Consider the following 53,879-nt stretch of genomic DNA (forward strand, 5'->3'; position numbering starts at 1 on the left):
ACCACCTGACCCCATCCCGAACTCAGAAGTGAAACGCGTCATCGCCGATGGTAGTGTGGGGTTTCCCCATGTGAGAGTAGGTCATCGCCAGGCTTTAATTTAAACCCCGAGATTCGAAAGAGTCTCGGGGTTTTTTTATGGGTCACTGGAAGTGGTATCTACTAGGCGACGACCTACGTAGGTCAGACCCACTACGTTCGCTGCGCTCACGGGGCCAGCTTTCGCCAGGCTTTAATTAAAAACGCCCAGATCGGAAACGGTACCCAAAGCACTCACTGCGTTCGTGGGGCAGGCTCTCTGGGCGTTTTACTATGTGCGAAAAACAACTTGGGCAACTGGCGCTGACCAACGGTCATGGCCACAGCACCCGCAGCGCTTCGCAACACTCGCTATGCCCCCGCAGGCGGGACTGGTTTGGCTAACGCTGTCCGTAAATATCCTGATATCGCCGCCAGGGGTTAGCTCATAAACTCATCCCACCTTGGGCTGGGGCTGCGGTATGCCTATAAAAGAATCTTACAAAGAGCAGTTAGAAAAAGTGCTCGCAACGTCTACTGGTTTGCCGACTTTGCCGGGCGTAGCAATGAAAATTATTGGGCTGCTCAACGACGAAGAGGTGGATGTTGATTCCCTGGCCAATGCGATTCAGCGGGATCCCGCGCTGGCAGCCAAGTTGCTGCGGGTGGCTAACTCACCGATTTACGGCAGCAATCGTGGTGTCGAGTCGCTGAAGCAGGCAGTTGTTCGCCTTGGCCTGCGCTCAACACAAAGCCTTGCGCTGTCCTTTTCGCTTATTTCTGCGTTAAAGCACCAATCTGATGGGGCCTTGGATTACACCGCCTACTGGCGTCGCTGCCTGCTATCGGCCAGCGCCGGGCGGTGCCTCTCTAAGCGGATCATGCCCGGCCATGAGGAGGCGGTCTTTTTGGCGTCGTTGATGCAAGACCTGGGCATGCTGGTGCTCGACAAGGCGGTGCCGGAACTTTACTCCTCTCTCGGCGAGCGGCAATCTGATCACGCAAGGGTGGAAGCCTATGAGCTGACTCAAATCGAGACCAGTCATACTCAGATTGGCGGATGGATGCTGCAGGAGTGGGGTTTTAGCGAACGTATGCAGCAGGCGATAGCCTACAGTCACATTCCGCTGGCGCTGCCCGAAGGCGACCACACCTTTGTGCGCTGTGTGGCCCTGTCGGCTTTGATGGCCGACGTTATGGAGCACCCGGAAGCCGGTTTTGGCGAGTTGACCACGATAGCTGGTCAATGGCTGCAGCTGACCGGCCGGCATCTGGCTGAGATTGTCGACGAGCTGGGGCAGTCAATACCCGCGCTGGAGCGCATTTTCGATACCCGCTTGCTGGATCAGGACAAGCTGGCAATGATATCCGAGTTGGCGCTAGAGCGTCTGGCTGCAATCCGCCATCAGTCTTCCGTTTGATCTCCTGCCCTCTTTCTCTGGAGCTGGTATTATCACGCCACATTGACAGGGTGGTGGTGTTCTATGGAATTATCGCGCTTGCTTGCAGAGCTGGCTGACGGCGATTTTCACTCCGGCGAGGAGTTGGGTGTCGCGCTTGGGGTAAGCCGTACGGCTATCTGGAAGCAGCTGCAAAAACTTGATGAGGTCGGCCTTAAGATTGAGTCAATCAAGGGGCGCGGCTACCGTCTGCCCGGCGGCTATTGTCCGCTGGACGAAGATGCGATCCAGCGCGGCCTGTCACCGGCCGCTAAACGCCTTTTGTCTGCCCTATATGTAGAACAGCAAATCAACTCAACCAATACGCTGCTCGCGGACAAAGCCCGGCGCGGCGACACCTCGGGCGCCGTCTGCGTTGCCGAGCAGCAGACCGCAGGACGCGGACGACTGGGTCGCCAGTGGGTGAGCCCCTATGGGCGGAATCTTACCTTTTCAGTACTTTGGGAATTTCACAACGGTGCGGCAGCGCTGGAGGGGCTCAGCCTGGCCGTGGGGCTCGCGGTTGCAGAGGCATTGCAGGGTATGGGTGTCGCTGGCCTCGGCCTGAAATGGCCCAATGACGTCCTCTGCGAGGGGCGCAAGCTGGCTGGCGTGCTGTTGGAAATGCAGGGTGATGCTGCCGGCCGTTGTCAGGTCATCATTGGGATCGGTCTCAACGTGAATTTGCCGGACGACTCGCCCATTGATCAGGCCTGGACTGACCTCCAGCGCCAGGGCTATAGCGACAGCAATCGCAACCAGTTGTTGGCGGCTTTGCTCAATCGCTTGTTGCCGATGCTTGCCGAATTCCAGCAGGACGGCTTTGTGGAGTTTAAAGACCGCTGGCTGGCCTTTGACGCGCTGGGAGACGAGCCTGCCGAGCTGCGCCGCGGTGACGAGATTGTGGCGGGAACCTGCCGGGGGGTGGCGGCCAACGGCGCGCTGCGCTTTGAGACTGACCGGGGTATCGAGTTGATTTCGGGGGGCGAGGTCAGTCTGCGCCGCCGACAGGGCGAGCGCGAAAACCGGGGGGCTTGAGTGATACTGGAATTTGATCTTGGCAATACCGCCGCCAAATGGAGGCTGTTGCGGGAGTCGTCGGTCGTAGCGAGCGGTCGCGTCAATGAACTCGCTGCGCTGGATATTCCGATGGATGAACCCGTCGCCAAGGTGAGAGTCGCGTCGGTGGCGGGAGAGGAGCGTGAGCGCGAATTGACCCGCTGGTGCACAGAACACCTGGGAGTATCGCCGAAATTTGCGCGCAGTTCGTCACTCTGTGCCGGGGTAAGCAATGCCTACGAAGAGCCCGAACGCTTGGGCGTAGACCGCTGGTTGGCGGTGCTTGCCGCCTTCCACCGCCATCCCGAAGGCGCACTGGTGGTGGATGCGGGCACAGCACTGACAATTGATCTGGTGGACGCTCGCGGAGAGCATCTGGGCGGTTACATTCTGCCGGGCCTGAACCTTATGCAGCAGAGTCTGCGCCAGGATACCGCCAGAATCCGCTACACCGAAGCCCACGCGCCGGATCTGGAGCCGGGCAAATCAACCGCCGAGGCGGTGGCCAACGGTGCTGCGCTGGCCGCCGCCGCTTCTGTCGCTGCGGCGCGGGTCCAGGCGCGTGAACGGCTGGGGGGCAACTGCGCTGCCTTGCTGACCGGCGGCGACGCGCCGCTCTTAATGCGCCTGCTCGGTGAGAAGGCCGGCGACTTCGCGTATAGTCCCGATCTGGTTCTGGACGGGCTCGTGCTGGCGTGCCCTGAATAATAAATTAAGGAGAGCGGGCGGGTGCTGCGCTGGCTGTTTGTCTTATTGCTGATTGCGAATCTGCTGTATGCCGGCTGGAACTGGCAACAGCAGCGCTCCGCTACCATTGTCGAGGCCCGAAAGACGAGCGCGCCCACGCCTACGCTGATGCTGGTTGAGGAGCTGGGTACGCCGCCCGCGACGGTTGCCGCAGTCAGTCCGGCCCTGGGGTCGCCGCCCGAAAAAGACGAGCAGCCCCAAGAGCTTGCCCTGCAATGCTGGTTTGCTGGTGACTACGTCAATAAAGCGGCAGCGGATAGGGCGGTCAGCGTAATCCAGGGTATGCAGCTGGAGGCAAGACTTGTCGCCAGGGAAGTACCGGATGAGCCTGACTATTGGGTGCATGTCGGCCCTTTTGGCAGTCGAGATGAGGCTGTCCGTGCCTTGCAGCAACTGCGAGGCCGCAATATCGACAGTTTTCTTATTGATGAGGGCGAGCTGAAAAATGCCATCTCCCTCGGCTTCTTTTCCCAGAAGAGCTCTGCGCAGCGTCTGCTCAGGCGTTATCGCGATCTGGAATACTCCCCGCAGATCCACGAGGTCCCCCGCTATAAGACCCATTACGACCTTTTTGCCTATGGCCGGGTGGAAGGTGCCGACATTGAGCAGGCGCTGGCGCGGGAGGGCTTGACCGCCAAGTCCTCTAAAAGAGAGAAAAAATCCTGTAATTGAATTGCTTCGCCTAGGAAGTTCGTCTAGAATGCCGCCCTCGTTTGAGGCCGTGGTAGCCAAGCGCTGGCGTAGCTCAGTTGGTAGAGCAGCTGACTTGTAATCAGCCGGTCGGGGGTTCGACTCCTCTCGCCAGCTCCATTTTCTCTGATATCACAGTGGCTTAAGCGAGGTTTTTTGGGTTGTTTCGTTGACAGGCTGTTCCGCTGTCATCAAAATGTCCCGCTTTCTTGGGGAGGGGTTCCCGAGTGGCCAAAGGGATCAGACTGTAAATCTGACGCGAAAGCTTCGGTGGTTCGAATCCACCCCCCTCCACCATTACTTTCTGTTGTTTGTGAAAGTTAGCTTTAAGGGCGGGTGTAGTTCAATGGTAGAACCTCAGCCTTCCAAGCTGATGATGCGGGTTCGATTCCCGCCACCCGCTCCAACGAACAAAGAGTTTGGCGGGCTCATATAGCTCAGTCGGTAGAGCACTTCCTTGGTAAGGAAGAGGTCACCGGTTCAAATCCGGTTATGAGCTCCATTAATTTTTTGGTGGCAAGAGCCTACGGCGGGCTATTGCCTTTTGTTGTGTTTAAAAGAAAGAAGTCGTTTTAGAGGCTCGGCTAGGAGACTGTCGCGATGGCAAAGGAAAAGTTTGAACGTACCAAGCCCCACGTCAATGTGGGCACGATTGGTCACGTAGACCATGGTAAGACAACTCTGACAGCGGCGCTGACGCGCGTGTGTCACGAAGTTTGGGGTACAGGTTCTGCGGTAGCGTTTGATGGTATTGATAACGCACCGGAAGAGCGTGAGCGCGGTATTACCATTGCGACCTCGCACGTAGAGTATGACTCTCCTGCGCGTCACTACGCCCACGTTGACTGCCCCGGACACGCCGACTACGTCAAGAACATGATCACCGGTGCGGCGCAGATGGACGGCGCGATCCTGGTATGTTCAGCCGCTGACGGCCCCATGCCGCAGACTCGCGAGCACATCCTGCTGTCACGTCAGGTTGGCGTACCGTACATCGTTGTGTTCATGAACAAAGCGGACATGGTCGACGACGAAGAGCTGCTTGAGCTGGTTGAAATGGAAGTTCGCGAACTTCTGGACCAGTACGAATTCCCGGGTGACGACACGCCGATCATCATCGGTTCTGCGTTGATGGCCCTGGAAGGCAAAGACGACAACGAAATGGGCACCAGCGCTGTTAAGAAGCTGGTCGAGACTCTGGACGAGTACATTCCGGATCCCGAGCGCGCCATTGACCAACCCTTCCTGATGCCGATTGAAGATGTATTCTCAATCTCAGGTCGCGGTACGGTTGTAACCGGTCGTGTTGAGCGCGGTATTGTTAAGACTGGCGACGAAGTTGAGATCGTTGGTATTAACGACACCACCAAGACCACCGTTACCGGTGTAGAGATGTTCCGCAAGCTGCTGGACGAAGGTCGTGCCGGTGAGAACGTAGGTGTTCTGCTGCGTGGTACCAAGCGTGACGAAGTTGAGCGTGGTCAGGTTCTGTCCAAGCCGGGCTCAATCACTCCGCACACTCGCTTCGAGGGTGAGGTTTACGTCCTGTCTAAAGAGGAAGGTGGTCGTCATACACCGTTCTTTAAGGGCTACCGTCCGCAGTTCTACTTCCGCACCACAGACGTTACAGGCGCTTGTGAGCTGCCGGAAGGTGTTGAGATGGTTATGCCTGGCGACAACGTGAAGATGGACGTGACTCTGATCGCACCGATTGCGATGGAAGAAGGTCTGCGCTTCGCGATTCGCGAAGGTGGCCGCACCGTAGGTGCGGGTGTTGTTGCCAAGATCGTTGAGTAAACGACCTTTGGCGGCGGCCTGAGAGGGTCGCAGTGAAAGGGAGGCAGTATGCCTCCCTTTTTAGTCTGTTTGTCATGAGCGGCAGCTCCGGAAATGCCAGTCGGCGAGCTAAATAGTTGTTGACAGGCCTCTGGGGCATCTATAGAATGCCGCTTCCATTTTTCGGGTTAGTCCGGGCGTCAAAAAGGCCGGAACCTGAAGAATTTTCGGGATGGGAGTGTTGGTCAGGTGCAAAATCAACGGATTCGAATTCGTTTAAAGGCTTTTGACCACCGTCTGATCGATGCGTCAACGCAAGAGATTGTAGATACTGCCAAGCGCACTGGCGCCCAGGTACGCGGACCGATTCCGCTGCCGACGCGCAAAGAGCGTTACACAGTGCTGGTCTCGCCGCACGTGAACAAGGATGCTCGTGATCAATACGAGATTCGTACACACAAGCGGTTGCTGGATATTGTAGAGCCCACAGAAAAAACTGTGGATGCGTTGATGAAATTGGATTTGGCGGCTGGTGTGGAAGTTCAGATTAGCCTCGGCTAATCGGAAACGGTTTTAAAATACAAAATTTAAAACCCGCCCGGGTTTTCAACTGAAGGCTCTGGGTTGTGTAACACGCTAACAAGCGTGGCCATAGAGGGTGAAAGCCCCGTACACTGAGAGGTTAAGGAAATGGCTATTGGATTGGTCGGCCGCAAGAGCGGTATGACCCGCGTTTTTACTGACGACGGCGTTTCAATTCCGGTTACGGTGATTGAGGTTTCTCCCAATCGCGTAACTCGAGTCAAAGATAGCGATAGCGACGGTTATCGTGCCATTCAGGTTACCGCAGGTACTCGTAAGGCCTCGCGTGTCAAAAAGTCTCAAGCTGGTGAGTTCGCTAAAGCGGGCGTTGAAGCTGGTCGAGGTTTCTGGGAATTTCGTCTCGAAGGTGATGAGGCTGCGGAGCTTGGCTCCGAGCTGACTGTTGCTCTGTTCGAGGCGGGACAAAAAGTCGATGTTACCGGGCAGTCTAAAGGTAAGGGTTTTCAGGGCGGTGTAAAGCGCTGGAACTTCCGCATGCAAGACGCCACTCATGGTAACTCTCTGTCGCACCGTGCGCCTGGCTCTATCGGTCAGTGTCAAACCCCCGGTCGCGTTTTCAAAGGTAAAAAGATGGCTGGCCATATGGGTGCCGAGCGTGTCACCGTGCAGACGCTTGAAGTTGTTCGCGTCGACGCTGAGCGCAACCTGATTCTGGTGAAAGGTGCCGTACCTGGTGCGCCCGGTGGTGACGTAGTTGTGCGTCCTGCCGTCAAGGCAAAGAATTCCTAAGGGGGTAAGCAATGGAACTGAGTATTGCGAAACCCGGTAACGGGGCGGCAGAAGGCACGGTTCAGGTATCTGACGTCGCTTTTGCTCGTGAGTTTAACGAAGATCTGGTTCATCAGGTTGTAACTGCCTATCTGGCCGGTGCCCGTCAGGGTACCCGCGCTCAGAAAACCCGCGCTGAAGTCAGTGGCGGTGGCAAGAAGCCCTGGCGTCAAAAGGGAACTGGCCGCGCACGTGCCGGTACAACCCGTTCGCCGATCTGGCGTAGTGGTGGCGTAACGTTTGCTGCCAAGCCGCAGGATCACGGCCAGAAAGTTAACCGCAAAATGTACCGCGCTGCGCTGCGCTCGATTCTGTCCGAGCTTGCTCGTCAGGAGCGTCTGGTTGTGGTTGAAGATTTTGCGCTGGATGCACCCAAGACCAAGTCGCTGATCAAGTCTCTGGCTGATTACGGTTTGAACGGTGCGCTGATTGTGTCTCACGAAGTGAGTGAGAACCTGTATCTGGCATCGCGCAATCTGCACAAGGTCGAAGTTCGCGACGTGCAGGGTGTTGATCCGGTCAGCCTGGTGGCTTTTGAGAAGGTTCTGGTCACTGTGCCGGCACTGAAAAAGCTTGAGGAGATGTTGGCATGAATGCAGAGCGACTCTACAAAGTAATCAAAGGGCCGCACGTCTCCGAGAAAGCGGCGATGAGTGCAGACAGTGGCAACCAGGTGGTATTCAAGGTTTCCTCTGATGCGACCAAGCTGGAGATCAAGGCGGCCATTGAAAAGCTGTTTAAGGTCAACGTTGTTCAGGTTCGCACGCTCAACGTGAAGGGCAAGGTCAAGCGCAACCGCTTTGGTCAAGCCAAGAAGCCGAACTGGAAAAAGGCTTATGTAAGCCTTGCGCAGGGTCAAGATATCGACTTTGCGGTTGTGGAATAAGCTGGAGCAGGATAGATGGCAATCGTAAAAAGCAAACCGACATCGCCTGGTCGCCGCTTCGTTGTTCGGGTGGTCAACCCCGATCTGCACAAGGGCGCTCCGCACAAGGCATTGCTTGAGAAGCAAGGTAGAAATGGCGGCCGTAACAACAATGGCCGTATTACCACTCGTCACGTAGGCGGTGGTCACAAGCAGCACTACCGGCTGATCGACTTCAAGCGTAACAAGGACAACATTCTGGGTAAGGTAGAACGCCTGGAATACGATCCGAACCGCACTGCGAATATTGCACTGGTTCTGTACTCAGATGGTGAGCGCCGTTACATCATCGCGCCGAAAGGCCTGAAGGCTGGCGACGAAGTGCTCTCTGGTCCGAGTGCCCCGATCAAGGTTGGCAGCACGCTGCCGCTGCGCAATATTCCGGTGGGTAGCACGGTTCACTGTATTGAAATGAAGCCCGGCAAGGGTGCTCAGATTGCGCGCAGTGCGGGTACTTCCGCTCAGCTGGTGGCGCGTGAAGGCCAATACGCGACACTGCGTCTGCGTAGCGGCGAGACTCGCAAGGTCTTGTCCGAGTGCCGCGCAACCTTGGGTGAAGTCTCCAACAGTGAGCACAGCCTGCGCAAACTGGGTAAAGCTGGTGCCAAACGCTGGCGCGGTGTCCGTCCAACCGTTCGCGGTGTGGCGATGAACCCGGTAGATCACCCGCACGGTGGTGGTGAAGGTCGTACCTCTGGTGGCCGTCATCCGGTTACCCCGTGGGGTGTGCCTACCAAGGGTTACAAGACGCGCAAGAACAAGCGCACTAATGATCTGATTGTACGCCGTCGCGGTCGCAAGTAAGACTGCCGGTATTAGGATAGAGAGGAAAAGCTTGTGCCACGTTCTCTAAAAAAAGGCCCGTTTATCGATCTTCACCTGATGGAGAAGGTAGAAACGGCTGCGGAAAAGAATGATCGTCGTCCGATCAAGACCTGGTCGCGTCGCTCGATGATTTCGCCGGAGATGGTTGGATTGACGCTCGCCGTTCATAACGGTCGTCAACACGTGCCGGTGCTTGTCTCTGAGGACATGGTTGGGCACAAACTGGGTGAATTTGCCGCGACTCGTACCTATAAAGGTCACGTGGCAGACAAGAAAGCCAAGCGTTAAGCCAGGCTGAGAAGAGGCTAGGATGATGGAAGTTGCAGCACGTTTAAGCGGTGCACGAATTTCTGCCCAGAAGGCTCGACTGGTTGCTGACCAGATTCGTGGCAAGGGCGTTGAAGAAGCATTGGACATTTTGTCTTTTAGCACAAAAAAGGCGGCAGGCATCGTCAAGAAAGTGCTGAACTCTGCGATTGCTAATGCAGAGCACAACGAAGGTGCCGATGTTGACGAGCTGAAGGTGTCAACGATCTTTGTGGATGAGGGCGTAACAATGAAGCGCCTGCGTCCTCGCGCGAAAGGTCGCGCTGATCGCATCCTGAAGAGATCTTGTCATATCACTGTAAAAGTCGCCGATAGCGAAGGCTAGGTAGGAGAGACCATATGGGTCAGAAAGTACACCCGACTGGAATTCGTCTGGGGATTGTTAAAGAGCATAACTCGATCTGGTATGCGGGCAACAAGAACTACGCAAAGCAGTTGATTAATGATTTGCAGGTTCGCGAGCTGATCGAGAAAAAACTGGCAAACGCTTCGGTCAGCCGCGTGGTTATCGAGCGCCCGGCACAGACTGCTCGCATCACAATCCACACTGCTCGCCCCGGTATTGTTATCGGTAAGAAAGGTGAGGATGTCGAATTGCTGCGCAAAGAGCTGACTGCGCGTATGGGTGTGCCCGTGCACATCAATATTGAAGAAGTGCGCAAGCCTGACCTGGACGCCAAACTGGTTGCCCAGAACGTTTGTCAGCAACTGGAGCGTCGTGTGATGTTCCGCCGCGCCATGAAGCGTGTTGTGCAGAACGCCATGCGCCAGGGTGCCGAAGGCATCAAGATTCAGGTGAGTGGACGTGTCGGTGGTGCTGAGATTGCACGCACCGAGTGGTACCGCGAAGGTCGCGTACCCCTGCACACACTGCGCGCCGATATCGACTACGCCACTGCTGAAGCCGCGACCACTTACGGCATCATCGGTGTGAAAGTCTGGATCTTCAAGGGTGAGATCCTGGACACTGGCGCCGCTCAGGTTGCCGAGACTAAAGCGAAGTAAGAACAGTTTAAGGGTTACGCAAAATGTTACAGCCGAAGCGTACTAAATTTCGCAAGCAGATGAAAAACCGCAATCGCGGTTTGGCGCACCGTGGTAGCAAAGTCAGCTTCGGTGAGTACGGTCTGAAAGCAACCGGTCGTGGCCGCATCACTGCGCGTCAGATCGAGGCTGCTCGTCGAGCCATGACTCGCCACATCAAGCGCGGTGGAAAAATCTGGATTCGGGTTTTCCCGGACAAGCCCATCACCCAGAAGCCCCTGGAAGTTCGTCAGGGTAAAGGTAAGGGTAATGTTGAATACTGGGTTGCCCAGATTCAGCCCGGCAAAGTGTTGTACGAAGTGCAGGGCGTATCTGAAGAGCTGGCGCGCGAGGCCTTTACTCTGGCCGCAGCCAAGCTGCCGATAGCAACCACATTTGTTAAACGGTCGGTGATGTGATGAAAGCAGCAGAATTACGTGAAAAGTCTGTTGATGAGCTGAACGGCGAACTGCTGAAGCTGCTCGAAGAGCAGTTCAAGCTGCGCATTCAGAAATCAACGGGCCAATTGGCACAGACTCATCTGTTGACGCAGGCTCGCAAGGATATCGCGCGAGTGAAGACGGTGCTCAAACAAAAGGCAGGTAACTGATAATGGCGGAAGCAGCAAAAAGTGCACGTACTGCCACCGGTAAAGTGGTCAGTAACAAGATGGATAAGACCATCACTGTCCTCGTTGAGCGTCGAGTGAAGCACCCGGTGTATGGCAAGTACATCACCAAGTCTTCAAAGCTTCATGCGCACGATGAAAACAACGAGTGCAAGAGCGGCGACACGGTAACCATCAGCGAGACGCGCCCGCTGTCCAAGACTAAGTCCTGGACACTGTTGCGGGTAGAAGAGAGCGCTGCCGAAGTTTAAGCGGCTGTTGTGTAATCGCTAGTGATACACAGTTAAGGGTTTGGGATAAGACATGATTCAGACACAATCGTATTTGGATGTAGCAGATAACAGCGGTGCCCGTCGCGTTATGTGTATCAAAGTGCTGGGCGGTTCACATCGTCGTTACGCGCATGTCGGTGACCTGATCAAGGTTTCCGTAAAGGAAGCAATTCCGCGTGGCAAAGTTAAAAAAGGCCAGGTAATGACAGCGGTTGTGGTTCGTACCAAAAAAGGTGTGCGTCGCGGCGACGGTTCTCTGATCCGTTTCGACGACAACGCTGCGGTACTGCTGAACAACAATCTGGCGCCTATCGGCACCCGTATTTTTGGGCCGGTGACTCGTGAGCTTCGTAGCGAACGATTCATGAAAATTATCTCTCTGGCACCGGAAGTGCTGTAACGCACGGTAACGGAAAGGGTTGAAGCGAAATGCGTAAGATCAAAAAAGATGACGAAGTAATCGTCATCACCGGTAAAGACAAAGGCAAGCGCGGCAAAGTACGTAAACTACTTGGCGAGCGCGTACTGGTCGCAGGCGTGAACATGGTGAAGAAGCACCAGCGCGCTAATCCGCAGGCAGGCGTTGCCGGCGGTATCATCGAGAAAGAAGCGGCGATCCAGATTTCTAACATCGCCATCTTCAACCCGAACACCAGCAAGGCTGATCGTGTTGGTTTCAAGGTGGAAGACGGTAAGAAAGTACGCATTTTTAAATCCAGCGGCGAAGTAATCGACGCGTAAGTTGGTTGGAAACGAACATGGCGAATCTGAAAAAGCTTTACGACACAGAATTGCGCGGCAAGCTGAAAGAAGAGCTGGGCTTGGCGAACGCAATGGAAGTCCCGCGCATCACTAAAATCACTCTGAACATGGGTGTTGGCGAAGCCGTGGGCGACAAGAAGATCCTGGATAACGCCGTGGCAGACCTGGAGCGTATCGCCGGTCAGAAGCCTGTCGTTACCAAGGCGCGCAAATCCATCGCCGGTTTCAAGATCCGCGACGGCTGGCCCATCGGTGCCAAAGTCACTCTGCGCGGTGAGCGTATGTACGACTTCCTGGAGCGCCTGATCAGCATTGCGATCCCGCGTGTCCGTGACTTTCGCGGTATCAGCCCGAAGTCGTTTGACGGTCGTGGCAACTTCGCCATGGGCGTTACTGAGCAGATCATTTTTCCGGAAATTGAATACGACAAGGTCGACAAACTGCGTGGTCTGGATATCACCATCACCACGACAGCGCGTAACAACGACGAAGGTCGCGCCCTGTTGAAAGCATTCAATTTCCCGTTCAAGAACTAAAGGGTAGAAATTATGGCCAAGCAGTCAATGAAAGCCCGTGAAGCCAAGCGAGCTAAAACTGTAGCGAAATACGCGGCGAAGCGTGCTGAATTGAAAGCAATCATCGTAAGTCAGACTGCGTCTGATGAAGAGAAGTGGGATGCGCAGGTTGCTCTGCAAAAGCTGCCCCGCAACGCCAGCCCTATTCGCCAGCAGCGTCGCTGCCAGCTGACCGGTCGTCCGCACGCGGTTTACCGCAAGTTCGGTCTGTGTCGCAACCAGTTGCGCGAAGCCGCTATGCGCGGTGATGTTCCGGGTCTGGTTAAGGCCAGTTGGTAATTAAGAGTATTGTGGCGCCGGGTTCACCGGGCCGAGTTGGGAGCAGAACATGAGCATGCAAGACCCGTTGGCGGATATGTTGACCCGCATTCGCAACGCTCAGATGGCAGGTAAAGCCAGTGTGTCAATGCCGTCGTCCAAATTGAAGCAGGCGGTTGCGGCAGTGTTGCTGGAAGAAGGCTATATCGCTGGGCATCGCGTAGAACAGGACGGCGCCAAGTCAGACCTGGTTGTTGACCTGAAATATTTCCAGGGCAAGCCGGTTATCGCTGAAATCCAGCGAGCCAGCCGTCCCGGACTGCGTGCCTACGCAGGCAAGGATGAGTTGCCGCAAGTACGTGCAGGACTGGGTGTTGCTATTGTCTCCACCAGCAAAGGTGTGATGACTGACCGCGCGGCGCGTTCTGCCGGTGTCGGTGGCGAAGTACTCTGTACTGTCTTCTAAAGATTGATATTGGCGAGTTTACAAAATGTCTAGAGTAGCAAAAGACCCGGTAAGCATCCCCAAGGGCGTCGAGGTCAAGCTTAACGGCAGCGATATCGCAGTGAAGGGTTCCAACGGAAACCTGAGCATGGTGATTAACGAAGCTGTTGTGGTTAAGCAAGAAGACGACAAGTTGGTGTTCGCTCCGCGCGACGAAAAAACCAGCTGGGCGATGGCGGGCACAACCCGTGCGCTGATCAACAATATGGTCGTTGGTGTTAGCCAGGGATTTGAGCGCAAGCTGGAATTGAACGGTGTTGGTTACCGTGCGAAGGCGTCAGGTAAAAGCGTTAATCTGACATTGGGTTTTTCGCACCCGATCGACTACCAGCTGCCTGAGGGTGTCAGCGCTGATACCCCGACCCAGACTGAAATCGTGCTGAAGTCTGCCGATAAGCAGTTGCTGGGCCAGGTCGCTTCAGAAATTCGCGCCTTCCGTCCGCCGGAGCCTTATAAAGGCAAGGGTGTGCGCTACGCGGATGAATATGTCCGCCGTAAAGAAGCGAAGAAGAAGTAGGGGCTGAGAGAATGAGCGAAAAAAGAGATTCAAGATTACGTCGGGCCCGTCGCTCTCGCGTCAAAATGCGCGAACTGCGAGCTGTTCGTCTGACGGTACACCGCACTCCGCGTCATATGTACGCCCAGGTGATTACTGCCGAAGGCGACAAGGTTTTGGCCAGCGCCTCAACCCTGGACAAGGATCTGCGTAGTGGCGCCACTGGTAACGCTGATGCAGCGGCCAGCGTCGGCAAACTGATTGCCGAGCGCGCCAAAGCTGCCGGTGTAACTGAAGTAGCGTTTGACCGTAGCGGCTTCCGCTATCACGGCCGTGTAAAAGCACTGGCAGACGCTGCACGTGAAGGCGGCTTGGAATTCTAAGAGGCGAGCAATGGCATACGATCAGAAAGGCAAAGACAATAGCGAAGGCCTGCAGGAAAAACTGGTACAGGTTAACCGCGTTGCAAAAGTGGTCAAAGGTGGCCGTATTTTCGGTTTCACCGCGCTGACAGTCGTCGGCGATGGCAACGGTAAAGTCGGCTTCGGTCGTGGCAAGGCGCGTGAAGTGCCGGTTGCGATTCAGAAGGCCATGGAAGCCGCGCGTCGCAATATGATTCAGGTGGATCTGAACGGTCACACGATTCAGTACCCGGTCAAGGCTCGCCACGGTGCATCCAAGGTTTACATGCAGCCGGCGTCAGAAGGTACCGGTGTTATCGCCGGTGGTGCGATGCGTGCAGTGCTGGAAATTGCCGGAGTACACAACGTACTGGCCAAGTGTTACGGGTCGACCAACCCGGTCAACGTAGTTCGCGCTACTATCAATGGCCTGAAAGCCATTTCTTCTCCGGAAGAAGTTGCAGCCAAGCGCGGTAAGTCTGTTGAAGAAATTACAAGCTAAACGAGCTGGAATTTAGAGCCATGGCGAAAACGATTAAAGTTACCCAGACCCGGTCTACATCAGGCCGATTGCAAGCTCATAAAGCCTGCGTGGCTGGATTGGGTCTGCGCCGGATTGGTCATACCGTTGAAGTAGAAGACACTCCTTCAGTTCGCGGCATGATCAATAAAGTTAATTACATGGTTCGTGTAGAGGATTAAGTGATGAGCTCAGATATGCGTTTGAATACATTGAGCCCAGCGCCTGGCCGCACGAAAGATGCTAAACGTCGCGGTCGCGGTATTGGTAGTGGTCTGGGCAAGACCGGTGGCCGCGGCCACAAAGGTCTGAAGTCACGCTCAGGCGGCTCAGTGCGTCCGGGTTTCGAGGGTGGTCAAATGCCCTTGCAGAAGCGTCTGCCGAAGTATGGTTTTACTTCGCGTTTGGCACGCGTGACTGCTCAGATTCGCACCAGCGAACTGGCGAAAGTCGATGCTGAGGTGATCGATCTGGAAGCGCTGAAACGTGCCGACATTGTCGGAACCAACATTGAGCGCGCCAAAGTCTTTCTGTCTGGTGAGCTGAACAAAGCTGTCACCATTAAGGGACTGGCTGTGACCAAGGGTGCCCGCGAGCTGATCGAAAAAGCTGGCGGCAAGGTCGAAGACTAATCGGGGTAAAGCATGGCTAAGCCAGGACCGGGGTCCACAAATCAGGCGGGATTAGGCGAGCTGTTTGCTCGCCTTCGTTTTGTACTGCTGGCGATAATTGTCTATCGCATTGGTACCCATATTCCTGTGCCTGGCATCAACCCGGATCAGCTGGCAGCGCTGTTTAACCAGAACCAGGGGACTATCCTCGGTCTGTTTAACATGTTCTCCGGTGGTGCGCTTGAGCGTATGAGTATTCTGGCGCTGGGCATCATGCCCTACATCTCTGCATCGATTATTATGCAGCTGATGTCGGCGGTTAGCCCGCAGCTGGAAGCATTGAAGAAAGAAGGTGAGGCAGGGCGTCGCAAGATTACCCAGTACACCCGATACCTGACCGTAGCTCTGGCAACTCTTCAGGGCACAGGTATGGCGGTTGGCATGGGTAATCAGGGTCTGGCTTTTGATCCGGGTTTCTCATTTTACTTCGTTGCCGTCGTGTCACTGGTTACCGGCGCCGTCTTTATGATGTGGCTGGGTGAGCAGATTACCGAACGCGGCATTGGCAACGGCATTTCGCTGCTGATTTTCGCAGGCATCGTGGCCGGCCTGCCGGCTGCCGTGGTTCAGTCGCTGGAGCAAGCGCGTCAGGGCGAAATCAACATTCTGGTGCTGTTGGGTATTCTGGCGCTGGCGATTGCCGTGGTTTATCTGGTTGTGTTTATTGAGCGTGGTCAGCGCCGTATTACGGTGAACTACGCCAAGCAGCAACGCGGCCGCAAGATGTATCAGGCGCAGAGCAGCCATCTGCCCCTGAAAGTGAACATGGCCGGTGTTATCCCGGCGATCTTCGCCAGCTCTATCCTGCTGTTCCCGGCGTCGATTGCGCAGTGGTTCGGTCAGAGCGGTGAAGGCACCGAGTGGCTGCAGGAAGTTGCGCTGGCGATTGGTCCCGGTCAGCCACTGAACATCCTGTTGTTTACAGCTTTGATAGTATTTTTCTGCTTCTTCTATACGGCGTTGATGTTCAACCCGACTGAAGTGGCGGACAACCTGAAGAAGTCCGGCGCCTTTCTGCCGGGTATTCGTCCAGGTGCACAAACAGCGAGTTACATCGACGGTGTGCTGACGCGACTGACGATGTTTGGTTCTCTGTATATTGCGATGGTTTGTCTTCTGCCGCAGTTTCTGGTGGTGATGTGGAACGTGCCCTTCTATCTGGGCGGTACCTCACTGCTGATCGTGGTGGTAGTGGTTATGGATTTCATGGCACAGGTTCAGTCTCATCTCATGTCTCACCAATATGAGTCGGTGATGAAGAAGGCTAACCTCAAAAATTACGGTGGCGGCCTGCGGTAAGTGCCGGCCCGGTTTTCAGGAGAGTAAGAAATGAAAGTGCGTGCATCGGTCAAGAAAATTTGCCGCAACTGCAAAATGGTTCGCCGCAAAGGTGTGGTCCGGGTTATCTGCTCTGCCGAGCCGCGCCACAAGCAGCGTCAGGGTTGATTTGTTCTGGTCTTGCGTATAGACTATCGCGCCTTTCGCGTGCGGTAGTGCTTTGTCGCTAGGCTACGTACCGGGTTCAGGCCCGGAAATATAGTTTGGAGTGTTATAAATGGCTCGTATCGCTGGTGTAAACATACCAGATAACAAACATGCCGTGATTTCGTTGACTTATATCTACGGAATCGGCCGCACCACAGCCAAAGGTCTGTGTGCGACAACGGGTGTAGCAGAGGACACCAAGATTGGTGATCTGAGCGAAGAGCAACTGGACGCGCTGCGTAATGAAATCGGCAAAATCCAGGTTGAAGGTGACCTTCGTCGCGAAGTGTCCATGAACATCAAGCGCTTGCTCGACCTGGGGTGCTATCGCGGCCTGCGTCATCGCAGAAGCCTGCCGGTTCGTGGTCAACGCACCAAGACCAATGCCCGCACTCGTAAAGGCCCGCGTAAACCGATTCGCAAGTAAGCAAATCGTTTTCCGCTTTAGTGTAGCTACACCCCGCCCATGGTTGGCAATGTGTAGTGTTGATATTAGAGATAGGATGTAAACATGGCTAAGCCCGGTTCTACCCGTAAAAAGGTAAAGAAAACCGTAGTGGATGGCGTTGCCCATATCCACGCTTCATTCAATAACACGATCGTTACCATCACTGACCGTCAGGGCAACACCCTGAGCTGGGCAACTGCCGGTGGTAGCGGTTTCCGTGGTTCACGCAAAAGCACCCCGTTCGCAGCCCAGGTTGCTGCAGAGCGCGCTGGCGAAGCGGCAAAAGACTACGGCCTGAAAAACCTAGATGTTGAAGTCAAAGGTCCAGGGCCGGGTCGTGAATCAGCCGTTCGCGCGTTAAACAACTGCGGATACAAGATCACCAACATTACCGACGTGACGCCCATCCCGCACAATGGATGCCGTCCGCCGAAAAAACGTCGCGTGTAATTAACAGTTAAACAGGAATACTTGGTATGGCTCGTTACATAGGCCCTAGCTGCAAACTCTCCAGACGGGAAGGCACTGACCTGTTTCTCAAGAGCGGCGTCCGCCCCCTGGAATCCAAATGTAAAGCAGAAACTGCTCCCGGCATGCACGGTGCACGTCGTGGTCGTTTGTCCGACTACGGTGTCCAGCTGCGTGAAAAGCAGAAAGTCCGTCGCATGTACGGTGTTCTGGAGAAGCAGTTCCGCAACTACTACAAAGAAGCTGCACGCCTGAAAGGTGCAACCGGTGAGAACCTGCTGCGTCTGCTGGAGTCGCGTCTCGACAACGTGGTTTATCGCATTGGCTTTGGTTCTACCCGTGCTGAAGCCCGTCAATTGGTTTCGCACAAGTCGATTCAGGTTAACGGCCAGACCGTTAATATTGCGTCTTACAAAGTGCAGCCCGGCGACGTAATCACTGTGCGTGAAAAAGCCAAAAACCAGCTGCGTATCAAATCCGCAATGGCCCTCGCTGCACAGCGTGGCGACATCGCTTGGATTGACGTGAATAGCGACAAGATGGAAGGCATATACAAGGCCAACCCGGATCGCGCTGACCTCTCTTCAGAGATCAACGAGCATTTGATTGTTGAGCTTTACTCTAAGTAAGTTGTCAGACCAGATAATCTCACTACAGGTGAAACTATGCAGAGTGCAGTGAACGAATTTCTCACACCCCGCGTGATTCAGGTGGATGAGCAAGGTGAAACCCGAGCCAAGGTAACTCTTGAGCCCTTGGAGCGTGGCTTTGGTCACACACTGGGCAATGCCTTGCGTCGCATCCTGCTGTCTTCCATGCCGGGTTGTGCCATCACGGAAGTTGAAATTGATGGCGTTCAGCACGAATACAGCGCAATGGAAGGTGTTCAGGAGGACGTTATCGAAGTCCTGCTCAATCTGAAAGGCGTTGCGGTTGTTATGAACGGCAAGGATCAGGCAGTTCTCAACCTGAGCAAGAAGGGCCCCGGTATTGTCACCGCTGGCGATATTCAGGTTGATCACGACATCGAGATCAAGAACCCTGATCACGTCATTGCCACTCTGAACGAAGTCGGCGAGCTGAATATGCGTCTCACCGTCGCTCGCGGACGCGGCTACGTTCCTGCCGATGCCCGTGAAGGCGAAGATGAAGAAACCCGCAGTATTGGCCGCCTGAGTCTGGATGCTACGTTCAGCCCGATCAACCGTGTTGCCTACGTCGTAGAAAGCGCGCGTGTCGAGCAACGTACTGACCTGGACAAGCTGGTTCTCGATCTGGAAACCAACGGCACCATCGATCCCGAAGAGGCGATTCGTCGCGCTGCAACCATTCTGCAGCAGCAGCTCGCAGTGTTTGTTGACCTCGAGAGCGAAGGTGATGCAGAGCCCGCGCGTCAGGAGGACGAAGTCGATCCGATTCTGCTGCGCCCGGTTGATGATCTGGAGCTGACGGTTCGCTCGGCGAACTGCCTGAAAGCCGAGAACATCTACTACATTGGTGATCTGGTTCAGCGCACCGAGGTCGAGTTGTTGAAAACTCCGAACCTGGGCAAGAAGTCGCTTACTGAAATCAAGGACGTTCTGGCCTCGCGCGGTCTGTCTCTGGGCCTGCGCCTGGACAACTGGCCTCCCGCCAGCCTGAAGAATGACGACCGCGTTCTGGTTTAAGAGCCGGTCTTGAAGTATTAGCTTGCTGAGATAGCACAACGTAAAGGAATCAAGCCATGCGTCACCGTCAAAGTGGACGTCAATTAAATCGGAATAGCTCTCACCGTAAAGCCATGTTCCGCAACATGACTGCTTCATTGGTTGAGCACGAACTTATCAAAACCACTGTGCCGAAAGCCAAGGAACTGCGTCGTCACGCTGAGCCGCTGATTACACTGGCCAAGCAGGACAGCGTCGCCAACCGTCGTCTGGCCTTTGACCGCCTGCGTAGCAAGGCCGCTGTAGGTAAACTGTTCAGCGAGCTGGGCCCGCGTTACCAGGAGCGTCCCGGTGGATACATCCGCATCATGAAGTGCGGATTCCGCGACGGCGACAGCGCGCCAATGGCCTACGTTGAGTTGGTTGATCGCCCCGTGGTGGAAGAGCAAGACGAAGACGATACCGAAGAGTAAGTTTTTGTTGTTCAAAGAAAGCCGGCCATGCGCCGGCTTTTTTGTGGGCGACTGAAACAGAACCGTTTTCTGGCCAGCTTTCCTGCCTCCACTTGATCAGAAAAGCCAGCATTTTGATTGAATCGTGCATGGCTGGAACCCCGGCATTGGATTACCCTGTTGCACTGACCGAATTCCACTAGAAGAGGGACGCGCAATGAAACTGGGTTTGCAACTGGGCTATTGGGGCGCGCTGGCGCCGGGTAACTCGCACGTCGAGCTGGCGCAGGAAGCCGAAAAGCTGGGCTACGACTCGGTTTGGACGGCGGAATCCTGGGGCAATGACGCCTTCACTCCGCTGGCGTGGATCGGCGCCCACACCTCAAAAATCCGGCTGGGCACGTCGGTGGCTCAGTTGTCGGCCCGTACTCCTACCGCCTGTGCCATGGCGGCATTGGCCCTTGATCACCTGTCGGGCGGCCGCATGATTCTGGGACTGGGCGTTTCGGGTCCTCAGGTGGTGGAGGGCTGGTACGGACAGCCTTTCAGCAAGCCCGTGTCCCGAACCCGGGAATATGTGGATATTATCCGTCAGGTCATGCGGCGCGAAGCGCCGGTCACCAACGACGGCGAACACTACCCCCTGCCTTACAAAGGGCCGAACAGTTGGGGCATGGGCAAGCCGCTGAAGCCTATCACCCACCCCCTGCGCAAAGACCTGCCCATCTTTCTCGGGGCCGAAGGACCGAAAAACGTCGCCCAGACCGCGGAGATCGCCGATGGCTGGCTGCCCTTGTACTACTCGCCCTACCGTCAGGAGGTTTATGCTGACCAGCTGAAGGGTGCGAAAGAGGGCTTTGAGATCTCGGCGATGGCCATGGTAAATATCAATGACGACCTCGAGCAGGCGCTGTATCCGGTGAAAGCCATGCTTGCGTTCTATATCGGTGGTATGGGCTCCAAGAAGCGCAACTTCCACAAAGAACTGATGTCGCGCATGGGCTTTGAGGCGGAAGCCGATCGCATTCAGGAGCTCTTCTTTGAGGGCAAGCAGGAAGAAGCCATTCAGGTAGTGCCAAATCAGTTTGCCGACGAAATCTCCCTGTCCGGCCCGAAAGAGCGTATCAAGGAACGACTGGAGGCGTGGAAGGACTCTCCGGTAACCTCTCTGCTGGTTATGGGGGACACTTATCTGTTGCGTGAGATGGCAGAGATGGTGCTCTAAGCGCGAGCAAAAACAGCGGCGTTTTCATTGCCAAAAAAGACATTGCATGTTAGTTATAGCGCTATAACTATAAAAATGCCAACAGGGTCACGGAACGGTCCGGGTGTCGCCAATGAAAACCGCCGCAAACCGAATCGTCGGAGTCTTTATTCCGCCGGGCCTAGCTTTAGACTCACAAAATTTACACCGCTATCAGTTATTTATTGCGGTAAACCTTTCCCTTGTTGTCGTCATTTTTCTGGCGCAAATCTATGCCATCTTCTTCAGCGGCCAGTCTGCGAGCGGAACCATCTGGACATTGGGCTTTACCTTGCCGCTGCAACTCTGGTTGCTCTCAGCCCTGATGTTGTTTCGCTTAACGCAGCGTTTCGGTGCTGCGGTTAACAGCTCCCTCGGGTTAATGTTTTTGACTGTGGCTGGTGTCATTGCCTTTCTGGGTGGTCCACTGGGGAGTGTTTCGGTCAGTCTGCTGTTTGCCCCGCCGGTTTTCGCTTTTGTGCTACTGGGCCTGAAGGCTGGGCTGATTTGGGCCGTGAGTGTCTACGCGGTTGTGATGGTCGGCAGTGTGATGGAGCTAATGGAGGTCGAGTTCCCGGATATCGAAAAAACGCCAAACCCTAAAGTGGGGGAGTTGATCCACCTGAATGTGGCGTACTTTTCGGTTATGGTGATGATTGTGCTTTATGAGCTCAGCAACCGGCGTTATCGACGGGAGTTGGTGAGAATTGCTAGACGTGATGATCTTACGCGGCTACCCAACCGCACCGCCTTCTACCAGTATATTGGCGATGCCATCGCGTATTACGAAGCTCGACAGATACCCTTTGCGCTGGCGTATATTGATCTCAATAATTTCAAGCCGGTCAACGATGAGCACGGCCACTCGGCGGGGGATAGGGCTCTCAGAGTGTTTGCAGAGCGGCTCGGCAAGGTGATCCGGTCGCAGGATCAGTTGTGTCGCCTTGCTGGCGATGAGTTTGCCATACTGCTCAACGATTGTGCTGACGAGCGTTTGGCCCGGCTGGTGGTGGAGCGACTGCGACGGCAGATGGAAAAGCCCATTCTCCTGGATAGCGGTCATTCCATCACCCTGAGCGCGAGTATTGGCCTGGCCTACTACCCCCGGGACGCGACGACGCTGGAAGCGCTACTGCATGTGGCGGACGAGCGGATGTATCGCCACAAGCGGGAAGCGAAGCGTCAGTACGCTATTGAATATAGCGACTAAGCCAGCAACTAGGCCGTTTTAGCTTTGCGGCTTGAGCCGACAATATCAGCCAGGAAGCGGCCGGTGTGCGAGCGCTTGCTGGCCGCCACCTCTTCGGGCGTTCCCTCGGCGATGATTTCGCCGCCACCGCTGCCGCCTTCAGGCCCCAGATCCACAATCCAGTCCGCGGTTTTTATTACGTCGAGATTGTGCTCGATAACCACAACCGTATTGCCGTGATCGCGCAGGCGATGCAGTACATTCAGCAACTGCTGAATATCGTGAAAGTGCAGGCCGGTAGTGGGTTCGTCCAGAATATACAGGGTTTTACCGGTGTCGCGCTTGGACAGTTCGCGAGCGAGCTTGACCCGCTGGGCCTCGCCGCCGGATAGCGTTGTAGCCGCCTGGCCGAGACGAATATAGGACAGCCCCACGTCCATTAAGGTGTCGAGTTTTTTCTTGATTGACGGCACGTTTTCAAAGAACCCGGCGGCATCCTCCACCGTCATATCCAACACTTCGTGTATGTTTTTGCCTTTGTACAAAATCTCCAATGTCTCGCGATTGTAGCGCTTGCCGGTGCAGACATCGCAGGGCACGTAGACATCTGGCAGAAAGTGCATTTCTACCTTGGTTACGCCATCGCCCTGGCAGGCCTCACAGCGCCCCCCCTTCACGTTAAAGCTGAAGCGACCCGCCTTGTAGCCGCGCGAGCGTGCCTCCTGGGTGCCGGCAAACAACTCCCGCACCGGGGTGAAAATACCGGTGTAGGTGGCCGGGTTGGAGCGGGGCGTGCGACCGATCGGGCTCTGGTCGATGTCGATGCATTTGTCGATCAGTTCGAGGCCTTCGATACTTTGGTATTCGGCGGGCTTGAGCGTGGTGGCGCCATTCAACTCGGTCGCCGCGATCGGGTAGAGCGTGTGGTTGATCAGCGTCGATTTACCGGAGCCGGAGACCCCGGTCACACAGGTCATAAGCCCCAGTGGAATACGCAGCGTCACATCCTGCAGATTATTGCCACTGGCGCCGTTCAGCGTCAGCTGACGCTCGGGGTCAGGCGCGTGCCGCTGCTTGGGAATGGGGATAGACTTTTTGCCGCTCAGGTACTGACCGGTGAGCGACTGGGGGCTTTTCAGAATATCCTTGAGCGTGCCCTGTGCTACCACTTGACCGCCGTGAACGCCGGCGCCGGGGCCAATATCCAGCACAAAGTCGGCGGCGCGAATGGCGTCTTCATCGTGCTCGACCACGATCACGGTATTGCCCAGGTCGCGCAGGTGAATCAGGGTGCTGAGCAGTCGCTCGTTATCCCGCTGATGCAAGCCGATGGAGGGCTCGTCCAGAATATACATGACCCCCACCAACCCGGCGCCAATCTGGCTGGCCAGACGAATGCGCTGGGCCTCGCCGCCGGAGAGGGTGTCGGCACTGCGATCCAGTGTCAGGTAATTGAGCCCGACATCCACCAGAAAGGTCAGGCGTTCGCGCAGTTCTTTCAGTATTTTTTCGGCGATTTTGCCGCGCCGCCCGCTGAGTTCGAGACCTTCGAAATAGTGTCGTGCATCGGCAACCGGCAGCGCGGCAATAGATGGCAAGGTGTGGTCGTCGAGAAAGACATTGCGCGCTTCGCGTCGCAGCCGCGTCCCGCCGCAGTCAGGGCAGGACTGGGTGCTGATAAATTTGGCCAAGTCTTCGCGCACCGACATGGATTCCGTTTCCCGGTAGCGCCGCTCCATATTGGGAATAACACCCTCAAAGCGGTGCTTGCGTTTGAAACTGTCGCCCCGGTCGTTGATATAGGTGAACTGGATTTCTTCGTCACCGCTGCCGTGCAGGATTTTTTTCTGGTGGGTTTTCGACAGCGCCTCGAAAGGCGTATCGACATCGAAGCCGTAGTGTTCGGCGAGGGAGGTCAGCAGATGAAAATAGTACACACTGCGGCGATCCCAGCCGCGAATCGCACCCTGCGACAGGCTGGCTTCCGGGTGCTGCACCACACGGCTTTCATCAAAAAACTGCCGCAGACCGAGGCCGTCGCAGCTGCTGCAGGCCCCCATAGGGCTGTTGAAGGAAAACAGGCGCGGCTCAAGCTCAGACAATGAATAGCCGCATTCGGTACAGGCAAACAGCGAGGAGAAAACAATGTCTGCGCTTTTTGCGTAGTCTTCCATTGAGCTGACCACGGCGATGCCGCCGGTCAGGTTAAGCGCCGTTTCAAAGGATTCGGCCAGTCGCAGTTTGAGGTCGTCGCGCACTTTAAAACGGTCCACGACCACTTCAATGGTGTGTTTCTTTTTCTTGTCGAGTTTGGGGGCTTCATCCAGATCGCAGACGATGCCGTCGACCCGCACCCGCACAAAACCGTCCCGGCGCAGTTGTTCAAAAATATGCAGGTGTTCGCCCTTACGGTTGCTGATCATCGGCGCCAGCAGCATCAGCTTGCTGCCTTCGGGGAGGGCAAGCACGGTGTCGACCATCTGACTGATAGTCTGTGCCTCCAGCGCCTGGCCGTGGGTCGGGCAACGCGGCTCGCCCACACGGGCGAAAAGCAGGCGCAGGTAATCGTAGATCTCGGTGATGGTGCCCACGGTGGAGCGGGGATTGTGGGAGGTGGACTTTTGCTCGATCGAGATTGCGGGCGACAGGCCCTCGATGTGGTCCACGTCCGGCTTGTCCATCATCGACAGGAACTGGCGGGCGTAGGTCGAGAGGGATTCCACGTAGCGGCGCTGGCCCTCGGCGTAGAGGGTGTCAAAGGCCAGGGAGGACTTGCCCGATCCGGACAGGCCGGTGATCACCACCAGCTTGTCGCGGGGAATATCCAGATCAATGTTTTTCAGATTATGGGTGCGAGCACCCCGGACAAGTATACGATCCATGCTCTCTCTCAGTGGTTGCCGCCGCTACAAAACAAAGAAACGGTCGGCTGAACCGGACAAGTATAAAGTTTCACGGCCATCGGGTGCAAAGTGGCGACTTTCGCCTCATGGCCCCTAGCTGCTAAAATTGCCGGCTTCGTCGGGGCGATCTGGTACGCAAGCGGCCCCGATTTCAGATCAATCACAGCAGGATTTCCTTTGAATCACCCGGACAGAATGACGGGCGTCGAGAAGCGAGCGGTTTTCTCGTTGTCGCTACTGTACATCTTCCGCATGCTCGGACTCTTTCTGGTGCTGCCGGTGCTGGCCATCTACGGCCCGCAGTACGAGGGTAGTACCGGCACCCTGGTCGGGCTGGCCGTCGGTATCTACGGCCTGAGTCAGGCCTGCCTGCAGATCCCGCTGGGCCTGCTGTCGGATCGCATCGGTCGCAAGCCGGTCATTTTCGGCGGGTTGCTGTTGTTTGCCGCCGGCAGCGTGTTGGCGGCCTCGGCCGATTCCATCTGGGGGCTGATTGCCGGACGTTTCCTGCAGGGTGCCGGAGCGATCGCCAGTACCCTCACCGCACTGATGGCCGATCTGACCCGCGAGCAGCACCGCAGCAAGGCGATGGCGGGTATCGGCGCCAGTATTGGCATGTCCTTCGCGGTGGCGTTGGTGCTGGGCCCGATGATCAGTGCCCGGCTCGGATTGGCCGGTTTGTTCTGGTTGACCGCTCTGCTCGCCATTATCGGCATTATCCTGCTGTGGACCACCGTACCCACGGCAAACCGGGTAACGACCAACGCTGAGGTGCGCTCGGTACCCGAAATGATGCGCCGCTGCCTGCGGGACGCTGACCTGATGCGGCTCAATGTCGGGGTGTTTGCCCTGCACCTGATGATTACCGCTCAGTTTGTGGCGGTGCCGGCCTACCTTGAGCGGATGGGCTTGGATGTTGCCCGCCACTGGCAGGTTTATCTGCCCATGCTGTTTCTGGCCTTTTTGATTATGGTGCCGGCGATGGTGGCGGCGGAGCGCCGGGGTCGGGTAAAGCCGATGATCCTGATCGCCGTAGCCCTGCTCGGCAGCTCGGCGCTGGGTATGGCCCTGCTCGGGCACAGTCTGGCACTGTTTCTGGCGGCGCTGCTGGTATTCTTTGTGGTGTTTAACCTGCTGGAAGCCAATCTGCCTTCACTGCTCAGTCGAACGGTCTATCCCGGTGGGCGCGGCACCGCCATGGGTATCTTTTCCAGCTTCCAGTTTATGGGCGCTTTCTTTGGGGGCAGCCTTGGTGGCCTGCTGATGGCGCGCTGGGGCTTAAGCGGCGTGTTTATCCTGTGCGCTGCCGTCGGCCTTATCTGGCTGCTGCTCGCACTCAATATGCGGGTGCCCGCGCCGGCGCCGAATCTGGCGGTGGAAATAGGCCGTGACGAACAACAGCGCAAAACCGTGCTGGAGCGGCTGCGCGAATGGCCCGAAGTGCTGGATATTACCGTGATCGCAGGCGAGCCGGTCATCTACATCAAGGTAGCCAGCGACTTTGATCGGCGCCGCCTCGATGAGCTAATTTCGGTCTAGCTGCGCGCGCCTAGTGGGGCTAGAGCATTTTGGTTATAGTGGTCGTTTATCGACGGCCTCGACAAATACATAAAGGGAGTGCTGCATGGCACGTGGAATCAACAAAGTCATCCTGATCGGCAACCTGGGTCAGGATCCGGAAACCCGCTATATGCCTTCTGGCGGCGCGGTTACAAACGTCACCCTGGCCACCAGTGAGACCTGGAAGGACAAAACTACCGGGCAGCCGCAGGAGCGCACCGAGTGGCATCGGGTGGTTTTTTTCAACCGCCTGGGTGAGATTGCCGGCGAGTACCTGAAAAAAGGCTCAAAAGTGTATGTGGAAGGCTCGCTGCGCACGCGGAAGTGGCAGGGGCAGGACGGGCAGGACCGTTACACCACAGAAATTGTCGCCAGCGAGATGCAGATGCTCGATTCCCGCGGCGGCGCGGGCGGCGGCATGAACGACGGCAGTTACAATCAGGCGCCTCCCCAGCAGCAGCGCCAGCCCCAGCAGGCGGCAGCACCGCAACAGCAAAACCAGCCGCCTCAACAACAAAATCAGCCACCGCAGCAGCCGGCGGGCGGTTTTGACGATTTTGATGACGATATTCCCTTCTAGACGCGCTGTTTGTTCGCCAGAGGCTGCCGGAGGGCGGCCTTTTTTGATTTATGGGTGTCGAGCTTCTGAGTCTACGTTTTAGAATTGGTTATAGTCAGGCAATCGGCGGATTGCTGGCCCATGGCGGGAGAGTTGCCAATGAATGCCTTTGAAGTAGCGGTGCTATTTGCCATCCCAGGCTTTCTGGGCCTGATTGTGCTGGAGTTTGCCTGGAGCAAACTGAAAGGTCCGGATACCTGGCAGCATCAGGCGGATGCGGTGTCGAGCATCAGTTCCGGTCTGACTTATCTGGTACTTCGCACGCTGGGCTTTGGGGTGCTGGTGATCAGTTACGACTGGGTGGCCGAGCAGTTTACTGTCGGGAAGCCTGTGGTCGCTGGTGCCTGGCTCTATGCGCTGGTGTTTGTGTGGAAGGACTTTACCAGTTACTGGGTGCACCGCTGGGCGCACGCCAACAGTTTTCTCTGGGCCATGCATCTGATTCACCACAGCAGTGAAGAATTCAACCTACCGGTGGCCCTGCGCCAGAACGCATTGAATTGGTTTTCCTACGGTGGTTTGATGCTGTTGCCGCTGGCTCTGCTGGGTGTGCCGACGGAGGTGGTGGCGGTGGTGCTGCCGGTGCAGTTCTTTATGCAGTTCTGGTACCACACCCAGCATGTGGGCAAGCTCGGGCCGCTGGAGTATGTGCTGGTCACCCCCTCGCAGCACCGGGTGCATCACGCGATCAATCCAATCTATATAGACAAAAACTTTGGTCAGATATTCTGCTGGGACCGCCTGTTCGGCACCTTTCAGGAAGAGCTGCCGGAGGAGCCCCCAGCCTATGGCATCACTACGCCGGTGCGGCACTACAACCCCTTGATGATTGAATTGAATTACATGGGGCGGCTGTTGCGCGATGCGCTTAGCACAAAGCGCTGGCGCGATCGGCTGGGTGTGTTTTTGTCACGCACGGGCTGGCGCCCGGAGGATGTGAGCCAGCGCTGGCCGGACCGCAAGCTTGATTACCGCGACCCCGCCCAGAAATTCCGTCGCCCCCAGCCCCTCTGGCTGATTGCCTGGGCGTGGTTGCAGTTTGCGGTGCTGTTGCTGACGGCGGCCTATGCATTGGCAAACCTCGAATTGCTGTCTGTGAGCGCTAAAACGGGCTTGCTGCTGGCGGCACTGGCTGGCGTTGTCGCTAACAGTCAGCAGCTGATGTTGAGTCCCTCCCTTTTGGCTGAGTTGCTGCGTGTTGCGTTGATTTCGGCGATTGCAGTGAATGAGGCGCTGGTTTTTAGCCATTGGGGCCCGTGGCTTCTGCCTTTGCAGTTAGCACTCTGTTTGTCGTCGCTGGCTATAAGCTGGCGATTGCGCTCGCCGGTGACTCAAGCCTCACCGGAGGCCGAGAGTCTGGGTATTTCCCCCGGCAGGGGGGTATGATGCGATTTTTCCATGGAGGCGTGACATGGCAACGGCACTGAATCTTCTGAATTCGCTGGCGACTTCATCGGCGGCCCTCTGGCGTGGCACCATGAGCCGACCCGCAGCCCGTCAGCCCGCTAAAACACTGGTTCTCTACGATATTGAAAATTGCCCCTACTGCCGACTGGTGCGGGAGGCGCTCACTGAGCTGGAAATCGAAGTGCTTATCCGGCCCTGTCCCAAGCGTGGTGAGCGATTTCGCCCGGAAGCGGAGCGTCTGGGTGGCAAGGCCCAGTTTCCCTTTCTGATCGACCCGAACACCGAGCGTCAGCTATTTGAGTCGGCTGATATTATTGCCTATCTCTACGCCACCTACGCGGATCGTAAGCCGCCTTCGCAGCTTCGCATTAAAACCGTGGATACGGCTTCATCCATGCTGGCCTCCGGACTGCGCACGCGCAGAGGTATGTTTGCAAGATCGTCCGTTTCTGCAGAAAAACCGCTGGTTTTGTGGGGTTTCGAGTCCAGCCCCTATGCCCGGTTGGTGCGGGAGCGCCTGTGCGAACTGGAACTGGCCTACCGGGTGCGACCCATTGGCAAGGCCCAGTGGCAGGATTTTGCTCTGACACCGGTTCGCAACCGGCTGTGGCCTGAGTTTGAGCATGTCGGCACCTATCGCCGCGCCCTGAAGGCCAAGACCGGACAGGTGATGGCGCCCTACCTGGAAGACCCGAATACGGGGGTGGCTCTGTTTGAGTCTGAAGAAATCCTGGAATACCTCGATGAGGCTTACAGTAGCCTGTAGGCCCTGCCACTAGCCTTAAACATGATTTCCGATTACGGAGATCGGCCTCTGTGTCATTTTTTTGGCGCTGAGCGCCATATTATTCTCATTGAAATTCAATGACTTGGTATGTCTAGTGTCGGAAAACCGTCACATGACTTGGTATAACTACGTAGTGTCAGGTCGTTCGGGGTGTGTTATCGCCACTGCCGGGCGTTAGTTCCCGGGTTGCAAAAGCGCGCTTGCCCGTTCTTCGCGCAGGCATTTGAGCCTCCCTTTTCCAATTGCCTGACAGGTATCGCAGTTCCCGGTCAGCCCGCCTACAATAGCGTCCACGGTTAAGATCCTGCGCGGTAACGGTTTTGAAGGTTCTGGTAATAGCAACTCCCTCTGTTCTCCAGCAGACGCTCTGCCACTGGTTTGAGGGGCGCGAGCGCGCCTACCGAGTGGTAGAGCCGGAACATGTTCAGTCATTGGGCGGTTCGGATCTGGACGGTCACGTGGTGGTGGATCTGGCAACGCTGGAAGGCTTGCAGCGTGGCACCGACCTGATTCTCAGTGGCGAGGGGCGGCACCACCTGATTGAACTGGTGGAAGCCAGTGGCTGCCCTTTTGTGCAGCTCAGCGACGGCCGGGTGTTCGATGGCGATGAAGCGCCGATCAATCACCGCGAGTCAGACAGCGTGCAGCCGGGCAGCGTGGCGGGTGCCAGGCTGAGTGCGGTAGAGCATCTGCTGGAGCGACATGTGCCGTCGCATGTTATTTTGCGCACGGGGCCCGTGTTCAGTAATCAGAGCGACAACTTCTTTGTAAAGCTGTTTCGGCGCCTGCTCGACGGCGGCGATATCGCTCTTAATTCCCAGCTCAAAACCTGCCCCACCCATGTCACTGATCTGGCTCGGGTTATTTCGGGGCTTATCGACCAGCTGACGTGCGGGGCGAATAACTGGGGCGTGTATCACTACAACAGTTCCGGTCCGACCTCGGCCTACGAGTTTGCCGAGGTCATGTTAGCCTTCGCCTCGCAGCAGCTCGATCTGGGTCAGAAGGCCACCAACCTGACGGTGCAGGAGGCTGGCGTGCGCATTGAGCCGGCGGTGCCTGTTTTACGCTGTGAAAAAATCCTGCACGACTTTGGTATCAAGCAGCTTCCCTGGCGCAGTTTTCTGCCGCAACCGATCAAACTACTGTGTGAGAATCACTCTCTATGACAGCACTATCTGAATCCCTTGCCTTGAATGTGGCGGTGTTGACGGTCTCCGATACGCGCGATGAAAGCAACGACACGTCCGGGGACTACCTGCGCGAGGCGGCGTTGGCGGCGGGCCATGTGATTGCCGACAAAGGCATCGTCAAAGACGATGTCTACCAGATGCGCGCGGTGGTTTCGCGCTGGATCGCCGATCCAGGCATCGATGTGGTGTTGACCACCGGCGGCACCGGGTTTTCTGGCCGCGATTCCACGCCGGAGGCCTTGTCAGTACTGTTCGACAAGCAGATAGAGGGGTTCGGTGAATTGTTTCGGCAGATTTCCTTTCAGGAAATCGGCTCTTCGACGATTCAGTCGCGAGCCGTGGCGGGGCTCGCCAATAACACGGTGATTTTTTGTGTGCCTGGTTCGACTGGCGCCTGCCGCACAGCCTGGGACGGCATTATCCGCGAGCAGCTGACCAGCACCCACAAACCCTGCAACTTCGTCGGCGTGCTCCGCACCCGCAAGGCGGGCGGTCACTGATGGCCTTGATGCCGGTTGATCAGGCGCTGCAGCAGCTTTTGGCCGACGTGCGGTTACTGCCGGTCGAGCGCTGCGGCCTCGGTCAATTGCGCGGCCGGGTGCTGCGACAATCCGTTGTCGCTGAGCTCAACGTGCCACCGCTGGATAACTCGGCGATGGACGGCTATGCCCTGCGCGCCGAGGATGCGCGGCTTTCCTGCATTCCGGTGAGCCAGCGGATCGCAGCGGGGCAGGTGGGCGAACCATTAATGCCGGGCACCGCGGCCCGCATTTTTACCGGCGCACCCATTCCGCCGGGTGCGGATACCGTGGTCATGCAGGAAGATTGCGAGCGCTTGGAAGGTGGCATCGCAGTGCGCGAGCAGCCGAAGCGGGGGCAGCATATTCGCCCCAGGGGGCAGGATATTGCCCGGGGTGAGAATAAATATCAGGGTGGAGAGCGGCTCAGTGCGGCGGATGTGGGGCTTCTGGCGGCCCTGGGCCTGGCTGAGGCCGAGGTATCGCGGCGTCCACGTGTGGCGCTGCTGTCTACCGGCGACGAGCTGGTGGAGCCGGGCGAGGTGCTTGCGGAAGGGCAGATTTACAATTCCAATCGCGCCATGTTGGCTGCCCTGCTGGACGGTCTGGGCTGTGAGGTGCGTGACTGCGGTATTGTTGCGGACACCGCCGAGGACACGGCCGCCGCACTGGAACAGGCTGCCCGTGACTGTGATCTGATTGTCTCTACCGGCGGTGTGTCTGCAGGTGAAGAGGACCATGTCAAAGCCCAGGTGGAAAAGCTGGGTGAGCTGAGCTTGTGGAAACTGGCGATCAAACCGGGCAAGCCGCTGGCTTACGGTCGCATTGGTGAGGCGGCCTTCTTTGGCCTGCCGGGCAATCCCTCGTCGGGATTTGTCACCTTTTTGATTCTGGTCAAACCCTATTTGTTAGCCATGCAGGGTGCGCGCGATGTGATGCCGCAGGCCTGGCCGGTGGCCGCTGATTTTGACTGGCCGAAACCGGGCCGGCGGCAGGAGTATCTTCGCGCCAGAGTTGACGTGTCAGGTGGTGAACTTAAGGCTTCGCTCTACGCCAATCAGAGTTCGGGCGTGCTGGCGTCGGCGGCCTGGGCTAACGCGCTGGTGGTGTTGCCGGAGGGCAGGACGGTGCAAAAAGGTGAGCGGGTTGAGGCGCTGTTGCTAAAGGATTTGCTGAGCTGACAGCACACCCCTCCCGGCTGGAGGGGTGTGCTGTCTTCTTAGTCTGCGTAGCGCTTGAACACCAGGGTAGCGTTAGTGCCGCCAAAGCCAAAGCTGTTCGACATGATGGTGTTCAGCGTCACCCCATCCTTGCGCTCGCGCACGATTGGCATGCCGTCGGCTTCCGGGTCCAGGGTTTCAATATTCGCGGATGCAGCGACAAAGTTGTGCTGCATCATCAGCAGCGAGTAAATCGCCTCGTGAACGCCGGTCGCGCCCAGCGTATGGCCGGCCAGGGATTTGGTGGAGCCAACCAGTGGCAGGTTGCCGCCGGCAAAGGCTTCACGCATGGCCTTTAGTTCCTGAATGTCACCGGCGGGGGTGGAGGTACCGTGACTGTTCACGTAGTCGATGGGTGAATCCACGGTCTGCATTGCCTGCTTCATGCAGCGCACCGCGCCTTCACCGGAGGGGGCGACCATATCGTAGCCATCGGAGGTGGCGCCGTAGCCAATCACTTCACCGTAAATTTTCGCGCCGCGGGCTTTGGCGTGCTCCAGCTCTTCCAGTACCACTATGCCGGCCCCGCCGGCGATAACGAAACCGTCGCGATTGGCGTCGTAGGGGCGCGAAGCCTTGTCCGGGGTATCGTTGTATTTGGAGGAGAGTGCGCCCATGGCGTCAAACAGGCAGCTCAGGGTCCAGTGTTCCTCTTCGCCGCCACCGGCAAATACCACATCCTGTTTGCCGAGCTGAATCAGCTCCATGGCGTTGCCGATACAGTGGGCGCTGGTAGCGCAAGCTGAGGAGATAGAGTAGTTCACGCCCTTAATTTTGAACGGCGTTGCCAAACAAGCCGATACCGTGCTGCCCATGGTCTGGGTGACGCGGTAGGGGCCGAGGCGCTTGACGCCTTTTTCGCGCAAAATGTCGGCGGACTCGATCAGGTTGGCCGAGGAGGCGCCACCAGAGCCAGCAATAATGCCGGTGCGCTCGTTGGAAACGTCGCTGTCTTCCAGCCCAGAATCGCGGATGGCTTCCTGCATAGCGATATAACTGAAGGCTGCAGCGTCGCCCATAAAGCGCTTTTGCTTGCGATCGATGAACTCGCTGGCGTCGATATCAATGCTGCCCGATACCTGGCTGCGAAAGCCCATCTCTTTGTAGGTTTCGTTGGCTCGGATGCCGGACTTGCCCTGTTGCAGCGAGGTCAGTGCTTCGCTCAGGTTATTGCCCAGGGGGGAGACCACGCCCATGCCGGTGATGACTACGCGTTTCATGTTTGCCTCTGTGAAAATTAACCGAAATCCTTGCCGTCAGTCTGGAAAAGACCGACGCGTAAATCCTTGGCGGTATAGATGACATCGCCGTCTACCGAAACCTGGCCGTCGGCAATGCCCATAACCAGTTTACGCTCAATGACGCGCTTCAGATCGAGCTGGTAACGCACCAGTTTGGCGTCTGGCAGAATCTGGCCGGTGAACTTTATCTCACCGGAGCCCAGTGCGCGGCCTTTGCCCTTGTTGCCCTTCCAGCCAAGGAAAAAGCCAACCAGCTGCCACATGGCATCCAGCCCGAGGCAGCCGGGCATCACCGGGTCGCCAACAAAGTGGCAGTCGAAAAACCACAGGTCCGGGTGAATATCCAGCTCTGCCACAATCTGGCCTTTGCCGAATTCGCCACCCTCATGACTGATGTGGTTTATGCGATCCACCATCAACATGTTGTCGGTTGGCAGGGTCGGGTTGCCGGGGCCAAACAGCTCGCCCTGACCGCAGGCAATAAGTTCTTCTTTGCTAAAAGAATTCTGATGAATCAAGGACATCGGAGGGCACTGCTTTCAGAAAATTTGCCGCATGGTAGCACAGAGATTTACTGGCGGTCAGCGTGTTCGCTGTCAACACTGATACTGCAATAATAGCGTCAAATAAGCGCCATCAGCGCGTCACGAAACTGCAGTACTCATGTCACTGAAACCTTTCAGGAGTGCTTGAGACATGAAGATTACTGTGATCGGGGCGGGCTATGTGGGGCTGGTGACGGCGGCCTGCCTGACAGAGATGGGCAACCGTGTGGTCTGTGTGGATGCGGCTGCGGAAAAAGTAAGCGCCTTGCGGCGCGGCGAACTGCCGATCTATGAGCCGGGGCTGGACAGTATAGTCAGTGCGGGCCTGTCGGCGGGGCTGCTGGAGTTTACAGCGTCGCTGGACGCGGCGGTGACAACATCCGACTTCATCTTTATTGCCGTTGGTACGCCAATGCGCGCCGACGGTCACTGTGATACCTCGGCGGTTCTGGGCGTTGCCCGGAGTCTCGGCAAGGTCATCAACGATGACACCATTGTGATTACCAAGTCGACAGTGCCGGTTGGAACGGGTGATGAGGTTGAGCGGATCATCCGTGACAAGCTTCGCCAGCGCGGTGTTTCGGCCGCCGTCGAGGTGGTCAGTAACCCGGAATTTCTGAAGGAGGGCGTCGCGGTTGCCGATTTTATGACGCCGGACCGGATTGTGGTGGGCAGCGACAGTGAGCGTGCCAGAGAGATGATGGGCATGTTATATGCGCCGTATTTGCGGCGTAATGATCGCGTTCTGTACATGGGGCGACGCGAGGCGGAAATGACCAAGTACGCAGCCAACGCCATGCTGGCGGCGCGCATTTCTTTTATGAATGAGATTGCCGAGCTGTGTGAGCACTGCGATGTGGATGTGGAGCAGGTCCGGCTCGGCATGGGGACCGACAAGCGTATCGGCAATGCCTTTCTCTATCCCGGTGCAGGCTATGGCGGTTCCTGCTTCCCCAAAGACGTGCGGGCGTTGATTGCGACCGGTGAGGAGCGGGCACTGGATATGGCGATACTGAAATCGGTGGATCGCCGCAATCAGGCTCAGAAGCAGGTGCTGTTCGACAAGCTGCGCTCCTGTTTTGACGGGCAGCTGGAGGGGCGCACCATCGCGGTGTGGGGCCTGGCCTTTAAGCCCGGCACCGACGATATCCGCGAAGCGCCGGCTATTGCGTTAATTGAAAGCCTGGTGGCGGCAGGTGCCCGTGTTATTGCCCATGACCCGGTGGCCACGGCCAATGCGCGGCGGTACTTTGCGCGCTTCCCTCATGCGGCGCGGGTCCGCTTTGTGGATGAGCCAATGGCGGCGGTGGTGGGGGCCGATGCGCTGGCGGTGGTTACCGAATGGAAGCGGTTCCGGCAGCCGGACTTTCGCGCGTTGAAGCTGGCCATGCGCGGCAATCTGATTGTCGATGGGCGAAACTTGTACCATGCGGGGCATTTGCAGCGCTTAGGCTTTGACTACCGGGGCGTGGGCCGCGACAATAAAGGGCTTAACTCGCCTCACCGCGATCAAATAACACGCTGATAAGTTCATTTTTAAGGGAAGTTCATGCTAATACCTGTTCTGTTGTCCGGCGGCGTAGGAAGTCGGCTCTGGCCTTTGTCCCGGGAGAGTTTCCCGAAACAGTTTCAGGATTTGACCGGTGACCTCTCCATGCTGCAGGAAACCGCCGCCCGGGTTGATGGATTGAGCGATGTCGCGCCGCCACTGGTGGTGTGCAATGAAGAGCACCGTTTTCTGGTGGCCGAGCAGTTTCGCAACGAAAAGCGCAGCGCCGGCGCCATTATTCTGGAGCCCGAGGGCAAAAACACCGCTCCGGCCGTTGCATTGGCGGCGCTGCGGGCGGTGCAAACCGATGCCGATGCGGTCTTGCTGGTGCTGCCCGCCGACCACGTTATTCGGCAGGTTGAGGCCTTCTGTGAAGCCGTCGAGCGGGGCCTGCCCTTTGCCCAGGACGGGCAGCTGGTGACTTTCGGTATCGTGCCCACCTCACCGGAAACCGGCTATGGCTATTTGAAGCGCGGCGAGGAGCTGGCGTCTAACGCGTTTACACTGGCGCAATTTGTGGAAAAGCCCGACCTTGCGACTGCGGAAGGCTATCTCGACAGCGGCGAGTACTGCTGGAACAGCGGCATGTTCCTGTTTTCGGCTCAGGCTTATCTGGATGAGCTCGGGAAATACCAGCCCGATATGCTTGCCGCGTGTCGCGAGGCCATGGCGGCCACGCAGACCGATATTGATTTTCTGCGGGTTGACGCCAAGGCCTTTTCGGCTTGTCCTTCAGACAGCATTGACTATGCTGTAATGGAGCATACGGATCGCGCGGTCATGGTGTCACTGGAATGCGGCTGGAGCGATGTGGGCTCCTGGTCGGCCCTGTGGGATGTTGCCGACAAAGACGAGCAGAATAACTACCTCCACGGTGACGTGCTGGTAGAGGATGTCAAAAACAGCTACTTGCGCAGTCAGGACCGTCTGCTGGCTGCGGTGGGCGTCGATAATCTGGTTATTGTGGAAACGCCCGATGCGGTGATGGTCGCGGACAAAAACCGGGTGCAGGACGTCAAGGCCATCGTCAACAAGCTCAAGGCGGCCGGGCGCGATGAGGCCAAGCACCAGTACCGGGTTTACCGCCCCTGGGGCAGCTATGAATCCCTGGTTGAGGGCGACCAGTTTCAGGTCAAGCGCATTATTGTTAAGCCGGGTGAACGTCTATCATTGCAGATGCATCACCACCGCGCTGAACACTGGGTGGTTGTTAAAGGCACTGCCGAGGTGGTGCGTGGCGAAGAAACCATGATTCTCTCAGAGGATCAGTCCACCTACATCCCGCTGGGAACCAAACATCGCCTCAGCAATCCCGGCGTTATTCCGCTGGAGCTGATCGAGGTGCAGACCGGCAGTTATTTGGGTGAGGATGACATTGTGCGGTTCGAGGATGTTTACGGCCGCAGCGAGTAATCACTAGGAGTTTATCTTGAAGAAGTGTCTTTTTCCCGTGGCGGGCTACGGTACCCGCTTTTTGCCGGCAACCAAATCCATGCCCAAAGAAATGTTGCCCATCGTCAATAAGCCGCTGGTGCAGTACGGGGTGGAAGAAGCGATCAATGCCGGGTTGACCGACATTGCGCTGGTGACCGGGCGCGGCAAGCGGGCCATCGCCGATCACTTTGATACCAGTTATGAGCTTGAGCACCAGATATCCGGGACCTCCAAAGAGGTCTATCTGGAATCTATCCGCGAGGTCATAAGCTCCGCCACCTTTTCCATGACCCGCCAGCGTGAAATGAAGGGCCTGGGTCATGCAATCCTCACCGGCGAAGTCTTGGTAGGCAACCAGGACGCCTTCGGCGTGATTCTGTCTGACGACCTTTGCTTGAACAATGGCGGTGACAGCGTCATGGCGCAGATGGTCAAGCTCTACAAGCAGTTTCGCTGCAGCATTGTGGCGGTTATGGAAGTGCCCAAAGACGAGGTCGACAAGTACGGGGTTATCGTCGGCACCGAGTTGAATAAAGGGCTCTACCGGGTTGACAGCATGGTGGAAAAACCCGCTGTTGATGAGGCGCCCTCTAATCTGGCGGTGATCGGGCGTTATATTCTGACGCCGGATATCTTCGATATTCTGCGTAACACCGCGCCGGGTAAAAATGGCGAAGTGCAGATTACCGATGCCTTGAATGCACAGGCCGCCGAAGGCTGCGTTATGGCTTACAAATTTGAAGGGCGGCGCTTTGATTGTGGCAGCGTGCCCGGATTTGTAGAAGCCACCAACTATGTTTTCGAAAATTATTACGAGAAGTGACAGCAAACCGAATGCAAGAAATTACCTGTTTCAAGGCCTATGACGTTCGCGGTCGTGTGCCCGATCAATTAAATGAAGATGTGGCTTATCGTATCGGTCGCGCCTACGCAGAAGTGATTCAACCCGATTCAGTGGTAGTGGGTCACGACATTCGTCTGAGCAGCGAGGCCATCAAGATGGCGCTGGTGAAGGGGCTGCGTGAATCGGGGGTGGATGTCTTTGATATCGGCCAGTGCGGCACCGAAGAAATTTACTTCGCCACCAGCTACGGCAAATTTGGTGGCGGCATTGCGGTGACCGCCAGCCACAACCCGAAAGACTACAACGGCATGAAGTTTGTGCGTGAAGAGTCAAAACCGATCAGCGGTGATTCGGGCCTGTTCGATATCAAAGCCTGCGCTGAAAAGGGTGAGTTTTCGACGCCTGCACAGGCGGGCTCGTACGAGGCTTTTGCATCGTTAGAGGCCTACCTTGATCATCTGATGAGCTACGTCGACGTTGCGGGGCTCAAACCGCTGAAGATTGTGGTCAATGCGGGTAACGGCGGCGCCGGCGCGGTCATTGATGCCATTGAAGGTCGTCTGCCCTTCAGTTTTGTGAAAGTGCATCATCAGCCTGACGGCAACTTCCCTAATGGGGTGCCGAATCCACTGCTGGAAGAAAATCGCCAGCCAACCATCGACGCGGTGCTGGCCGAAAAAGCCGATATGGGTATTGCCTGGGACGGAGACTTCGACCGCTGTTTCTTTTTCGACGAAAACGGCCGCTTTATCGAAGGTTATTACGTGGTCGGACTGCTGGCCGAGAGCTTCCTGCTGGATCACCCTGGTGAAAAAGTGGTGCACGACCCGCGCCTGGTCTGGAATACCCGTGAGCTGGTGGAAAGCAATAACTCGACGGCGGTGCAGAGCAAAACCGGGCACGCTTTTATCAAGGAAATCATGCGCAGTGAAAATGCCATCTACGGCGGCGAGATGAGTGCGCACCATTACTTCCGCGATTTTGCCTATTGCGATAGCGGCATGATTCCGTGGCTGCTGGTGGCGCAGCTGATTTCGCGCCGGGGTAAATCCCTGTCTCAGTTGGTGGATGAGCGTATGGAGCGTTTTCCCTGCAGTGGTGAAATCAACAGCACCATCGAAGACCCGAAAGCGGTAATTGCGGCGGTGGAGCAGGAATACGCCAGCGCGGCTGACAGCATCGAACATGTGGATGGATTGAGTGTGGCTTTCGCCGACTGGCGCTTTAATCTGCGCATGTCCAACACCGAGCCGGTGGTGCGCTTGAATGTGGAAACGCGCGGCGATCAGGCGCTGATGCGCAGCAAAACCGATGAGCTGCTGGCGTTTATGGCGAGTGTGAGCTGATCTGGCGGCGCCCCTTCGGGCGCCGTTCTTAATGAAATCTTATTTGGAGCGAGACAGCGCCAGCCTGGAGAGATCCAGCAGGGCCTGGTGGTAGGTGCTCGCTTTCAGCGGAACCAGGGCAGACAGTGCATCGCCGGAATATTCCCGGGCGATACTGCGGGTATAGTCCAGAGCGCCGGTTCTGCGCACAATGTCGACCACTTGAGACAGGTTGGCGGCGGACTTTTCGGTAATGGCGTGGCGAATGAGGTCGGCCTCGCTGCTGCTGCCATTTTCCATCGCGTAGATCAGCGGCAGCGTGGCCTTGCCTTCGTTGAGGTCATCGCCGATGTTCTTGCCAGTCTCTTCCGGGTTGCCCTCGTAATCGAGTACATCGTCGATCAGTTGAAAGGCCATACCCAGATTCATGCCGTACTCGTAAAGGGTGTCGGCGTAGTCGCGGCGTTCGCTGAGCAGGGCCGAGGCGCAGCAGGCGGCGGCGAACAGCACCGCGGTCTTGTTCTGTATCACTGAAAAGTACTGTTCCCGATCACCGTCGGCATTGCCCGCGCGCACCAGTTGCAGCACCTCGCCCTCGGCGATGGTGTTGGTGGTATCCGACAGCAGGCCCATTACGCTCATGTCGCCGATGCTTACCAGCATCTGAAAGGCGCGGGAGTAGAGGAAGTCGCCGACCAGCACGCTGGGGGCAGAACCCCACTTTTCGTTGGCGGTGGGGCGTCCCCGGCGCAGGGCGGAGACATCGACCACGTCGTCGTGGAGCAGGGTGGCGGTGTGGATAAACTCGATAACGGCCGCCAGTTGGATGTGCTTGTCGGAAATGCCGCCACAGGCGCCGCCGCTGAGCAGGGCCAGCATGGGGCGCAGTCGCTTACCGCCGGCATCGACAATATAGTGGCCGATGTTTTCCACCAGGGCGACATCCGAGTGGAGTTGTTCAATAATCAGAGTGTTGACCGCGTCGAATTCGCTGGCAACAACCTCTCGGATCTGCTGCATCTGTCAGGCCTGGTAGATGGTTGGAATGCCGCCGCTAAGGCGCGTTTGCGCGGGAATGCTAGGGGGCGGGGGCGGGGGTGTCAAGGCTGGGGGTGGCAGCTCCCGTCGCCGTGCAATACGCTTGAGATTCCTGTTGCTTTTGCGTAGAATGCGCGACCCTGTAGCAAAACTGCTCGTCCGTAAGGGGCGTGGCGGTTGCCTGAACTTGCATTCGACAGGATGTCGACCCATTACCGTTAACCCGCAAGCAGGCCATTTGGAGAGAGACTATGTACGCAGTGATTGAAAGCGGTGGCAAGCAGCACCGTGTTATTGAGGGCGAAACCCTCAAGCTGGAAAAACTGGAAGTCGCCACTGGCGAAACCCTGGAATTCGATAAAGTACTGCTGGTTAATGACGGCAGTGCCGCCAAAGTTGGCACTCCGCTGGTTGCCGGCGCAAAGGTAACTGCTGAAGTGATTGCTCACGGTCGTCGCGATAAGGTCAAAATCGTGAAGTTTCGCCGTCGCAAGCACTCAATGAAACAGGCCGGTCACCGTCAGTGGTACACCGAAGTGAAAATCACGGGTATCAGCGGCTAAGCTGGCGTACAAGTAAAGGAGATTAGTTCATGGCTCACAAGAAAGCTGGTGGTAGTACTCGCAACGGTCGCGATTCGGAAAGTAAACGCCTTGGCGTGAAGCGTTTCGGCGGCCAGACTGTGCCTGCGGGCAGCATCATTGTTCGTCAGCGTGGCACTCGCTTCCACGCGGGCGAGAACGTAGGTATTGGCAAAGATCACACGCTGTTTGCCAAGGCCGACGGTGTGGTGAAATTTGCTGTAAAAGGTCCAAACAAGCGTAAGTTTGTCAGCATCGAAGCGGCCTGACGCGCGAGCGCATTGTTTCAAAAAGCCCCGTCAGGTTGACGGGGCTTTTTTGTATCTGCCTCAGGCTTTTTATTTTTCAGGCGCGAAAACCGGGTAAGTATCATGAAATTTGTCGACGAAGCAGTCATCAAGGTTGCAGCCGGTAACGGCGGCAGTGGCTGCCTGAGCTTCCGCCGCGAAAAGTATATCCCCAGAGGTGGCCCCGACGGCGGTGACGGCGGTGATGGCGGCAGTGTTTTTCTGAAAGCAGATCAGGCAATAAATACCCTGGTAGATTACCGCTACGTGCGTAACTACCGTGCGAATAATGGCGAGCAGGGGCGCGGCGGTAACTGCCGGGGCAAGAGTGCCGAGGATCTCTATCTGGTGGTGCCGGTGGGCACCACTGTGCTGGATGAGGAGACCGGCGAAGTGCTCGGCGACCTGTCGGAGCACGGTGAACTATTGAAAGTGGCCCAGGGCGGCTTTCACGGTCTGGGCAACACCCGCTTTAAATCCAGTACCAACCGCGCGCCGCGCCAGACCACGCCCGGCTCCGAGGGTGAATCCCGGCAGTTGCGTCTCGAATTGAAGGTGCTGGCTGATGTCGGCCTGCTCGGGCTGCCCAATGCGGGTAAATCGACGCTGATTCGCGCGGTTTCTGCTGCCAAGCCGAAAGTGGCGGATTACCCCTTTACCACGCTGGTGCCGAATCTGGGTGTAGTTTCGATGCAGAAGCACCGCAGCTTTGTGGTGGCCGATATTCCTGGGCTGGTGGAGGGCGCTGCCGAAGGTGCCGGTTTGGGTATTCGCTTTCTCAAACACCTCACGCGCAACCGCCTGCTGCTGCACTTGGTGGACGTGGCGCCGCTGGACGGCTCCGACCCGGTAGATTCGGCCAAGGTCATCATTAATGAGCTGGCGGAATTCAGTGAAACCCTTTACCAGCGCCCGCGCTGGCTGGTGCTGAACAAGACGGACCTGATTCCCGAGGACGAGCGCGAGGCGCACTGCCGGGATATCATTGACCGTCTTGGTTGGGGCGGTCCGGTGTTTCAACTGTCGGCGCTGACCAAAGACAATACCGAGGCCCTGTGCTGGGCGATTCTGGAGTATCTTGAGGTCTGTAAGGCGGAGGAATCCACTGACCCGGAACTGCTGCAGCGGGAAATAGACACCCAGAAGGCCATGCAGTCGGAGGCACGAGAGCGCATCCAGACGCTGGCCGAGGCGCGTCGCACGGCTCGCAAGGCTGCGGCAGAGGACGACGATGACAATGATGATGACGACGGCGATGTGGAAGTCGTTTACCAGCCTTAAGCATTAAAAGCGGAATGTCATGACGGAACTGGCTGAATCCCAGCGTTGGGTAATCAAGATTGGCAGCGCCCTGCTCACCGCCAATGGTCGCGGCCTGTGGGCCGAGGGGCTGGACACCTGGGTGTCGCAGATGGTCGAGCTGCGCCAGGCTGGTCACGAGGTGGTGCTGGTTTCTTCCGGCGCAGTCGCTGAAGGTATGACGCGGCTCGGCTGGTCGCGTCGGCCGGAAGAAATTCACCGCCTGCAGGCGGCGGCTGCCGTGGGGCAGATGGGTCTGGTGCAGGCTTACGAATCGCGCTTTTCCCGGCACGGGCTGCACACCGCGCAAATTCTCCTTGGGCACGATGATATCTCCGCCCGCGACCGCTATCTCAACGCCCGGGGCGCCCTGCAGACGCTGCTGGAGCTGGGCGTGATTCCGGTCGTCAATGAAAATGATACGGTCGTTACCGACGAAATTCGCTTCGGTGATAACGACACGCTGGCGGCGCTGGTTGCCAATCTGGTGGATGCCGATGTGCTGGTTATCCTCACGGATCAGCAGGGGCTGTTTACCGAGGATCCGCGCAACAACCCTGAGGCCGAACTGATCGCGCAGGCGGACGCCAATGACAGCAGTCTGGATGCCATGGTGTCCGGCGCCGGACAGTTGGGGCGCGGCGGCATGATCACCAAACTGCGAGCGGCCCGGTTGGCGGCACGCGCGGGTGCCGATACGGTGATTGCCAGTGGCACGGAAGATCAGGTGTTGCCGCGGCTGTTGCGGGGCGAGTCCGTGGGCACGCGCCTGATGGCCAGGCAGCAGAAACTGGCGGCGCGCAAGCAGTGGCTGGCTGGACAGTTGCAGTTAAAGGGGCGCCTGGAGCTGGATGAGGGCGCTGTGAAGGTGCTGACCGGTAAAGGCAGGAGTCTGTTGCCGGTGGGCGTTAAAGGGGTTGTCGGCGATTTCCGGCGCGGCGACCTGGTGAGTTGTGTGGATGGGCAGGGGCGTGAAATTGCGCGCGGGCTGGTCAACTACAATGCCGATGAGGCGCGCCGGCTGGCGGGTCAGCCCAGTGCGGAAATCACCCGTCTGCTCGGCTATCTCGGCGATGAGGAGCTGATTCACCGGGACAATCTGGTGTTGAGTTGAAGCAGGCAGGAAATCAGGTCATAAAAAAACCCGCCATCAGGCGGGTTTTTTGTTCTAGCAGCGGGTCGATCAGGCCGCGAGTGCCTTGATCTGGGCGTTCAGACGGCTCTTGTGACGAGCAGCCTTGTTCTTGTGGATAATGCCCTTGTCGGCCATGCGGTCAACGACCGGAACCGCCTGTGCGTAGGCCGCTTTCGCAGCTTCTGCATCGCCTGATTCAATGGCGCTGATTACTTTTTTCAGATACGTACGCACCATGGAGCGCAGGCTGGCGTTATGCTTGCGGCGTTTTTCCGCTTGTCGTGCGCGTTTACGTGCTTGGGGAGAGTTTGCCACCCGGTTACTCCTTGAAGCTGAGTCAATACCAAAAATTTAAGAGGGCGGATTATTCCTGTTCGGCCCTGCAGTGTCAAGGGATTTGCCGGATTATCTCGGCGAGCAAATCACATTGCCGGCCAGAAGCGAGTAAAGGCGATAGTGCCCCACACCAGCAGCACCATCATCATACAGATGAAAACCGCGGCTGAGCCCAGATCCTTGGCCTGACCCGACAGGGGGTGGCGCTCCAGCCCGACCCGGTCAACCACCGACTCAATGGCGGAGTTGATGATTTCCGCCAGCATCACCATCAGGCAGGAGCAGATCAGCAGCACAAACTCGATGCCGGTCTGGGCCAGCCAGGCCGCTGCCGGCGCCAGAAACAGCATCAGGATGCATTCGGTGCGAAAGCCTTCCTCATGGGTCCAGGCCGCGCGCAAGCCGCGCATTGAATAGTTGGTGGCGTCTATCAGTCGCGGCAGGCCGCGACGGCCGGGCTTGTTCATCTGAGGCTGCATGGTCATTGAATACTATCGGCGTCGAACAGCAGGTGTTGGGAGAGGTCGCCAAACAGATCGGGATGCATTTCGCGGCGGCTGAAACACCACTCGCCGTCGATGCGGCTGAATTGATCACGATAGTAGCCGCTGATGATGACCTGCAGCGGCAGTCCGCTGGCGGCCTGCACCACCGTGAAGTAGGCGCGTGCCTCGGCCTCGCTGCCGTTCACCTCGATATGGGTATTGGAAATGATGTGCTTGGTGCGCGGCGTGCCGCACTCAAACAGGCGGGTGGATTGCTGATACATCTGCAAAACCGCATCGTAGCCTTTCACTACCGAGTCGCTGGCCGGCGCAACAATTTCACCGTGGCGAAACAGCTCGGCAACGCCGGTCAGGTCGCCATCGTCGAGTAAAAAAGCGTAGCGATACATCAGGTTTTCTATTGCGCGGTAATCGTCCATCGCGAGCCAGGTTCCTTTTATTATCGGTGTGTTGATTGTAATCAGACTGCCGGGAATCGCGAGTAAAAAGTCCGTGCGGCAGAATTTTGCTAGCATAGCGCGTCTGTTTGGAAAAAGTGATGACCGAATTGAAAGAGACGCCGGAGCGGATTCTGGATGCGGCCGAAGCGCTGTTTGCGGAAAAGGGTTACAAAGCAACCTCTTTGGGTGAGGTGGCTGAGCGTGTGGGGATTCGATCCCCCAGTTTGTACAACCACTTCAAGAACAAGGAGGCGCTTTACCAAGCGGTGCTTAACCGCTTGATTGCCCTGTTTAACGAGCCGCTGACTCAGTTGCGCGCCCAGCCCGTGACCCGCGAGCGCATCATGGAGTGGCTGCACACCATGGTGGACCTGCATTATCAGCACCCGAATTTTGCCCGGCTGCTGCAGCATGCGGCGTTGGCCAATGGGTCGCAAAGTAGGGAGATAGTCGATCGCCTGTTTCGTCCGCTGTTCACGGAGGAGTCGGCGCCTGAGCCCTTGGTGGGTTTTTTTCAGGGAAATGCGTTGGAGCCTTGGGCGGTGATGGCGTTTAACAATGTGGTGATGTCGTATATCACCATGGCGCCAATGTACCAGGCAATGTTGCCGGTAGAGCCTTTGTCAGAAGAGGGGTTGGCGCGCCAGAAGCAGCTGATCAGTCAGTTGGCGCAGCTGGTGTTTTCTGCAGGGGAAAAGGCGGCGGGGGAGAAGACGGCGGGCTAAGACGCCCGCCGGGAGAGTGCTCAGCCGGCTTTGCAGGCCTTTTTGGCGGCTTTGATCTGCTTGCGGTGACATTCTTCCTGAGAACCTTCACCGACACACCACTTGCGGCGGTTGTCCCAGGCGGTCAGCGGGTGACGCTGTCCATCCGTGCATTTTACCGAGTAGTTTGAATACTCTGCGCCGGTTTCATCGACACCAGTGCCCGTGTAAACCAGGCTGGAAGGGCGGGCCGCAAAGACGGTGGCAGAAGCCGTTGCCAGCAGGGCAACGACGAGCGTTTGAGTCAGTTTTTTCATGGAAGTGTTACCTGTTTTCAGTGGTATCGATGTTCACATTATCCTGTAAGTGTTACCAAATTGCCAGAATTGTGGCGCATGGAAACAGGTTTGAGCGTCGGGCTGTGTTTTAACGCTTTGTTTATATTAGATATTTAAAAGTAACGCTCTCTATGTGTTACTGATATTTAATTAAGCGCCTGCGCGGTGCTGTGGTGGCTGTTACTTCAGGTAGCGCTGCTTCGCAGGTGGTATGCCGGTGGCAAAGAGTTTTCCCGCGATACCGGATAGCCCGAACGGTGGGGTCAAGGACTTTTTACCGTCTCAATGTACAGTGACTGGTGGGCATTTTTACTATTATTTATAAGCACGCTATCGCGCACAGGTGGCCGCAGCTTGTACGTCAAAACAGGTCGAGCGCAGGCTGTCGCCCAGTGGTAAAGTACCGTAATAACGGGGTGTTCGCGCTGATCCAGTGTGGCCGCCCTGCCGTAGTATGATTTCACGAGTTACAGGGGGCGTCTGTATGGCAATATTCGGGCGTAACGTGAAGCGGCTTATCGCCTTGCTTCTGTGTGTTCCCAGTGTGTGGGCAGCAGGTGGTCTTGAGCTGTTGCCGCCTCCCTCCAGTCTTGTGCTCAATGACAGTCAACTGGCCCGCCTGCAGCAGCAAGTCGATCGCAGCGTCGCCTCAGGCCAGTACCGGCAGGCACTCGATTCAGCGCGACAGTTGGCCCAGGCACTTGTTAATGATCCGGTCAGCGGCGTGGCGGCGCTGGAAAACCTTGGCCTGATCGAAATTCAGGCCGGAGAGCTGGACACCGGCATCGACAGCCTCGAAGCGGTGCTGGAGAAACTGCGCGGCAGTGGTAACTTCCGCGACCCGCGGCTGGCCAAGCCCCTCTACGCCATCGGCATCGCCTACTACCAGCTTCAGGATTATCTCAAGGCCATTGATTACATTGAGCAGGCCAATTTTGTTACCCGGACCGACAAGGGCCTGGAAAGTCTGGAGCAGACGCGCCACGACGACCTGTTGCTGGACAGCCTGATTCGGGTGGGGCGCCTTGAAGAGGCAATGGATCGCTTGGAGGTAAGTACCAACATACAGCGCCAGGCCATAAGCAGCGGACCGGAGCTTGAGCAGGCTCTTTACCGGGCAGCGCGCTGGTACAGTCTGTTGGAGGCAACCTATCATGAAAGTCGGTTGCATGAGGAGCGACTGGAGATTCTCGCCCAGGTGGTGGGTGCCGACAGCCCGCAGCTGGTGCCGGTCTACTATGATCTGGCCAACAGTTACTCCAGGCGTCTGCACGATGACCTCGAACGCTTGCGCGGCATAAAGGCTGCCGAGCGCAATGTCAGTTACTCTTTCGTGCGCACTGATCAGGTCCGCCGGGCGATTGCCTTCGATCAGGGCTCCCGCTCTGATGATCGCGCGTTGATAGACGCTGAGTGGAAGGCGGTGCGTTCCCTGAAAATTGCCCAGCGCATTCTCGAAGATCAGCCGGAACCGGATCAACGCGCCATCGCTGACTCCTATGTGCGCCTGGGCGACCACTATCAGCTGATTGGCAACGAGCGCAAGGCCCGCCGTTACTACCAGCGGGCCTATGACCTGCTGCATGAGAATGGTGCCACCGACTATCTCACTCAGACCTTCGGTACGCCGGTGCCCATCTACCAGAAGCCGCTGAAGCTGCCCTCAACCAATGATCCGACCCTGCTCAGTGCCTATCAGGGCGAAGCCGAGCTGCTGCTGGATGTGAATTCACGTGGCCAGCCGCGCAATATCGAAGTGGTTGAGCTGCGTCCTCAGCAGGCGTCGGTGCTCGAAGACAAGGCCTTGCGCTACAGTCGCGACACCATTTTTCGCCCGCGGCTGACGGAAGAGGGCACCGTCAGCACCGAGAAAATGCGGTATATCTACCAGTTCAGGCCCGCCGCCCGGCCGTAAACCCGTGATCGTGAAGTCCAGAGGCTATTGATGTTTGCAGAAAGCCCGCACAGTGTTCCGCGCCTTCGCTCCAGCCGCCTGTCGCTGGCAGGCCTGTTGTTGGGCACTGTGTTGTTGAGTGCCTGTGCTACCCCGCCGCCGACACCGCCGAGCAGTCCCCAGCCGCCGCCACCCGCCCAGCCACCGAGCAGCCCGTCGTCGCCTTCGTCGGAGCAGCGGGAGCAGGAACAGAGTCCAGAGCAGCAGGCGCAGCAAAAACAGCAACAGGCCGAGCAGCAAGCGCAGGCCGCAGCCCGGCAGCGTGCTGAAGCGGAAGAGGCGGCCCGCGAGCGTGAGCAGGCACGGCAAAATGCGGCCGGAGCCCCGGCCGACAACGAGCAACAGTGGCCGCCACCGCCGCCGGATGAACCGCCCGCAGGTCAGGCTGGCGCGCCGGCCGAAGCCAGTGGCGAGGCTCAGCCCGATACGCCCGATGGGGCACCTCCCGCCGGCGGCGGTGTGGCTACCGAACGCGAGCGCACCGAAAACCTGGAGGGTGAACTGGCGCGCTCTCTGTCCGGTTTTGATCGGCGGCTCGACCGCGAAAATCAGTCCCTGAGCGAACGCGAGCAGGCCCAGGCCCTGGCTGCTGAACAGCGCCGTAGGGAAAACGCAGGCGGCGGTGGCAGTGCCAGCGGACAGGGTCCTGCCGGCAGTCAGGGGCAGGATCAGTATGGCTATTCAGCCCCGCACCCGCCCGGCGCCACCGGCGGCGGCAATATGCCCAAGGGGGGGCAGCGTCGCCCGGGCAGTCCGGGCGACAAGGAAAGCCTGCCGCCGGCGCCGGACGATGTGCCTAGCGGGCAGGATGACGATATCGTCGCGCGCCAACTGCGCGAGGCGGCCGAGAATGAAACCGATCCCGAACTGCGGGAAAAACTGTGGGAAGAGTATCGTGAGTATAAGCGCAACAATCGCTAGGTCGCTGTCGCTGACACTGCTGATTTTTCTGGCCGGTTGTGTCAACCAGTCGGTCAAGCATGTCAATGCCACACGCGCGGCCCACGCCGAGCGCGAAATTCCACAGGCCGAGTTGCTGGATGTAAACATTGCGGTGTTCGATCCCGGCTATACCGAACCGGTAGATGAGGACTCTGGCATCTTCCCGCAGGTGCGCAAGGCCGAGGCGGGTTTTATTCCCTACCGGTTGCGCGAAACTTTGCAGAGCACGGGGCACTGGGGGCCGGTGCGCGTTGTGCCCAGTCCCACCACCTCATCGGAGTTGATGATTACCGGCACCATCCTCGAGTCGAATGGTCGCGACCTGAAGGTGGCGGTAAAAGCCGTCGATGCCAGCGGGCGTGAGTGGCTGGACAAAACCTATGAGGAAACGGCGGCCAGTTTAAGTTACAGCGATGTTGAGCCCTCGGAGATCGACCCGTTTCAGGATCTCTACAACCGTATTGCTAACGATTTGCTTAAATCCCGCAAGGGGCTGTCATCAAAACAGCTGCGCGATATTCGCACCATCGCCTTCCTGCGCTTTGCCGAAGACTTGTCGCCGGACGCCTTTCAGCGTTATCTGAATGAAAAGAACGGTGACTATTCAGTGCGTGGTTTGCCGGCTGACAGTGACCCGAATGTGCAGCGTATTCAGGCGATTCGCGAGCGTGATTACCGGCTGGTCGATACGCTGGATCAGCACTACTACCTGTTTGGCGAACAGATGCAGACGCCCTATGACGAATGGCGCGCGGCGAGTTATCAGGAAGCCAAAAACCTTGAAAAAGTGCGCAAGGAAGCCATCGGCCGCATGGTAGCCGGTGCCGTCGGCGTAGCGGCTGGTATTTATGGCGCGGGTCAGGCCAGTAATGGCGCCGAGGCAGCTGCGGCGTATTCCGGTGTTGTGGGTGGTGGCTATCTGCTCAAAACCGGTATTGATAAATTCGGCGAAAAGAAACTGCACGTCGAAGCCCTGAAAGAGCTGGGCGAGTCTCTGTCCACGGACCTGAAGCCGAGGGTCATCGAACTGGAGGGCAAGACCATTACCCTCAGCGGTTCGGCCGAAGCCCAGTATCAGGAGTGGCGCGAACTGCTGCGCAAGATTTACGCTAACGAAACAGGATTACCGCCGGGCGGCGCCGACGACGGCTCAGCCAAGGATAAGGATCGATAACTTTTGTCGCCAAACCAGCTTCCAGACGATGCGGGCGAGCGCATCACCCCCGTCGCGCATCAACCACCGACGTCGGCGGCTTCAGCGCCCACCGCTGCCTCGGCGGAGCGCCCTTTCTTCTGGATAGCCGTCGCCCTGATTGCTCTGCTGCTGAGCCTGGTGATTCTGTGGCTGCCCTCTCAGCTGAATCAGCGCGAACCGCTCAGGCAGATCGCCGACGCTCCGCCGCAACAACAGGTTGAGGTCTCGGCGGGTAGGTCTGAAGGGGAAGCCGAACCGGCGCCCGGTGCGGCTGATACTGAAGCTGTTCTGGCCAAGCGCCAGACGGCCCAGCGTATTGCCGATGCCCTGCAATTGCGCCGGGCTGAGCTTGAAAAGCTGGCGGTCGAGCGTTGGGCGCCAGCGGACTACCAACAGGTGCAAGTGAACGCCGAGCGGGCGAGCAATTATTTTGCCAATCGCGAATTCGAAGCGGCAGCTACCTACTGGGGCAAAGCGCTGGAACAGTCCAATACCCTGCTCGGCCAGGTGGAGGCGGTGCTTAAGGCCACCATCGTTGAGGGCTATCAGGCGCTGGAAAAGCTGAACAGCGAGGCCGCGGTCAAGGCCTTTGATCTGGCGCTGGCTATCCACCCCGAGAACGCAATGGCCCGCAGCGGCATGCAGCGGGCGCGCAATCTGCCGCAGATCCTGACGCTGATGTCCGCTGCCGAAAACCACGAACGGGCCGACCAGCTTGATCAGGCGATGATGCTTTACCGGGAAGTATTGCGGCTTGACCCGCAGTCGAAAGCTGCGCGCGAGGGTGTCGTGCGAGTGGGTGAAGCCATGCAGGACTGGGAATTCCGCATCACCCTGTCCACCGCCCAGCAGGCACTGGCGGACGGCGACTATAGTGCGGCTGAGCGTGAGTTTCGCAAGGCTGACAAACTGAAGCCCAACGATCCCGTCGTGCGCGAGGGACTCGCCGAACTGAAAGCCGCGCGACTGCAGCAACGCATTGCCGCCTTGAAAACCAGTGCTGAACAGGCCGTCGATAAGGAAAACTGGGGCAAGGCGGTTGCCGATTACCGTAAGCTGATAGAGTTGGATTCCACGTTGGAGTTTGCCCAGGCAGGTTTGCAGCGCAGTCGTCAGCGCGATGAATTAGACCAGCGCCTCCAGACGCTGGTAGAGGCGCCAGAGCGTCTGTACAGCAAGGACGTTCTCGCCAGCGCCTGGTATACCCTGCAGGATGCTCGCAAAATTGACAATCCTGGGCCGCGCCTGCAATCGCAAATGGAGGCGGTCGATCAAGCCATCGCCCGTGCCAGACAGCCGATAACGGTGCAGCTTAGCTCGGACAGCCTGACGGACGTGGTGGTCTACCGGGTTGGCGAGATGGGCAACTTCGAACAGAAAACCCTGCGGCTGACGCCCGGTGACTATACCGTGGTGGGTCGCCGCGAGGGTTACCGCGACGCACGCAAAACACTCAGTGTGCGACCGGACGATGGGGTCGTCAGCCTCGATATTCGTTGTACCGACAAAATCTGATTGCGTTCAGAAATAATAATGATGCCGTTGAAAGGACGTTGAATGAGCGACAGGGAATCCGACAGTAACGCGCACAACGAGGTCATTAAGCCATCGAGCTTTCAGCCTCCGGAAGCGGGAGCATCGACTGCGCCCGCGCGCAGCGGCCGACCACTCTACTGGATTATCGGTGCGCTGCTGTTTTTGCTGCTGGCCGGCCTGTGGTTTGTGCTGACCGCCAAGGCGGTCAAAGTGCAAGTGGAGCCCGCCGGCGCCGAAATCTCAATCAGTGGCGGGTTAGTGCTGGAGCTGGGCGGTAACTATCTGGCGCGTCCCGGCGATTATCTGCTGCGCCTTGAAAAGACCGGTTATCACCTGCTGGAAGAGCGCATTACCGTTCAGGCGAGTGATGACAATCTCTTTCAGTTCAGTCTGAAAAAACTGCCCGGCGTGTTAACCGTCAGCTCGCAACCTGAATCAGCCCGGCTGGAAATAGACGGCGATGCCCGGGGTTACACACCGGTATCGGATCTGGAGCTGGAACACGGCAGCTATTCCTACAGGTTAACGGCACCGCGCTATCAGCCGGCCACGGGCACCATCGATATTGAAGGTATGGGGCGTCAGCAACGCTTGCACGTGGAGCTGGAGCCGGGCTGGGCGGATATTACGGTGCGCTCCAAGCCTGAAGGCGCCACCCTGAGTGTCGATGGGGTAGAGCAGGGGGTTACCGGCCCGGACGGGGTCGTCGCAGAAGTGATGCCAGGCAAGCATGTTCTCAAACTTCGTCTGCCGGGTTACCAGGACTGGGAATACTCGCTGATTACAGAGGCTAATAAAGCCCAGCAGCTACCGCTGGTTACCCTGCAACCCAGCTACGCCACGGTCGAGGTGAGCAGCCGACCAGCGGGCGCGCGGGTGCAGGTAAACGGGGAGTATCAGGGCGCAACGCCACTGACCATCGAACTGAGGCCGCAGGCGACAACGCAACTGACCCTGAGCAAGCCCGGCTATCGGACGCTGACGAAAACGCTGGCCTTGCCCAGCGGCAGTCGCGAACAGCTGGAACTGACCCTGCAACCGGTGGTGGGCGAGATTCAGATCAGCGCCACGCCGGCGGATGCCTTGCTCTATATCGACGGCGTGTTGCGCGGTCGCGCCAATCAAACGATTCAGCTCACGACTACGGAGCATAAACTCGAAATTCGTCGCGAAGGTTATGCGAGCCACCGCCAGAGCGTTACGCCGCGCTCGGGTTTCAAGCAGCAGGTAAAAGTTAAGCTGCTGACCGAGCGCGAAGCCTTTCTCGCCCAGTTTCCAAAACGCATTCGAACGGCGACCGGCGACGAGCTGGTGCTGATTGAGCCGGGCGGGCCCTTTGCGATGGGCTCGCCGCGCCGGGAGCAGGGCCGACAATCCAATGAAGTGCAGCGCGACGTAAAATTGACGAGACTTTATTATCTGGCCACCAAGGAAGTTACCAATGAAGCGTTTCGGCAGTTCAGGGCCGCGCATTCGTCCGGCATTGTGCAACGCACAACACTGGACAACGATAACTACCCGGTCGCCCGGGTCAGCTGGAGCGATGCCATTGCTTTTTGTAACTGGCTCAGTCGGCGCGACGGGTTGCCCGAGGCCTATCGCAACGGACAGCTGATTACGCCGGTGAACACGGGTTACCGTTTACCGACCGAGGCGGAGTGGGTGTGGGCGGCGCGCTACTCCGGTGGCAAGGGCGAGCGCCGTTACGCCTGGGGTAATGACATGCCGCCAACCGGCAAGGCCGGCAACTACGCGGATATCAGTGCTCAAGGCGTGGTCGATAAAACCCTGAGCAGCTATCAGGATAACTATGTCGCGGCGGCGCCGGTAGGCAAGTTCGATCCGAACCCGCTGGGGTTGTATGACCTGGGGGGCAATGTCAGCGAGTGGATGAATGATGTCTACAGTGTTGAAGCGTCAATGGCGGTGGAAACCGACCCGCTGGGCGCGGGTGCCGGAAAATTACATACCATCCGCGGTTCCAGCTGGCGCCATGGGCGCATTACCGAACTGCGTTTGGTTTACCGAGATTCAGGTGAGGAAGGGCGTGATGATGTGGGGTTCAGACTGGCGCGCTATGCACACCCTAAAGCCGACTAAACGGGCGGCAGCGCTGTGGCTCTGCTTGAGCGTGCTGCCGGGGGGGGTATGGGCGCAGCAGGACGCGTCCGAGCAAGACGTGCCTACGCAGGCAGAACCGCAGGAAACCGCGCCAGCGCCTAGCG

Annotated in this window: 65 protein-coding genes, 4 tRNA genes and 1 rRNA gene; 61 read left to right on the forward strand and 9 right to left on the reverse strand. The window is 57.5% G+C overall.

The window, feature by feature from the left end; all coding sequences use genetic code 11:
• The 40 genes from rrf to ABY734_RS11415 form a co-directional block, all read left to right on the forward strand.
• Positions 1-93: ribosomal RNA gene (rrf, locus tag ABY734_RS11220) — 5S ribosomal RNA — on the forward strand; the annotation flags it as partial.
• Positions 94-499: 406 nt separating this feature from the next.
• The gene (locus ABY734_RS11225; protein ID WP_372779249.1) at positions 500-1,438 is read left to right on the forward strand and encodes an HDOD domain-containing protein; all 939 of its coding nucleotides are present in this window, start codon (positions 500-502) and stop codon (positions 1,436-1,438) included.
• A gap of 63 nt (positions 1,439-1,501) precedes the next feature.
• Complete coding sequence (birA, locus tag ABY734_RS11230; RefSeq protein ID WP_372779251.1) at positions 1,502-2,494, forward strand: bifunctional biotin--[acetyl-CoA-carboxylase] ligase/biotin operon repressor BirA; 993 nt, start codon at positions 1,502-1,504, stop codon at positions 2,492-2,494.
• Complete coding sequence (locus ABY734_RS11235) at positions 2,495-3,223, forward strand: type III pantothenate kinase (protein WP_372779253.1); 729 nt, start codon at positions 2,495-2,497, stop codon at positions 3,221-3,223. It abuts the gene before it with no gap.
• A 21-nt stretch (positions 3,224-3,244) separates the two neighbouring features.
• A complete protein-coding gene (locus tag ABY734_RS11240) occupies positions 3,245-3,934 on the forward strand; it encodes an SPOR domain-containing protein (RefSeq protein ID WP_372779255.1) in 690 nt (229 codons plus the stop codon).
• Positions 3,935-3,996: 62 nt separating this feature from the next.
• Positions 3,997-4,072 (forward strand) — tRNA-Thr (locus ABY734_RS11245).
• Between the two features lie 93 nt (positions 4,073-4,165).
• Positions 4,166-4,249: transfer RNA gene (locus ABY734_RS11250), tRNA-Tyr, on the forward strand.
• A 35-nt stretch (positions 4,250-4,284) separates the two neighbouring features.
• A tRNA-Gly gene (locus tag ABY734_RS11255) sits at positions 4,285-4,358 on the forward strand.
• A gap of 20 nt (positions 4,359-4,378) precedes the next feature.
• A tRNA-Thr gene (locus ABY734_RS11260) sits at positions 4,379-4,454 on the forward strand.
• A gap of 98 nt (positions 4,455-4,552) precedes the next feature.
• On the forward strand, positions 4,553-5,749 hold the full coding sequence (tuf, locus tag ABY734_RS11265; RefSeq protein ID WP_372779257.1) for an elongation factor Tu: 1,197 nt from the start codon (positions 4,553-4,555) through the stop codon (positions 5,747-5,749).
• 228 nt (positions 5,750-5,977) lie between these two features.
• Complete coding sequence (rpsJ, locus tag ABY734_RS11270) at positions 5,978-6,289, forward strand: 30S ribosomal protein S10 (protein WP_183410218.1); 312 nt, start codon at positions 5,978-5,980, stop codon at positions 6,287-6,289.
• Positions 6,290-6,418: 129 nt separating this feature from the next.
• On the forward strand, positions 6,419-7,060 hold the full coding sequence (gene rplC, locus ABY734_RS11275; protein WP_372779259.1) for a 50S ribosomal protein L3: 642 nt from the start codon (positions 6,419-6,421) through the stop codon (positions 7,058-7,060).
• Between the two features lie 11 nt (positions 7,061-7,071).
• Positions 7,072-7,692, forward strand: coding sequence for a 50S ribosomal protein L4 (gene rplD / locus ABY734_RS11280; RefSeq protein ID WP_372747778.1), 621 nt, complete (start codon positions 7,072-7,074; stop codon positions 7,690-7,692).
• Positions 7,689-7,985, forward strand: a complete 297-nt coding sequence (gene rplW, locus ABY734_RS11285) for a 50S ribosomal protein L23 (protein WP_372747777.1) — start codon at positions 7,689-7,691, stop codon at positions 7,983-7,985. The genes rplD and rplW overlap by 4 nt, the downstream gene beginning before the upstream one ends.
• 15 nt (positions 7,986-8,000) lie before the next feature.
• Positions 8,001-8,828, forward strand: a complete 828-nt coding sequence (gene rplB / locus ABY734_RS11290) for a 50S ribosomal protein L2 (protein WP_372747776.1) — start codon at positions 8,001-8,003, stop codon at positions 8,826-8,828.
• A gap of 33 nt (positions 8,829-8,861) precedes the next feature.
• Positions 8,862-9,137 (forward strand): 30S ribosomal protein S19, encoded by a 276-nt coding sequence (gene rpsS, locus ABY734_RS11295; RefSeq protein WP_372779261.1) that lies wholly within the window; start codon positions 8,862-8,864, stop codon positions 9,135-9,137.
• 25 nt (positions 9,138-9,162) lie between these two features.
• On the forward strand, positions 9,163-9,501 hold the full coding sequence (gene rplV, locus ABY734_RS11300; RefSeq protein WP_372747782.1) for a 50S ribosomal protein L22: 339 nt from the start codon (positions 9,163-9,165) through the stop codon (positions 9,499-9,501).
• A gap of 14 nt (positions 9,502-9,515) precedes the next feature.
• Positions 9,516-10,181, forward strand: coding sequence for a 30S ribosomal protein S3 (gene rpsC / locus ABY734_RS11305; protein WP_372747774.1), 666 nt, complete (start codon positions 9,516-9,518; stop codon positions 10,179-10,181).
• A 23-nt stretch (positions 10,182-10,204) separates the two neighbouring features.
• A complete protein-coding gene (rplP, locus tag ABY734_RS11310) occupies positions 10,205-10,618 on the forward strand; it encodes a 50S ribosomal protein L16 (protein ID WP_372747773.1) in 414 nt (137 codons plus the stop codon).
• A complete protein-coding gene (rpmC, locus tag ABY734_RS11315) occupies positions 10,618-10,809 on the forward strand; it encodes a 50S ribosomal protein L29 (protein ID WP_372747772.1) in 192 nt (63 codons plus the stop codon). Before rplP ends, rpmC begins: the two co-directional genes overlap by 1 nt.
• Before the next feature lie 2 nt (positions 10,810-10,811).
• A complete protein-coding gene (rpsQ, locus tag ABY734_RS11320) occupies positions 10,812-11,078 on the forward strand; it encodes a 30S ribosomal protein S17 (RefSeq protein ID WP_372747771.1) in 267 nt (88 codons plus the stop codon).
• A gap of 52 nt (positions 11,079-11,130) precedes the next feature.
• Positions 11,131-11,499, forward strand: a complete 369-nt coding sequence (rplN, locus tag ABY734_RS11325) for a 50S ribosomal protein L14 (RefSeq protein ID WP_372747769.1) — start codon at positions 11,131-11,133, stop codon at positions 11,497-11,499.
• 29 nt (positions 11,500-11,528) lie between these two features.
• The gene (rplX, locus tag ABY734_RS11330) at positions 11,529-11,840 is read left to right on the forward strand and encodes a 50S ribosomal protein L24 (RefSeq protein ID WP_372747768.1); all 312 of its coding nucleotides are present in this window, start codon (positions 11,529-11,531) and stop codon (positions 11,838-11,840) included.
• Positions 11,841-11,857: 17 nt separating this feature from the next.
• Positions 11,858-12,397 (forward strand): 50S ribosomal protein L5, encoded by a 540-nt coding sequence (rplE, locus tag ABY734_RS11335; protein WP_372747767.1) that lies wholly within the window; start codon positions 11,858-11,860, stop codon positions 12,395-12,397.
• Between the two features lie 12 nt (positions 12,398-12,409).
• A complete protein-coding gene (gene rpsN / locus ABY734_RS11340; protein ID WP_372747766.1) occupies positions 12,410-12,715 on the forward strand; it encodes a 30S ribosomal protein S14 in 306 nt (101 codons plus the stop codon).
• A gap of 49 nt (positions 12,716-12,764) precedes the next feature.
• Positions 12,765-13,160 (forward strand): 30S ribosomal protein S8, encoded by a 396-nt coding sequence (gene rpsH / locus ABY734_RS11345; RefSeq protein WP_372747765.1) that lies wholly within the window; start codon positions 12,765-12,767, stop codon positions 13,158-13,160.
• A gap of 25 nt (positions 13,161-13,185) precedes the next feature.
• Positions 13,186-13,716, forward strand: a complete 531-nt coding sequence (gene rplF, locus ABY734_RS11350; RefSeq protein WP_372747764.1) for a 50S ribosomal protein L6 — start codon at positions 13,186-13,188, stop codon at positions 13,714-13,716.
• Between the two features lie 11 nt (positions 13,717-13,727).
• Complete coding sequence (gene rplR, locus ABY734_RS11355) at positions 13,728-14,078, forward strand: 50S ribosomal protein L18 (RefSeq protein ID WP_372747763.1); 351 nt, start codon at positions 13,728-13,730, stop codon at positions 14,076-14,078.
• 10 nt (positions 14,079-14,088) lie between these two features.
• Positions 14,089-14,598 carry a 30S ribosomal protein S5 gene (gene rpsE, locus ABY734_RS11360; RefSeq protein WP_372747762.1) on the forward strand — a complete coding sequence of 170 codons (510 nt, stop codon included), beginning with the start codon at positions 14,089-14,091 and terminating at the stop codon, positions 14,596-14,598.
• A gap of 20 nt (positions 14,599-14,618) precedes the next feature.
• On the forward strand, positions 14,619-14,798 hold the full coding sequence (gene rpmD / locus ABY734_RS11365) for a 50S ribosomal protein L30 (RefSeq protein WP_372747761.1): 180 nt from the start codon (positions 14,619-14,621) through the stop codon (positions 14,796-14,798).
• A gap of 15 nt (positions 14,799-14,813) precedes the next feature.
• A complete protein-coding gene (gene rplO / locus ABY734_RS11370) occupies positions 14,814-15,248 on the forward strand; it encodes a 50S ribosomal protein L15 (protein WP_372747781.1) in 435 nt (144 codons plus the stop codon).
• 12 nt (positions 15,249-15,260) lie between these two features.
• Positions 15,261-16,586, forward strand: a complete 1,326-nt coding sequence (secY, locus tag ABY734_RS11375) for a preprotein translocase subunit SecY (protein WP_372747760.1) — start codon at positions 15,261-15,263, stop codon at positions 16,584-16,586.
• A gap of 30 nt (positions 16,587-16,616) precedes the next feature.
• Positions 16,617-16,733, forward strand: coding sequence for a 50S ribosomal protein L36 (gene rpmJ / locus ABY734_RS11380; protein WP_183410239.1), 117 nt, complete (start codon positions 16,617-16,619; stop codon positions 16,731-16,733).
• A gap of 109 nt (positions 16,734-16,842) precedes the next feature.
• On the forward strand, positions 16,843-17,199 hold the full coding sequence (rpsM, locus tag ABY734_RS11385; protein WP_372747759.1) for a 30S ribosomal protein S13: 357 nt from the start codon (positions 16,843-16,845) through the stop codon (positions 17,197-17,199).
• Between the two features lie 84 nt (positions 17,200-17,283).
• On the forward strand, positions 17,284-17,670 hold the full coding sequence (gene rpsK / locus ABY734_RS11390) for a 30S ribosomal protein S11 (protein ID WP_183410241.1): 387 nt from the start codon (positions 17,284-17,286) through the stop codon (positions 17,668-17,670).
• Between the two features lie 26 nt (positions 17,671-17,696).
• The gene (rpsD, locus tag ABY734_RS11395) at positions 17,697-18,317 is read left to right on the forward strand and encodes a 30S ribosomal protein S4 (RefSeq protein WP_372747758.1); all 621 of its coding nucleotides are present in this window, start codon (positions 17,697-17,699) and stop codon (positions 18,315-18,317) included.
• A gap of 36 nt (positions 18,318-18,353) precedes the next feature.
• A complete protein-coding gene (rpoA, locus tag ABY734_RS11400) occupies positions 18,354-19,355 on the forward strand; it encodes a DNA-directed RNA polymerase subunit alpha (protein ID WP_372779263.1) in 1,002 nt (333 codons plus the stop codon).
• A 56-nt stretch (positions 19,356-19,411) separates the two neighbouring features.
• Positions 19,412-19,807 carry a 50S ribosomal protein L17 gene (gene rplQ / locus ABY734_RS11405; RefSeq protein ID WP_372779265.1) on the forward strand — a complete coding sequence of 132 codons (396 nt, stop codon included), beginning with the start codon at positions 19,412-19,414 and terminating at the stop codon, positions 19,805-19,807.
• Positions 19,808-20,003: 196 nt separating this feature from the next.
• Positions 20,004-21,011, forward strand: a complete 1,008-nt coding sequence (locus ABY734_RS11410; RefSeq protein ID WP_372779266.1) for an LLM class F420-dependent oxidoreductase — start codon at positions 20,004-20,006, stop codon at positions 21,009-21,011.
• Between the two features lie 112 nt (positions 21,012-21,123).
• Complete coding sequence (locus ABY734_RS11415) at positions 21,124-22,239, forward strand: diguanylate cyclase domain-containing protein (protein WP_372779268.1); 1,116 nt, start codon at positions 21,124-21,126, stop codon at positions 22,237-22,239.
• Positions 22,240-22,247: 8 nt separating this feature from the next.
• On the opposite strand, the gene uvrA is transcribed toward ABY734_RS11415, so the two are convergent.
• Both uvrA and ABY734_RS11425 read right to left on the reverse strand, forming a co-directional pair.
• On the reverse strand, positions 22,248-25,100 hold the full coding sequence (gene uvrA, locus ABY734_RS11420) for an excinuclease ABC subunit UvrA (RefSeq protein ID WP_372779269.1): 2,853 nt from the start codon (positions 25,098-25,100) through the stop codon (positions 22,248-22,250).
• An 8-nt stretch (positions 25,101-25,108) separates the two neighbouring features.
• Positions 25,109-25,285, reverse strand: a complete 177-nt coding sequence (locus ABY734_RS11425; RefSeq protein WP_372779271.1) for a hypothetical protein — start codon at positions 25,283-25,285, stop codon at positions 25,109-25,111.
• A gap of 13 nt (positions 25,286-25,298) precedes the next feature.
• Here ABY734_RS11425 and ABY734_RS11430 point away from each other — a divergent pair, with 13 nt between their 5' ends.
• The 7 genes from ABY734_RS11430 to glp all read left to right on the forward strand — a co-directional run bounded on the left by ABY734_RS11430 (position 25,299) and on the right by glp (position 32,386).
• Positions 25,299-26,660, forward strand: coding sequence for an MFS transporter (locus tag ABY734_RS11430; RefSeq protein ID WP_372779273.1), 1,362 nt, complete (start codon positions 25,299-25,301; stop codon positions 26,658-26,660).
• A gap of 85 nt (positions 26,661-26,745) precedes the next feature.
• Entirely contained in the window at positions 26,746-27,261 is a 516-nt protein-coding gene (gene ssb, locus ABY734_RS11435) for a single-stranded DNA-binding protein (RefSeq protein ID WP_372779275.1), read from the forward strand.
• Between the two features lie 138 nt (positions 27,262-27,399).
• Positions 27,400-28,686 (forward strand): sterol desaturase family protein, encoded by a 1,287-nt coding sequence (locus ABY734_RS11440; protein ID WP_372779276.1) that lies wholly within the window; start codon positions 27,400-27,402, stop codon positions 28,684-28,686.
• A 25-nt stretch (positions 28,687-28,711) separates the two neighbouring features.
• Positions 28,712-29,473 (forward strand): glutathione S-transferase N-terminal domain-containing protein, encoded by a 762-nt coding sequence (locus ABY734_RS11445; RefSeq protein WP_372779278.1) that lies wholly within the window; start codon positions 28,712-28,714, stop codon positions 29,471-29,473.
• A 341-nt stretch (positions 29,474-29,814) separates the two neighbouring features.
• Positions 29,815-30,663, forward strand: coding sequence for a sugar nucleotide-binding protein (locus tag ABY734_RS11450; protein ID WP_372779280.1), 849 nt, complete (start codon positions 29,815-29,817; stop codon positions 30,661-30,663).
• Entirely contained in the window at positions 30,660-31,187 is a 528-nt protein-coding gene (moaB, locus tag ABY734_RS11455; protein ID WP_372779281.1) for a molybdenum cofactor biosynthesis protein B, read from the forward strand. Before ABY734_RS11450 ends, moaB begins: the two co-directional genes overlap by 4 nt.
• Positions 31,187-32,386 (forward strand): gephyrin-like molybdotransferase Glp, encoded by a 1,200-nt coding sequence (glp, locus tag ABY734_RS11460; protein ID WP_372779283.1) that lies wholly within the window; start codon positions 31,187-31,189, stop codon positions 32,384-32,386. The genes moaB and glp overlap by 1 nt, the downstream gene beginning before the upstream one ends.
• A 38-nt stretch (positions 32,387-32,424) precedes the next feature.
• Here the strand turns inward: glp and fabB are convergent, their stop codons facing one another.
• The gene (gene fabB / locus ABY734_RS11465) at positions 32,425-33,645 is read right to left on the reverse strand and encodes a beta-ketoacyl-ACP synthase I (RefSeq protein ID WP_372779285.1); all 1,221 of its coding nucleotides are present in this window, start codon (positions 33,643-33,645) and stop codon (positions 32,425-32,427) included.
• A 17-nt stretch (positions 33,646-33,662) separates the two neighbouring features.
• Positions 33,663-34,190, reverse strand: a complete 528-nt coding sequence (gene fabA, locus ABY734_RS11470) for a bifunctional 3-hydroxydecanoyl-ACP dehydratase/trans-2-decenoyl-ACP isomerase (RefSeq protein ID WP_372779286.1) — start codon at positions 34,188-34,190, stop codon at positions 33,663-33,665.
• Positions 34,191-34,362: 172 nt separating this feature from the next.
• On the opposite strand from fabA, the gene ABY734_RS11475 reads away from it, so the two are divergent.
• Genes ABY734_RS11475 through ABY734_RS11490 form a run of 4 tightly spaced genes read left to right on the forward strand, consistent with a single transcriptional unit; the run spans position 34,363 to position 39,384 of the window.
• A complete protein-coding gene (locus ABY734_RS11475) occupies positions 34,363-35,736 on the forward strand; it encodes a UDP-glucose/GDP-mannose dehydrogenase family protein (protein WP_372779288.1) in 1,374 nt (457 codons plus the stop codon).
• 24 nt (positions 35,737-35,760) lie between these two features.
• The gene (locus tag ABY734_RS11480) at positions 35,761-37,173 is read left to right on the forward strand and encodes a mannose-1-phosphate guanylyltransferase/mannose-6-phosphate isomerase (RefSeq protein ID WP_372779289.1); all 1,413 of its coding nucleotides are present in this window, start codon (positions 35,761-35,763) and stop codon (positions 37,171-37,173) included.
• A gap of 13 nt (positions 37,174-37,186) precedes the next feature.
• The gene (gene galU, locus ABY734_RS11485) at positions 37,187-38,017 is read left to right on the forward strand and encodes a UTP--glucose-1-phosphate uridylyltransferase GalU (RefSeq protein WP_372779389.1); all 831 of its coding nucleotides are present in this window, start codon (positions 37,187-37,189) and stop codon (positions 38,015-38,017) included.
• An 11-nt stretch (positions 38,018-38,028) separates the two neighbouring features.
• A complete protein-coding gene (locus tag ABY734_RS11490; RefSeq protein WP_372779290.1) occupies positions 38,029-39,384 on the forward strand; it encodes a phosphomannomutase in 1,356 nt (451 codons plus the stop codon).
• Between the two features lie 39 nt (positions 39,385-39,423).
• On the opposite strand, the gene ABY734_RS11495 is transcribed toward ABY734_RS11490, so the two are convergent.
• On the reverse strand, positions 39,424-40,383 hold the full coding sequence (locus ABY734_RS11495; RefSeq protein WP_372779291.1) for a polyprenyl synthetase family protein: 960 nt from the start codon (positions 40,381-40,383) through the stop codon (positions 39,424-39,426).
• Positions 40,384-40,652: 269 nt separating this feature from the next.
• Here ABY734_RS11495 and rplU point away from each other — a divergent pair, with 269 nt between their 5' ends.
• From rplU to proB, 4 genes are all read left to right on the forward strand, one after another.
• Positions 40,653-40,964, forward strand: coding sequence for a 50S ribosomal protein L21 (gene rplU, locus ABY734_RS11500; RefSeq protein ID WP_372779292.1), 312 nt, complete (start codon positions 40,653-40,655; stop codon positions 40,962-40,964).
• A gap of 29 nt (positions 40,965-40,993) precedes the next feature.
• A complete protein-coding gene (gene rpmA, locus ABY734_RS11505) occupies positions 40,994-41,251 on the forward strand; it encodes a 50S ribosomal protein L27 (protein WP_372779293.1) in 258 nt (85 codons plus the stop codon).
• A gap of 102 nt (positions 41,252-41,353) precedes the next feature.
• Positions 41,354-42,550 carry an Obg family GTPase CgtA gene (gene cgtA, locus ABY734_RS11510; RefSeq protein ID WP_372779294.1) on the forward strand — a complete coding sequence of 399 codons (1,197 nt, stop codon included), beginning with the start codon at positions 41,354-41,356 and terminating at the stop codon, positions 42,548-42,550.
• Between the two features lie 19 nt (positions 42,551-42,569).
• Positions 42,570-43,682, forward strand: coding sequence for a glutamate 5-kinase (proB, locus tag ABY734_RS11515; protein WP_372779296.1), 1,113 nt, complete (start codon positions 42,570-42,572; stop codon positions 43,680-43,682).
• Between the two features lie 69 nt (positions 43,683-43,751).
• On the opposite strand, the gene rpsT is transcribed toward proB, so the two are convergent.
• From rpsT to ABY734_RS11530, 3 genes are all read right to left on the reverse strand, one after another.
• Positions 43,752-44,018 (reverse strand): 30S ribosomal protein S20, encoded by a 267-nt coding sequence (gene rpsT / locus ABY734_RS11520; protein WP_372779297.1) that lies wholly within the window; start codon positions 44,016-44,018, stop codon positions 43,752-43,754.
• A gap of 107 nt (positions 44,019-44,125) precedes the next feature.
• On the reverse strand, positions 44,126-44,506 hold the full coding sequence (locus ABY734_RS11525) for a diacylglycerol kinase (RefSeq protein ID WP_372779299.1): 381 nt from the start codon (positions 44,504-44,506) through the stop codon (positions 44,126-44,128).
• Positions 44,507-44,520: 14 nt separating this feature from the next.
• On the reverse strand, positions 44,521-45,060 hold the full coding sequence (locus ABY734_RS11530) for a nuclear transport factor 2 family protein (RefSeq protein WP_372779300.1): 540 nt from the start codon (positions 45,058-45,060) through the stop codon (positions 44,521-44,523).
• A gap of 23 nt (positions 45,061-45,083) precedes the next feature.
• On the opposite strand from ABY734_RS11530, the gene ABY734_RS11535 reads away from it, so the two are divergent.
• Positions 45,084-45,710: a TetR/AcrR family transcriptional regulator gene (locus tag ABY734_RS11535; protein WP_372779301.1), complete on the forward strand. Its 627-nt coding sequence runs from the start codon at positions 45,084-45,086 to the stop codon at positions 45,708-45,710.
• Positions 45,711-45,730: 20 nt separating this feature from the next.
• On the opposite strand, the gene ABY734_RS11540 is transcribed toward ABY734_RS11535, so the two are convergent.
• A complete protein-coding gene (locus ABY734_RS11540) occupies positions 45,731-46,006 on the reverse strand; it encodes a hypothetical protein (protein ID WP_372779302.1) in 276 nt (91 codons plus the stop codon).
• A gap of 505 nt (positions 46,007-46,511) precedes the next feature.
• Here ABY734_RS11540 and ABY734_RS11545 point away from each other — a divergent pair.
• The 5 genes from ABY734_RS11545 to ABY734_RS11565 are packed head-to-tail and all read left to right on the forward strand — an operon-like array spanning position 46,512 to position 53,754.
• Entirely contained in the window at positions 46,512-47,942 is a 1,431-nt protein-coding gene (locus ABY734_RS11545; RefSeq protein ID WP_372779303.1) for a tetratricopeptide repeat protein, read from the forward strand.
• Between the two features lie 30 nt (positions 47,943-47,972).
• A complete protein-coding gene (locus ABY734_RS11550; protein WP_372779304.1) occupies positions 47,973-48,902 on the forward strand; it encodes a hypothetical protein in 930 nt (309 codons plus the stop codon).
• Complete coding sequence (locus ABY734_RS11555; protein WP_372779305.1) at positions 48,877-50,097, forward strand: hypothetical protein; 1,221 nt, start codon at positions 48,877-48,879, stop codon at positions 50,095-50,097. The genes ABY734_RS11550 and ABY734_RS11555 overlap by 26 nt, the downstream gene beginning before the upstream one ends.
• Positions 50,098-50,100: 3 nt before the next feature.
• Positions 50,101-51,633: a hypothetical protein gene (locus tag ABY734_RS11560; protein WP_372779306.1), complete on the forward strand. Its 1,533-nt coding sequence runs from the start codon at positions 50,101-50,103 to the stop codon at positions 51,631-51,633.
• A 42-nt stretch (positions 51,634-51,675) separates the two neighbouring features.
• Positions 51,676-53,754: a PEGA domain-containing protein gene (locus ABY734_RS11565; protein WP_372779308.1), complete on the forward strand. Its 2,079-nt coding sequence runs from the start codon at positions 51,676-51,678 to the stop codon at positions 53,752-53,754.
• Positions 53,755-53,879: the final 125 nt, after the last annotated feature.

This window comes from Litorivivens sp. (assembly GCF_041624475.1).
Classification (GTDB): Bacteria; Pseudomonadota; Gammaproteobacteria; order Pseudomonadales; family Spongiibacteraceae; genus Litorivivens.

Bases quoted from the DNA above. Each gene is read 5' to 3' on its own strand.
- ABY734_RS11225 (WP_372779249.1), top strand. From the start codon at position 500: ATGCCTATAAAAGAATCTTACAAAGAGCAGTTAGAAAAAGTGCTCGCA.
- birA (WP_372779251.1), top strand. From the start codon at position 1,502: ATGGAATTATCGCGCTTGCTTGCAGAGCTGGCTGACGGCGATTTTCAC.
- tuf (WP_372779257.1), top strand. From the start codon at position 4,553: ATGGCAAAGGAAAAGTTTGAACGTACCAAGCCCCACGTCAATGTGGGC.
- rplC (WP_372779259.1), top strand. From the start codon at position 6,419: ATGGCTATTGGATTGGTCGGCCGCAAGAGCGGTATGACCCGCGTTTTT.
- rplD (WP_372747778.1), top strand. From the start codon at position 7,072: ATGGAACTGAGTATTGCGAAACCCGGTAACGGGGCGGCAGAAGGCACG.
- rplW (WP_372747777.1), top strand. From the start codon at position 7,689: ATGAATGCAGAGCGACTCTACAAAGTAATCAAAGGGCCGCACGTCTCC.
- rplB (WP_372747776.1), top strand. From the start codon at position 8,001: ATGGCAATCGTAAAAAGCAAACCGACATCGCCTGGTCGCCGCTTCGTT.
- rplV (WP_372747782.1), top strand. From the start codon at position 9,163: ATGGAAGTTGCAGCACGTTTAAGCGGTGCACGAATTTCTGCCCAGAAG.
- rpsC (WP_372747774.1), top strand. From the start codon at position 9,516: ATGGGTCAGAAAGTACACCCGACTGGAATTCGTCTGGGGATTGTTAAA.
- rplP (WP_372747773.1), top strand. From the start codon at position 10,205: ATGTTACAGCCGAAGCGTACTAAATTTCGCAAGCAGATGAAAAACCGC.
- rpmC (WP_372747772.1), top strand. From the start codon at position 10,618: ATGAAAGCAGCAGAATTACGTGAAAAGTCTGTTGATGAGCTGAACGGC.
- rpsQ (WP_372747771.1), top strand. From the start codon at position 10,812: ATGGCGGAAGCAGCAAAAAGTGCACGTACTGCCACCGGTAAAGTGGTC.
- rplN (WP_372747769.1), top strand. From the start codon at position 11,131: ATGATTCAGACACAATCGTATTTGGATGTAGCAGATAACAGCGGTGCC.
- rplX (WP_372747768.1), top strand. From the start codon at position 11,529: ATGCGTAAGATCAAAAAAGATGACGAAGTAATCGTCATCACCGGTAAA.
- rplE (WP_372747767.1), top strand. From the start codon at position 11,858: ATGGCGAATCTGAAAAAGCTTTACGACACAGAATTGCGCGGCAAGCTG.
- rpsN (WP_372747766.1), top strand. From the start codon at position 12,410: ATGGCCAAGCAGTCAATGAAAGCCCGTGAAGCCAAGCGAGCTAAAACT.
- rpsH (WP_372747765.1), top strand. From the start codon at position 12,765: ATGAGCATGCAAGACCCGTTGGCGGATATGTTGACCCGCATTCGCAAC.
- rplF (WP_372747764.1), top strand. From the start codon at position 13,186: ATGTCTAGAGTAGCAAAAGACCCGGTAAGCATCCCCAAGGGCGTCGAG.
- rplR (WP_372747763.1), top strand. From the start codon at position 13,728: ATGAGCGAAAAAAGAGATTCAAGATTACGTCGGGCCCGTCGCTCTCGC.
- rpsE (WP_372747762.1), top strand. From the start codon at position 14,089: ATGGCATACGATCAGAAAGGCAAAGACAATAGCGAAGGCCTGCAGGAA.
- rpmD (WP_372747761.1), top strand. From the start codon at position 14,619: ATGGCGAAAACGATTAAAGTTACCCAGACCCGGTCTACATCAGGCCGA.
- rplO (WP_372747781.1), top strand. From the start codon at position 14,814: ATGCGTTTGAATACATTGAGCCCAGCGCCTGGCCGCACGAAAGATGCT.
- secY (WP_372747760.1), top strand. From the start codon at position 15,261: ATGGCTAAGCCAGGACCGGGGTCCACAAATCAGGCGGGATTAGGCGAG.
- rpmJ (WP_183410239.1), top strand. From the start codon at position 16,617: ATGAAAGTGCGTGCATCGGTCAAGAAAATTTGCCGCAACTGCAAAATG.
- rpsM (WP_372747759.1), top strand. From the start codon at position 16,843: ATGGCTCGTATCGCTGGTGTAAACATACCAGATAACAAACATGCCGTG.
- rpsK (WP_183410241.1), top strand. From the start codon at position 17,284: ATGGCTAAGCCCGGTTCTACCCGTAAAAAGGTAAAGAAAACCGTAGTG.
- rpsD (WP_372747758.1), top strand. From the start codon at position 17,697: ATGGCTCGTTACATAGGCCCTAGCTGCAAACTCTCCAGACGGGAAGGC.
- rpoA (WP_372779263.1), top strand. From the start codon at position 18,354: ATGCAGAGTGCAGTGAACGAATTTCTCACACCCCGCGTGATTCAGGTG.
- rplQ (WP_372779265.1), top strand. From the start codon at position 19,412: ATGCGTCACCGTCAAAGTGGACGTCAATTAAATCGGAATAGCTCTCAC.
- ABY734_RS11410 (WP_372779266.1), top strand. From the start codon at position 20,004: ATGAAACTGGGTTTGCAACTGGGCTATTGGGGCGCGCTGGCGCCGGGT.
- ABY734_RS11415 (WP_372779268.1), top strand. From the start codon at position 21,124: ATGAAAACCGCCGCAAACCGAATCGTCGGAGTCTTTATTCCGCCGGGC.
- uvrA (WP_372779269.1), bottom strand. From the start codon at position 25,100: ATGGATCGTATACTTGTCCGGGGTGCTCGCACCCATAATCTGAAAAAC.
- ssb (WP_372779275.1), top strand. From the start codon at position 26,746: ATGGCACGTGGAATCAACAAAGTCATCCTGATCGGCAACCTGGGTCAG.
- ABY734_RS11440 (WP_372779276.1), top strand. From the start codon at position 27,400: ATGAATGCCTTTGAAGTAGCGGTGCTATTTGCCATCCCAGGCTTTCTG.
- ABY734_RS11445 (WP_372779278.1), top strand. From the start codon at position 28,712: ATGGCAACGGCACTGAATCTTCTGAATTCGCTGGCGACTTCATCGGCG.
- moaB (WP_372779281.1), top strand. From the start codon at position 30,660: ATGACAGCACTATCTGAATCCCTTGCCTTGAATGTGGCGGTGTTGACG.
- glp (WP_372779283.1), top strand. From the start codon at position 31,187: ATGGCCTTGATGCCGGTTGATCAGGCGCTGCAGCAGCTTTTGGCCGAC.
- fabB (WP_372779285.1), bottom strand. From the start codon at position 33,645: ATGAAACGCGTAGTCATCACCGGCATGGGCGTGGTCTCCCCCCTGGGC.
- fabA (WP_372779286.1), bottom strand. From the start codon at position 34,190: ATGTCCTTGATTCATCAGAATTCTTTTAGCAAAGAAGAACTTATTGCC.
- ABY734_RS11475 (WP_372779288.1), top strand. From the start codon at position 34,363: ATGAAGATTACTGTGATCGGGGCGGGCTATGTGGGGCTGGTGACGGCG.
- ABY734_RS11480 (WP_372779289.1), top strand. From the start codon at position 35,761: ATGCTAATACCTGTTCTGTTGTCCGGCGGCGTAGGAAGTCGGCTCTGG.
- ABY734_RS11490 (WP_372779290.1), top strand. From the start codon at position 38,029: ATGCAAGAAATTACCTGTTTCAAGGCCTATGACGTTCGCGGTCGTGTG.
- ABY734_RS11495 (WP_372779291.1), bottom strand. From the start codon at position 40,383: ATGCAGCAGATCCGAGAGGTTGTTGCCAGCGAATTCGACGCGGTCAAC.
- rplU (WP_372779292.1), top strand. From the start codon at position 40,653: ATGTACGCAGTGATTGAAAGCGGTGGCAAGCAGCACCGTGTTATTGAG.
- rpmA (WP_372779293.1), top strand. From the start codon at position 40,994: ATGGCTCACAAGAAAGCTGGTGGTAGTACTCGCAACGGTCGCGATTCG.
- cgtA (WP_372779294.1), top strand. From the start codon at position 41,354: ATGAAATTTGTCGACGAAGCAGTCATCAAGGTTGCAGCCGGTAACGGC.
- proB (WP_372779296.1), top strand. From the start codon at position 42,570: ATGACGGAACTGGCTGAATCCCAGCGTTGGGTAATCAAGATTGGCAGC.
- ABY734_RS11525 (WP_372779299.1), bottom strand. From the start codon at position 44,506: ATGAACAAGCCCGGCCGTCGCGGCCTGCCGCGACTGATAGACGCCACC.
- ABY734_RS11530 (WP_372779300.1), bottom strand. From the start codon at position 45,060: ATGCTAGCAAAATTCTGCCGCACGGACTTTTTACTCGCGATTCCCGGC.
- ABY734_RS11535 (WP_372779301.1), top strand. From the start codon at position 45,084: ATGACCGAATTGAAAGAGACGCCGGAGCGGATTCTGGATGCGGCCGAA.
- ABY734_RS11540 (WP_372779302.1), bottom strand. From the start codon at position 46,006: ATGAAAAAACTGACTCAAACGCTCGTCGTTGCCCTGCTGGCAACGGCT.
- ABY734_RS11545 (WP_372779303.1), top strand. From the start codon at position 46,512: ATGGCAATATTCGGGCGTAACGTGAAGCGGCTTATCGCCTTGCTTCTG.
- ABY734_RS11550 (WP_372779304.1), top strand. From the start codon at position 47,973: ATGTTTGCAGAAAGCCCGCACAGTGTTCCGCGCCTTCGCTCCAGCCGC.
- ABY734_RS11565 (WP_372779308.1), top strand. From the start codon at position 51,676: ATGAGCGACAGGGAATCCGACAGTAACGCGCACAACGAGGTCATTAAG.